We start from the raw sequence: 57003 nt of genomic DNA on the forward strand, positions 1-57003 counted from the left end.
ACCGGCGGCCAGTTGCGCGACCTTGCGCACCGCATTCTCCAGCACGTAATCGGCGTCGGCCGCTGCCCCTTTGACGTCGGCATTCAGCGCTGCCACCAGCCGGATCGCCGTCGCCACCTTGTCGCGTGACCATCTCCGCGACTGTTTCTGCGCCTTCTGAATGCGCCACGGCGGCATGCCCAGCTCGCCGGCCAGCCGGTACGGATCACCCGTCAGCGGGCCCACCCGCGCGATCGTGTGCACGGCCTCGGCCAGCGCGTCGGCCAGCAGGACGTGCGGAACGCCGCGCATCATCGCCCACCGCAGCGCCTCGGCCGACCCGGCGATATCGCCTACCACCGCCTTGTCGGCGATTTCGAAGCCGGTGACCTCCGCCTTGCCGCTGTGATAGCGCCGCACCGCGACCGCATCGATCTGACCATCGGTGTCGGCGACCAGCTGCGAGCAGGCCGCCGCGAGTTCCCGGATGTCGGAGCCGACGGCGTCGAGCAGTGCGGTGACCGTGTCGTCGTCGACCTTGACCTTCTGTGCGCGGAACTCGGTGCGCACGAAGTCGGCCCGTTCGGCGGGCTTGGCGATCTTGGCGCAGACGTGCACCTGGGCGCCGAGTTTCTTCAGCTGATCGGCCAGCGCCTTGGCGCGCCCGCCGCCGGAGTGCACCACGGCCAGCACGGTGCCGGGCGGCAGGTCGGCGGCCGCCGCGGCGATCAGCTCGACGGCCTCCTTGCCCGCTTCGGCGGCCGACTCGAGCACCACCACCCGTTCGTCGGCGAACAGCGACGGGCTGAGCAGTTCGGCGAGCTCGTTGACCGACACCTCGCCTGCGCGCAGCCGGTCGATCGGGACGTCGGCGCTGCCCGCGACACCGCGGGCGATCCGCAACACCTCGGAGACGGCGCGGTCGACGAGGAGCTCCTCGTCACCCAGGATCAGATGCAGGCCTGCCGTCTCGCTCACCAGACGATCGTTTCACGTCCGGCCGACACCGGCTGACACCGACCTTGCCGCAGCGCCACACCACCGCGACGGCCAGCGTCGCCGCGGCAACGGTCAGCACCCCGGCGAGCCCGGACGGCACCGAGACCGCAGCACCGGGCACCTCCGCAGCCGTCGACGCGACACGCAGCAGCCACCACAGCTCGGGGCCGGTGAAGCGGATCAGCAGCCCGGCGGCGGGCGCCGACAGCCAGCACAACGCCGCCGCGGCGGTGCCCAGCACCGTGATCGGTGGAATCACCACGGCAACAGCCAGATTGGCGAGTACACCGACCACGCTCAGACGCCCGGAGATCGCTGCCACCAACGGCGCGGTGACCAATTGGGCGGCCAGCGCGATACAGACCGCCTCGGCCAGTGGTTTCGGCCAGCCGTGTGCGATCAGTCGCGCCGCCCACCCCGGCGCCAGCACGATGAGCGCGGCGGTCGCCGATACGGATAGCGCGAAGCCGGCGTCGACAGCCAATTGCGGTGCCAGGATGAGCAATCCGAGCAGGGTGGCCGCCAGCATCGGAATGGCCTGACGTCTGCGGGCGCTCAGGATGGCCACCAAGGTGATGGCGCCCATCACCGCGGCGCGCAGCACGCTGGCGGTCGGCTGTACGACGACGACGAACGCCAGCAGCGCCACCGCGGCCAGGCCGACCGCCGCACGCGGGCCGATGAGCCCCGCCGACAGCAGCACCGTGCCGCAGACGATCGTGACGTTGGCGCCGGACACGGCGGTCAGATGAGTAAGCCCGGCCGTGCGGAATTGTGCTGTGGTGGCGGCACTTACAGCAGACGTGTCGCCCAGGACGAGCCCGGGCAGGATAGCGGCTTGATCGGCGGGCAGTACATCGCGGGATGCTTCGGCGAAGCGCGCGCGTACCGCCCGCGCCGCGCGCTGCATCGGCGACGCCCGGCCCAGCGCTGGCTCGCCGGTGGCGTTGAGCACGGCCACGGTCAGGTCGTGCCGAGTCGGCCGGCTGATCCGCGCCTTGAATCGGGCCGGCTGGCCCGCCATCAGCTCGCCGAACCCCGCGATCGGCGTGAAAACAACGACACTGCCGGGCATGTCGGTGCCGTTCAGCTCGGCCAGCGCGCCACGGAACATCAACCGGCCACTGCCCAGCGGCCGTGGGTCCTCCCCCGGCGTCACGGTCACCGTGGCCACGGTGCCGAACCGTTGCACGATGGGGTGCGCGCGGACCGCGGCGCTGCGCATCGTCGCCGCCAGCGCGAAGCCCGCCCCGACGATCGCGGCGCCGATCACCGCGACAGCCACCGCGCGCAGCACCGGCCGGGCCTCGCCGCACCACCGGGTCAGCGCCGCCCAGCCGAGCCCGACGGCTGCGCAGAGCACGGCCAGCAGCGGCCCGACCGTCCAGGTGATACCCGCCGCGGTGACCGCCCAGGCAGTCAGGGCCGCAGGCACCAGTCGCAGATCCAGCCGCGCGGCCGCATCGGTCACACCCGAACCAGCGCCCGCAGCTTGTCCAGCCGGGCCGGACCGATGCCGTCGACATCCCCGAGTTGATCGACGCTGCCGAACTTTCCGTTGGTGTCACGCCAGGCCACGATCGCGGCGGCCGTCACGGGTCCGACGCCGGGCAGTGCGTCGAGTTGTTCGACGGTCGCGGTGTTCAGGTCGACCGGTTCGGCAGGCGCCCCCTTTCCCGGCGCCGCCGGCGGTGTGGATGCGGCCGGTGGTCCGCCACTGATCGAGCTGCCCAGCGCGCTCGGCTGGCCCGCCGGGGTGCCGATACCGACCACGATCTGCTCGCCGTCGGTGAGGACGCGGGCCAGGTTCAGCCCGAGGGTGTCGGCCCCGTCGATGGTGCCGCCGGCGGCCGATACGGCATCAGCCACGCGCGCGCCGGGCGTCAGTGTCACCAGGCCGGGTTTGGTGACCAGCCCGACAACGCTGACGACGACCGGCTGATGGGCATCCGGGCTGGGCCGCGGGGATGCCGAGGACACCATTTCCACCGGCGGGAGTTTGGCCGATACGACCGGCGGTGGATCGTCACTCATCAGGGTGATCACCGTGATGAGCACGGCGACAACGGCAATCACCGCCAGTGCGACGCCGCCCGCGCGGCCCGGGTCGGCCCTGATCGCGGTCAGCCAGCCGGCACGTTGGGCGTGCCCGTCGGGGATCCAACTGGGCACCGGGATCTCGTCGGCGTCCTCGTCGTCGGCGGGTGCGGCGTCACCCGATTCGCCTGGGTGCAGGCGGCGGTGCAGACTGGCCAGCGGCTGGTCGGTGCGCATGTCGTGACGGTAGGTCCCCGCCGGGACAGCGAACGCTCATCAGGCCACGGGCCGTCGGCCCCTGTGGATGAACTCCGGTCTGTGGACAGCCCCGATCAGACCAGGCCGAGGTACTCCACATCGCTGGCGTATTTGCGGATCAACTCCGCGTCGATATGCGGGATATCAGCTTCCGCACCGACTTTCGCGGCCCGCACCTGGGCTCGGAACACGTCTGTCGGCGCCAGCGCTCCGCGCACGGGCCGTTCGGGATGGGTATACGCATGCAGCAGCGGCAACACCGACTGGTGTCTTTGCTTGTCCGGCAACGCTTTCAGGCTGGTCTCGAACCGCGCCAGCCAGGTGTCGTAGTCGTCGATGCGCTCGATCCGGTGCCCCGCTTCGACCAGCCAGTCCACGAAGGTGTCCAGCGAGACGCCGTCGTCGTGTGGGTTCATCACGTCGTAGGAGTGATACCCCTGGGTGGTCTGGGTCCCGATGGTGGTGACGGCCTCGGCGATGAAGTCGACCGGCAGGCCGTCGTAATGTGCCCGCGGCCGTTGCCCGGCGGTGTCGGCGGCATAGAACGACCACGGCGCGATCCCGGTGGCCAACAGGCTCACCACAAGCCGGGTGAAGGCGTCCGGGACGTTGAGCTGCCCGGTGTAGCGGCTGTGCGCCAGGATCATGTCGGAGCGGAACACCGCGACCGGCAGGCCACACAGGTCGTGCGCCTCGCGCAGCAGAACCTCACCGGCCCACTTGCTGTCGGCGTAGCCGTTGGCGTAGCTGTCATCCACCGGCCGCACCGCACTGATCGTGCGAATGTCGCCGTCCTCGGCGAACACTGCCGGATCGACCGTCATCGCCACTGCCACCGTGGACAAATAGGTGACCGGCTTGATCCGGGCGGTGATGGCGAACCGGATCACCTCGGCGGTGCCGACGACGTTGGGGCCGAACAGCTCGTTGTAGGGCAGCACGTGATTCACCAGTGCGGCCGGATGCACCACCTGGTCGACCCGCCGGGTCAGGGAACTGAACACCAGCGGATGCAAACCGAGGTTCGGCTCACTGATGTCACCGGCGATCACTTCGAGATGGTCGGCGGCAAGTTCACAGAACCGCTTGTGCAGCTCCACATCTCCGGCCTCGAACACCGACTCGAGTCGCTTGCGGGCGTCTTCGCTGTCCCGGCCCCGCACGATGGTGATCAGCGTGCCACCCGTCTTCGACAGCCGCTCCAACCACTCCAGCGCCAGGAAGCGTCCCAACCAGCCGTTGGCGCCGGTGAGCAACACGGTGTGCGGGGTGCCCGTCACGTGCGGCAACGTCGGAGCTGCCGCCAGCGTCGCGGCGTCCACGAACACGTCCAAGCGCAGATCGGAAGCACGGGCCTCGGTAGCGCCCCGGCCATGAACCGATGCGAAAGTCGGTCTGCTGCTCGCCGATTCGCGCTCCTGCTCGATCAGCAGGGCAAGGCTGCCCAGGGTTGATGTCGGGTTGATGATCGTGCTGACCGGGACTTCGACATCGAAGATGTCGCCAAGCAAGTTGGCGAATGTCAACGCCGACAACGAATCCCCACCGAGATCGGTGAAGTGCGCCTCAGCGCCCACCGCGGCGCTCGCCGTGCCGAGCAGCGCCCTGACCGCACGGCCCACGGTGTCGATCACCAGGCGATCGCCGGCGCCGTCGCGCAGCGAACGGATTTCGTCGACCTGAGCGGCCGCCAGATCCGCGTACAACTTCTCCAGCTCGTCGGAGTAGCGGTCCTTGAGTTTGGGACGCAGGTTCTTTCCGACGCCGGAGAGCAGCCCATTGTCGTCGGTGAACGGTTCGTACTCCACCAGGAAGTCAGCCGGCACCTCGTAGGACTGCAGGTCGGCAAGCTTGCCGGTGTCCCGAAGTGATTCATGCAGTGCGACTTTCAGCGCATCCTGGTCACCGGGGAACCGCAGCAGCGCCTCGACGGTCGGCACGACGACCGCGAGCAGGCTGGCGCGTTCACTGTTGCCGTACACATAGATCTGCCGCACCAGCGGCGCCCCGGCGAAGATCGCCTCCAGCCGGGCGACCGCCACGAATTCGCCCTGCGAGAGCTTCAGCACGTTGTTGCGCCGATCGACATACACCAGGTGATCCGGCGCCACCTCGGCCATCACGTCGCCGGTGCGGTAGTAGCCGTCGGCGTCGAACGCATCCGCGGTGACCTCGGGGCGTTTGTAGTAACCCGGAAAAGCCGTGTCGGACTTGACCAGTAGCTCACCACGCGGGTGGGGCAAGTCAGTGGAGAAGTAGCCCAGTTCGGGTACGTCGATGAGCTTGTAGTCGCTGACCGGTGGCCGGGAGATCACCCCGTCGCGGCTGACCATACCGACCTCGGTGAGGCCGTACCCGTCGAAGATGCGGACATCGAGGCAGTCGTGCAGGAACTCCTTCATCTCCGCGGCCAGCGGGGCCGTCCCGACGAAACCGCCGAGCACCCGCCCGCCGAGCACCCCGTCGCGGATCTCGGCCATGGCCTGTGACTCCGCTATACGGGCCTCGATACCGTCGGCGATCATCCGGTCGGCGGCGCTGCGGTAACGCTGGAACAGCATGTCCACCACCCGCGGCACGACGGGCAGGTCGGTCGGGCGCACCAGCGCCCAATCCTCGAACAGCGTCGACATGTCCGACTCAGGGACGAAGTAGCTGGTGCCGCCGGCCAGGAACGAGGCCACCAGCGGCAACCGGCCGCCGAGGTGGTTCAGCGGCATGAAGTTCACGTTGAACACCGGGTTCGCCGCGGCCAGGAACGGCGCCGTCCACAGCGAAGACAGCATCCGCTCGGTGTACATCGCGCCCTTGGGGGTGCCGGTGCTGCCCGAGGTGTACATGATCATCGCCAGACGCTCGTCGCTGGCCTCGGTGTAGAGCGGTTCGGGAGGAAGGGCCGAACCGCGTTGGATCACGTCGTCGAAGATGTCGACGTGCACCGCCATGCGGGCCTCGGCGAGGCGCTGGTAGGCGCGCTCGAGCCCTTCCCGGTGGTCATCGACCTGCGGCAGGTAGTCGAACACGAGCAACCGCCGTACCGACGGACTACCGAGTACGGATTCGATTGCCAGATCGAGGTATTCGGCGCTGACCGCCACGATCGTCGGCTCTACTTCGGCGATGATGGGTGCCATCCGGGAGGCGGCGGCGTTGTGCTGCAGCGGCACTGTCACCAGGCCCAGGTACGCACAGACCAGGTCGATCGTCAGATAGTGCGGGCTGGCGAAGCCGATCGTGGCGACCACATCGCCCGGCACCACCGGTGCGCTGGGATGCCTGCGTACCTCGGCGGCAACGGCGCGCACCTGGGACCACAGCTGCCGATAGCTGGTGGTGTCGAATCTCGGTAGCACCTGCGCCGTGGTGCGTCCGGTGGCGGCATCGGTATGCAGTTCGCGGGCACGCTGCCCGAGTGCGGGACGATCGCCGTAGCCCTCGATGAGCGTCTCCAGCAGCGGAGCCAGCCGCAGGCCGGACCGACTGACCAGGCCGACGAGTCCCGGGTCGGGTGGGCTATGTCGGAACTGCTCGTCATTGGCGTTCAACAGAGCGATCCGCTCGGCCACTCGATCTTCACGTTCGGTCTGGATGTCGGTTACGGCCATCGATGTGCACCTCTCGAGAAATCTCTCCCCCTTGGTATGAACGGGCGAAGGCTGGGTTGATTTCAATGGGCCTCTGTGATGTCGCTTACACAGCCGCCCGCCGGGCCGGCGCATCCGATCTGTGAGACATCACCTACCGGGGGCGTGGCCTGCGGTGGTAGACCCGTCAGGAGTGTTCGCCAGCTGAGGAGGACGTCCATGACCGCCACCACCGACCGCCCCATTCGGGTGATCCAGTGGACCACCGGCAACATCGGCCGCCGGTCGCTGCACGCGATCATCAGCCGGCCGGATCTGGAGCTGGTCGGGGTGTACGCGCACGGCGCCGACAAGCTCGGTGTCGATGCCGCCGAACTGTCCGGCTGGCCCGATGCCACCGGGATCACCGCGACCAATGACATCGACGCGCTGCTGGCGACCAAGCCGGACGCCTGCTGCTACAACCCGTTGTGGCCCAGCGTCGACGAGTTGGTGCGACTCCTGGAAGCCGGGGTCAACGTGTGTTCGTCGGCGGCCTGGATCACCGGCGGCAAGCAGACACCCGAGGACTTGACCCGGATCCGAAAGGCTTGCGAGCAAGGCAATTCCACGATCTTCGGCAGCGGCGCCCATCCCGGGATGACGAACATGGTCGGCATGGTGCTTTCGGGTTCCTGTGAACGCGTCGACGAGATTCGCATCACCGAGTCGGTGGACTGCTCGACCTACGAGTCGGCGGGCACCCAGTCCGCGATGGGCTTCGGCTGCGCGCCGGATACCCCCGGACTGGAAGAGAGCGTGCGCCAGGAGAGCGAAGTGTTCGCCGAGTCGGCGGCGATGATGGCCGACGCGATCGGCGCCAAGCTGGACCGGATGACGTTCGACGTCACGTTCACCACCGCCACCGGCGACAGCGATCTGGGATTCATGACGATCCCGGAGGGCACCGTCGGCGGGGTGTACGGCTTTCACCGCGGCTGGGTCGGTGACCGCAACGTGGTCAGCGTCGGGTTCAACTGGATCATGGGCAGCCACGTGGTCCCGCCCAAGCCACTGGAGCACGGCCATGTCATCCAGGTATTCGGGGTGCCCAACATGCGCACCGTGCTGCATTGCCTGCCGCCGAAGAACTGGCCCGAGGCCGGATTCATGGGCCTGGGCATGATCTACACCGCCATGCCGGTGACCAACGCCGTGCCTGCGGTGGTTGCCGCCGCACCGGGCATCGTGACGCTGGCCGATCTGCCTCCGGTGACCGGACGCTTTTCCGGGTAATCCTGCGGCGCGGGAATTAATCCGGACCGCAGTCCGGTTACTTGCTCTGAAGTGCCCGACATCAGGTCGGGCACGCCCGGATCAAGGAGAAACCCCCGATGACCGCACCGGCTCAGACCACCGATCTCAGCGCAGGAACCTGGGCGATCGACCCCGTCCACTCGTCGATCAGCTTCTCGGTACGCCACCTCGTCGTCAGTAAGGTCCGCGGGACGTTCGGTACGTTCAGCGGCACCGTGACCGTGGCCGAGGACGGCACCCCGTCGGTGTCCGCCGAGATCGACATCGCCTCGGTCAACTCCGGCAACGACCAGCGCGACGCACACCTGCGGGCGGCTGACTTCTTCGATGTCGAGAAGTACCCCACCGCCACATTCGTGTCGACGTCAGTGACCTCGGACGGTGAGGACTACCGGCTCGACGGCGACTTCACCCTCAAGGGCGTGACCCGGCAGGTCACCCTCGCCCTGCAGTTCAACGGCGTCAACCCCGGCATGGGGCACGGCGCGGTCGCCGGCTTCGAGGCCTCGGTGGTGTTGAACCGCAAGGACTTCGGTATCGACATCGACATGCCGCTGGAGACCGGTGGCGCGGTTGTCGGCGACAAGGTCACCATCACCCTGGAGATCGAGGCGCTCAGGCAGGGCTGATCGGTCCGGGCGGGGTGGGATCGACGGCGACGACGATTCCCACCGCGCCGGCACCGACGTGGACGCCGAGCACCGGGCCAAGGTCGGTGACGACGGCGTCCCCACAGCCGGGCAGCGCGGCAGCCAGTGTGGCAGCCAAATCGGCTGCGACGGACGGATTGTCGATGTGATGGACGGCCAGCGACGCCCGCTGCTCCCCCACCACCTCGATCACCTGCTCGATCATCGCCGCTTGCGCTTTGGATGCGGTGCGCACCCGCTGGGCCAGCACCAGCCGGCCCTGCTCGTCGATGCGCAGCAGCGGCTTGAGGGCCAACGCGGTACCGAGCCAGGATGCCGCGGTGCCGATCCGGCCGCTGCGCCGCAAGTTGTCCAGCCGCTGCACGACAATGTAGGCGCGCACCCGGGAGACCGCTGACTCCGCCTCGGCGGCAACGGTTTCCAGGTCGGCACCCGCGAAGGCAGCACGGGCGGCGGCCAATGCGACAAACCCGGTGCCCATCGCTGTCGACTTCGAGTCCACCACCCGCACCGCCCCGCCGAACTCGCGCGCAGCGTATTCGGCGGCGCCAAGGGTGCTGGAGAGTTCGCCGGAGATGTGCACGGCCACCACACCGTCACCGCCGCTGTCGCGCAACGCGTTTCGGTAGGCATCGGTGAGTTCGCTCGGGGTGGCGCCTGCGGTCGTCACGTGCGCGCGCTGGTACAGATCGGCCGGGATGGCGTCCACACCATCGCGCAGGTCGCGGCCGTCGACCAGAATGTGAAGCGGTACAACGCGAATATCGCAACCGCGGACCTCATCGGCCGGCAACCGAGCCGATGAGTCGGTGACCACGACGACGGCCATGGGTCAGTCGCGGGTGGCGTCGAGCGGAACACCGGCTTCGGCAAGCGCTTTCAGCATCAGGTCGGCGACGCCCTGATGCGCTTCGAAATTCCAGTGGATGCCGTCGGGGTTGCCCCGGCCGGCCATCACCTCTTCGGCCACCGCCGCCTTCAAGTCGACCACCGGCATGTCGTGCTGGGCAGCCCATTCATTGATCGCGGCGACCGTACCGGCGCGGCCGCGATGCGACATGCCGTAGGTGGGGGCGATGTGCACCGAGGGAATCGAGGCGACCATCGGGATGCCAGGACGGTTGAAATCTATTGCACCACGAGTCATTTCGAGGTACTCGACGGTCAGGTGCGGTGGCAGTGCCGGCCGGGCGATCGGCGAGAACTTCGGCTGCGCCCAGCCGTATCCGTCCCGAACCCAGCGGCGCAGCCAGGACGGGCGAACGTAGCGGATGAGTTCCCGCAGCGCGGTCGGCAGCGGCGAGGGCAGCGAGTCCATGCCGCTGGTCGCGAAGATCACCGCACCGGCGCGCGGCAGCGCGGCCCAGGCCCGGGGATCCTGGGTGGCCGCCCACCACACGTCGCGGCTGGTCCAGCCGATCCGGCCGATCAGCTCAACATCCCAACCGAGTTGGCGGGCAACGATATTGGGCCAGATCCGCGGATCATCCGAGGGCAGCCCGCCCAGCGGTCCGTAGTAGGACAGGGAATCGCAGAAGATGAGCAGGGTCCGGTCAGAGGACATCGTTGGCCACCTGAGCAGAGGCGTTCCACACGTCGAGGCGCCAGCGGATGGACCCGAACGGAGCATCGTCGGCGCTGTGCCCGGACAGCTGCGCCCAGCTGGCGTTGCCCATCCCGCCCAGCACCGGCCAGCTCTCGACGGGCAGCCCGAGAAGCGCCGCGCACAGCGCTGCGATCAGTCCACCATGTGCCACCAGCACCAACGGCCGGTCGGGCTCCTCACGTCCCCATTCGCGTTCTGCAGCAACCAATTCGGCGACCAACGGCACACTGCGCTCAGCGACGTCGATGCGGCTTTCGCCGCCGTGCGGCGCCCAGGTGGCGTCGTCGCGCCAGGCCTGTCGCGCTCCTGGTGCGGCGTCGTCCACCTGATGGTGGGTGAGCCCCTGCCAGTCGCCGAGGTGGGTCTCCCGAAGCCGGGTATCGAGGTGCACCTGCAGCCCGGTGCGCTCCGCCAGCGCCACCGCGGTGTCCGAGGCGCGCCGCAGGTCCGAGGAGACGATCAGCAGCGGCTGGCGCTTGGCCAGCACCTCGGCGGCCGCGACGGCCTGCGCCCGGCCCAGATCAGTCAGTTCGGTGTCGAGCTGGCCCTGCATGCGGCTGCCGGCGTTGTACTCGGTCTGGCCGTGCCGCAGCATGACCAGCCGCCGCACCGTCATGGCACTTCCTCAACGTCATCGAGGTCGACCGACAAAAACGGGCAATCCCGCCACAGCCGGTCCAGGGCGTAGAAGTTGCGCTCCTCCTGATGCTGGATATGCACCACGATGTCGATGAAGTCGAGCAGCACCCAGCGTCCTTCTCGGGTGCCCTCGCGGCGCGCGGGCTTGTTGCCGGCCAGCCGCATCTTCTCCTCGACCTCGTCGACGATCGCGTTCACTTGCCGCTCGTTGGCGGCCGATGCGATCACGAAGCAGTCGGTGATCACCAGCTGGCCGGACACGTCGATGACGACGATGTCCTGTGCGAGCTTGCCGGCGGCAGCGCGGGCCGCCACGGTGGCCATCTGGATGGCTTCGTCGGTCGCGGTCACGTAGGGGTCTCCTCGAATGTTGTAACGGCGGGCCGGCTCAGGTGGCCGACTCCGCTGTAAAGGCCGCGCTTGGATACGTACTGCACGACGCCGTCGGGCACCAGGTACCAGATCGGCCGGTTTCCGGCGGCGCGAACGCGACAGTCGGTGGACGAGATCGCCAAGGCGGGCACCTCAACCAGGCTCAGCGCCTCCTCGGGCAACTGGTCGAAGGCGGCAACGATGTGCTTGGCGTTGAGTTCGTAGCCGGGCCGGCTGACGCCCACGAACTTGGCGAGCGCGAACAGCTCCTCCCAGTTCTGCCAGGACAGGATCGACGCCAGCGCGTCGGCTCCAGTGATGAAGAACAGGTCGGCATCGGGGTTGAGCGCGCGCAGATCGCGCAGCGTGTCGGCGGTGTAGGTGGGCCCGCCGCGGTCGACGTCGACCCGGCTGACCGAGAACCGCGGGTTGGAGGCGGTCGCGATCACCGTCATCAGGTAGCGGTCCTCGGGCGGGGTCACCTCCCGGGACTTCTGCCACGGCTGGCCCGTCGGCACGAACACCACCTCGTCGAGATCGAAGAGGGCGGCCACCTCGCTGGCAGCGACCAGGTGGCCGTTGTGGATGGGATCGAACGTCCCACCCATCACGCCGAGCCTGCGCCGAGCCGAGGAAACCACGATTGACCAGCTTACGGGAGGCCGCCGGGCCGTTCGCCACGCTCACGAGCCGGCCGCCCACCTGTGCGCTGGCAAAGACCTTCGCGGGATATCGCTCCAATTCAGGTAGCATTTCGCCCTGAGTCGAGTTATCCGATCAAGGGGTCAATGATGATGAAGTTCGGTAGCCGACGTCTGACACTGCCTGTGACGGGTGTGGCCGCTGTGGCCGCTGCAGTGGCGGTGGGATTGACCCCAACGGTTGCGACCGCCCCGGTGCTCACCGCGGCGACGGTGGATTACCTGTACGGGACGAACATCGGCTGGACGCCGACCGATCAGGAGTACCGCGGCTTCATCAGCCGGGTCCTGGACGGCACCGACACGCCCGCCAACGCGCCCGCCTCGAGTGGCTTGGTCAACTACAACGCCGGCTTCTGGCCCTTTTCGCACAACGGCATCTTCGATCTGACATGGAACAAATCGGTCGCCCAAGGCGTGGCACGCCTCGAGGCCAAGAACCCCCAGGACGACGTTATCTTCGGACTGTCCCAGGGCGCGGTCGTGATATCTCGCTATAAGGCCGCGCACCCCGAGGGAACCGGCAACACGTTCGTCCTCGTCGAAAACCCGAGCCGCCCCAATGGCGGGATACTGGAACGCTTTGCCGGACTGTACATTCCGGGGCTCGACATCAGCGTGAGCGGCGCCACCCCGGACAACGGTGATACGACCGTCGACGTGGCCCGCCAGTACGACGGCTGGGCGGACTTCCCCACGTACCCCCTGAATCTGCTGGCGACGATCAACGCCATCGTGGGCATGGTCCTCGTCCACGGACAGACGCAGACCGAACTCACCGCCGCCCAAATCGAAGCGGCGAAGGATGGCGGCAACGCGTACTACCAAGTACACGGCGACACAACGTATTACCTCATCCGGACCCCTCTGGTGCCGTTGCTGATGCCGCTCAAGGGCATCGTGCCGGCCCCGATTCTGGGCGCCATCGATCCAGTTCTGCGGACCGTCATCGAGATGGGTTACGACCGCAGCGATTACAGCGCGCCGACGAAGGCGCAGCTGCTCCCCGGGGTCGGCCTGCTGCCCAGCCTGCCCAGCGCGCCGGCCACCGCCGCCGCACAGAAGGCTGTCGCCGCGAAAACGCCCCAGGCCGCGGCGATTGCACCGAAAACCAGCACCGCGAAGGCCAGCGCATCAAAGACCAGCGCACCGAAGAAGACCGCGAGCGCGAGCAACGACAGCCACAAGAAGAGCCCCGGCCGCAGCGCCAGGCCGTCGAAGGCAAGCGACTAGGACAGCTGAGCCACCAGCAGATCAACCCGCTCAGTCGCGTGGGTCGGACGCAACCGGCCATTGCGACTGAGGCTGACCAATCCGTGCAGCGCCGACCAGAGCACCTCGGCGAACGTGTCCGCGTCGGGCAGCTCGCCAAGTTGCGCAACGACGTCGCGTAGCTCGTTGAACCCCGCTTCCAGTTCCGGCGGCGTGTCCTCGGCGGCGAAGTGCAATGTGGTTGGGCGGGTGAACATCACGTCATACAGCGCCGGATTTTCGGCGGCAAAGCCGAGGTAGGCGTGCGCGAGACGCCGCAGCGCGTCCGCTCCCGTCGCGGCGCCACCGCGCGCGGTGTGCAGTACCTCGGCGAGCTCACCGAATCCGTCGACGGCGACCGCCTGCGCGAGCTGCTCCATGTTGGCGAAGTGTGCGTAGAGGACGGGTTGGCTGTACTCGATCTCGGCGGACAGCCGACGCGTGGTGACGGCATCCCAGCCTTCGGACTCGGCCAGCCGGCGCGCCGTGGTGATGATCAGCTGGCGTCGCGCAGCGCGTTCGCGTGTACGCCGGTCCTCGGTAGGCATAGGCGACAATAGCATTGCTAGAACTACTAGCACTGGTATTGACAGCCTCCATCGACGGGTCTAGCGTTGCTAGGACATCTAGCGACGACATCATCAGGGAGTTTTGACGTGCCTACCGTTCAATTCGCGCAGCTCGCAGCGCTGATCGCCATCATGGGCACCGCAGTGGTCTATGGCACCGACGTCTTCTGCGCTCTGGTGTTGCGGCCCGCACTGGCCCGCATTGACGACCGGGCCCTGAACGCGGTCGTCGGGTTTGTGCACCGATACGGAGACCGGCGCATGCCGGTGCCGGGGGCGATCGGTGTCGTCGCGGCCGCCGCAAGCGCGGTCCTGGCCGCACTCGCCGCGCACTGGACTCAGGCCGTCACGGCTGGTGTCGCCGTAGTGCTGCTGCTGACCTGGCTGGTGCTCTACACACGCGTGAGTGCGCCGATCAATCGGCAACTCACCGCCGCCGCCGAGAATGGCCAGGTGTTGGCAGATGTTCGTGTACTGCAGGCAAATTGGGACCGGATCATCACCGTGCGCGCCACCTTGCAGGGCCTCGCACTCGCCGCCCTGTGCCTGACGTTGATTACCTGAAAGGATGATGAAAGATGACAAAGCAACCGAAATCCCTTGGCCGGCTGGTGATGCGCGCGGCACCCCTGCTCAATGCACCGGTCGCAGCGATCGCTACCTCACCGCGCTTTGGCGGGCTGGTGAATCGCAACATCGCGATACTGGGCTATACCGGGCGGCGTTCCGGGCGCACGTTCAGCATCCCGGTGGCATACCGCCGCAGCGGTGACACGATTACCGTCAACGCCAATCTGCCTCAAACGAAAACGTGGTGGCGCAACTTCCTCGGCGACGGCGGTCCGGTGACGGTGCAGTTCGACGGCACCGAGCGCACTGGGCATGCCGTGGCCGCACAGGACCACAAGGGCCGGGTCAGTGTGACCGTCCGACTAGACGGGCAGTAGCTGGTCGATCACCGCGGCAAGCTGCTTGGCCGAACGGCATTCGTGCATGGTGATGACGTCTTCGTAGCGCGGTACCGCCGAGTCACCGCTGCCCCACAGGTGCCGCGGTTCCGGATTGAGCCAATGCGCATGCCGGCTGGCACTGACCATGTGGGCAAGGATGTCGACGGCGGGGTTGCGGTAGTTGGTCCGGGCGTCGCCGAGCACCAGCAGCGAGCTGCGCGGTGAGAGCACGTTGTGGAAGTTCTCGGTGAACGAGATGAACGCGTTGCCGTAGTCGGAGTGTCCGTCGCGGGTGTAGACCCCCGCTTCGCGGGTGATGCGCTGGACGGCGACGGCAAGGTCGGCGTCCGGACCGAACAGGTGGGTCACTTCGTCGGTGGTGTCGATGAAGGCAAAGACCCGAACCCGGGAGAACTGCTGACGCAGGGCGTTCACGAGCAGCAGGGTGAAGTGGCTGAAGCCGGCCACTGATCCCGAGACATCGCACAGCACAACGAGTTCCGGTCGAGCCGGGCGCGGCTTGCGCAGCACGAGGTCGATCGGCACTCCCCCGGTCGACATCGACTTGCGCAGTGTCTTGCGCAGATCGATGGCACCGGAACGGGCGCGACGCCGTCGCGCCGCCAGCCTGGTGGCCAGCATCCGGGCCAGCGGACCGACGACCTTGCGCATCTGACGCAGCTGATCGCCGGAGGCGCGCAGGAATTCGACGTTCTCGGCCAGCTGCGGGATGCCGTACATCTGCACGTGGTCGCGGCCGAGCTGTTCAGCGGTGCGGCGTTTGGTCTCGCTTTCCACCATCCGGCGCAGCTGGGTGATCTTCTGCGCGGCAAGCGCTTTGGCGATCTGTTCCTGAGTGGGACTCGGGTCGTCGTCGTGCGGCGCCAGCAGGCCGGCCAGCAGCCGGCCTTCCAGTTCGTCCAGACCCATGGCCTTGAGCGCCTGATACGACGAGTACGACGGGCCGCGGCTTGATGTGTAACGGCCATAGGCCTCGACGATCTGGGCGATCATCGCGACCAGCCGATCGTCCATATCACCGATATCGGGGTTGTCGGCCAGCAGGTCCAGCAGCATCTGCCGCATCGCCTCGATGTCCTCGGGCGGCAACCCTTCCTGGGTGTCCTCGTCGGCGTCCTCGTCGACCAGGACGGTGCGGCCACCCAGCGCCGCAGGCCACCACAGGTCGAACAGCGCGTCGTAGGTCTCCCGGTGGTCGGCGCGGCGCAACACCGCGCAGGCCAGTCCTTCACGCAGCGCCTCACGACTACCGAGGCCAAGCACGGTCATCACCCGGCCTGCGTCGACGGTCTCCGACGGGCCCACCGAAATCCCCTGGGCGCGTAGCGCTTCGACGAAGCCCACCAGATGGCCGGGCAAGCCGTGCGGCGCCAGCGGTTGTGGGGGGCGCACCCTGCGGACGGCCATCGGCTTAGTTCAGCCGCAGTTCGCCGGAAGCGCGCTGCTGGTCGGACTGGTGCTTGAGCACCACTCCGAGTGTTGCGGCAATGGTGGCGTCGTCGATGGTGTCGAGCCCGAGCGCCAGGATCGTGCGGCCCCAGTCGATGGTCTCGGCGACCGAGGGCAGCTTCTTGAGCTGCATGCCGCGCAGCACGCCGATGATGCGGACCAGTTCAGCGGCCAGCGATTCGGGTAGCTCGGGCACCCGGGAGAGCAGGATGCGCCGCTCGAGGTCGGGCTCGGGGAAGTCGATGTGCAGGAACAGGCAGCGGCGCTTGAGCGCTTCGGACAGCTCCCGGGTGGCATTGGAGGTCAGCACCACGAACGGGGTGCGTGCGGCGGTGATCGTGCCCAATTCGGGGATGGTGACCGCGAAGTCGCTCAGCACCTCCAGCAGCAGGCCTTCGATCTCGATGTCGGCCTTGTCGGTCTCGTCGATCAGCAGCACGGTGGGTTCGGTGCGCCGGATCGCGGTCAGCAGCGGCCGGGACAGCAGGAATTCCTCGCTGAAGACGTCGGTCTTGGTCTGATCCCAGTCGTTCGACCCGGACTGGATCCGCAGGATCTGCTTGGCGTGGTTCCACTCGTAGAGCGCCCGCGCCTCGTCGACACCTTCGTAGCACTGCAGGCGCACCAGCCCCGACCCGGTGGACTGAGCGACCGCGCGGGCCAGCTCGGTCTTGCCGACACCGGCCGGCCCCTCGACCAGCAGCGGCTTGCCCAGCCGGTCGGCCAGGAACACCGCGGTGGCGGTCGCGGTGTCGGGCAGATAGCCGGTCTCGGCCAGCCGCTTGGCGACATCGTCGATGTCGGTGAACAGCGGTGCAGGACGGGCGGGGGTTTCAGTCATGGTTCTCCTGTCGTCGCCTCAGGCAGGGCGGGTATGGCCGTCTCCCCAGACGATCCATTTGGTTGACGTCAATTCGGGCAGGCCCATCGGGCCGCGGGCGTGCAGCTTCTGGGTGGAGATGCCGATCTCGGCTCCGAAGCCGAATTGCTCACCGTCGGTGAACGCCGTCGAGGCGTTGACCATCACCGCTGCTGCGTCGACACGTTCGGTAAAGGTCTGTGCCGCAGCAAGATTGGTGGTGACAATGGCCTCGGTGTGGCCGGTGCCGTAGGTGTTGATGTGCTCGATCGCGGCGTCGAGACCGTCGACGGTGGCCACCGCGATGTCCATCGACAAGTACTCCGCCCGCAGGTCGTCCTCGGTGGGGTTGTCGTGGACGGTGACTCCGGCCTGCCGCAAGGCGGCGACCAGCCGCGGCAGAGCCGTATTGGCGATGGCCGTGTCCACCAGCAGTGTCTCGGCAGCGTTGCAGACACTGGGCCTGCGGGTCTTGGCGTTGAGGATGATCCGCTCGGCGACGTCGAGGTCGGCGGCGGAGTGGACGTAGACGTGACAGTTGCCCACACCGGTTTCGATGGTGGGCACCGTGGCGTCGCGCACGACGGCGTCGATCAAGCCGGCACCACCGCGCGGGATCACCACGTCGACCAGGCCGCGGGCCTGGATCAGATGGGTGACGCTGGAGCGGTCGGCGCTGGGCAGCAGCTGCACCGCATCTTCGGGCAGACCTTCGGCGGCCAGTGCGCCGCGCAAGGCGAGAACCAGTGCGGCATTGGAGTGCGCTGCCGAGGAGCTGCCGCGCAGCAGGACGGCGTTGCCGGATTTGAGGGTGAGGCCGAACGCGTCGACCGTCACGTTGGGCCGGCCCTCGTAGACGATTCCGATCACGCCGAGGGGAACCCGCTGTTGACGCAGTTGCAGCCCGTTGGGCAGCGTGCGTCCACGCAGGACCTCGCCGATCGGGTCGGGCAGGCCGGCGACCTGGCGCAGACCAGCCGCGATGCCGTCGATGCGGCCAGGGTTGAGTGCCAGCCGATCCAGCATCGCCTCCGCCGTGCCAGCGGCCCGGGCAGCGTCGAGATCTCGGACGTTGGCGGCCAGGATCTGATGGGCGTGCGCCAGTACCGCGTCAGCGGCGGCGTGCAGGGCCCGGTCTTTGGCAGTGGTGGTGAGCGATCCAAGGGTCCGCGAGGCGACGCGCGCCCTACGGGCAGCGTCGTGAACCTGATCGCGCAAGTCCACGCTTGGCTGAGCCGATTCCCGGGTCGCTGCGCTCCTGCCCTCCGGGGCCGCCTCGACACTCATTACCCGAGGATATCGGTCTCCCCAGAGAGCGTCAGCTTGAGGCATGGGCAGCCAGCGCCAGTTGCAAGTTCCGCGAAGCAGCACGCACTACCGAGAACCCAACGACTAGGGCGCTGGCGGAGGGATTCGCACATCTCGCCGAGGCGAACGTGGCAGGCGTAGATTCCCTGCAACGAGCAGGGGGCAGCCAATGGGTGCGGTTCACATCACAATCCTCATCGTCGGCGCACTACTCCTAATAGGGGTCGCGTTTGAGGTGATGGCGAGACTCAATCGGACAGCGATTCGCGAGCACGAACGCCGCCGCGAAGAGTGGCGCGCAGCAGGCATGGAGGGGCCACCACCTGGCGAGGGCCTAAGCAGCGGCAGCAGCGGCGGCGGCGGCGGGTGATTCGCGGCCCTTCAGGGCCGACGCGGAGTGATCCACCAACCGGCAGGTGGGGGCCGGTCTAGAGCGGCCCGGTGAGGGGGTCGTTGCGGTGGCGGGCGCCGGAGGTCCCACCGCCGAACAGGGCCCGGGCGTCGTCGGTGATGGCGCGCTGGAAGGCCCCGCCGATCGGGGCCTGCAGCCGCTTCAGGATGTCGGTGACGACGTCGGCGTCCAGGCGGGCAACCTCATCGGCGCCGAACTCGTAGAAGCCGTCGAGGTCGAGCCCGAAGAACGGGCCCGGCTGGAAGGGCCGCCGCCGCAGGTGTTGCGGCAGGGTCGCCGATCCGTCCGCGAACGCGGCGTACTGGACGTTGAGACCTGCCCGGCCGCCGAGGTCGAAGCCCGCAACCCCCTGAATGCCGCGGGATGGGACGTGGTCGGGGGTGATCGCCAGTGGGCCCAGCAAGCCGCCGTCGATCCACGTGCTCCACCCCCTGGCATCAGCAGGCGGCTCGGGCACCCGGATTTCGTTGATGTAGCGCAGCCCGACGCGTTGCAGTGCGGGGGCGACCTTCGCGTCGGCGAGGGCACTGCAGGCCACGGCCATCGCGGTCTCGATGGCGTCGAGGCCGACGTAACTGGTCGTCTCGTACGTGAACGCCGACGAGATGAGGGTCAGCGATTCGGTGCTCTCGGCGTTGCGCATCCGCACGCCGTGCCGCGGTTCCGTCCGCGGCGGGGCACCGGGCACGTCGTTCACGAGGTTGACCCCGGTCAATTGTTCGGTGATCGGGAATCGTGCCTCGACCGCCAAGGCCACCGCGTCGAGAGTTGCCTGCTGACGCAACCGCGGCGCATCGGTGAATCGGACTTCCGCGATCACAGCCACCACGGGCGCATTAGCGAACACTTCGGCGTTGGGGTACATGGAATCTCAACTTACGCGTAGCCCCTGTCCAAGAAGGCCGCCAGCTAACGTGAGCGGGGTGACACGGGTGTGCGTAGTGGGCAGCGTGAACGTCGACCAGTTCTTTCGCGTCACCGCTCTGCCACACGCCGGCGAGACGGTCCTGGGGTCGGCAGTCGTCAGCGCCCCAGGCGGCAAGGGCGGCAACCAGGCGGTGGCAGCGGCCCGCGCCGGCGCCCGTGTGCAGTTCGTCGGGGCGGTCGGCACCGACGCGGCGGGCGCCGAGTTGCGAACCCACCTGAGTGCCAACGGCGTCGGGCTCGACGGCCTCGAAGAACTGCCGGTCGCCAGCGGCCGCGCGGTGATCGTGGTCGACGACCACGGCGAGAACATGATCGTGGTGGCGCCCGGCGCCAACGGGCATCTGACGCTGGCCTCTGCCCCCGCCCGTGCGGTCATCGCCGAGTGCGAGGTGCTGCTCGTCCAGTTGGAGGTCCCGATCGCGACCGCCGTGGCGGCCGCGCGCGAAGCGCGATCGGTCGGAGCCACCGTGATCGTCAACGCCTCCCCCGTCAGCACCGACCCCGGCCTGAGTGACCTGGCCGACGTCACCGACGTCGTGATCGTCAACGAAACCGAGGAGCCGCATTGGGCTTGGCCCACAAGACATCTGGTGATCACCCGCGGCGGTCGTGGGGCGATCTACCGCACGGTCGACGGGGATGTCGAGGTGCCCAGCCCCGAGGTCGAGGCGATCGACACCACCGGCGCAGGTGATGTCTTCGCCGGCGTGCTCGCCGCGGATTGGTCGGCAGGCCACGAACGTGCACTTCGCCGAGCCTGCGCGGCGGGCGCCCTGGCGACGCTGGTTCCCGGCGCCGGAGATTGCGCACCGACCGCCGAGGCAATAGACGACGTCCTCACCCAGTACTGAACGCCCTACGGTTGTGGCGATAGTGTGCGGCGATGACGCACAGTGACGCTCCGCGGCCGCCCGAGGGTGACTGGCTGGGCACCCCGTTCCTGAAATTCACCCGCGAGGGCGGGTTCGGGGTGTGCACCCTGGACCGGCCGGAGGCACGCAACGCGATGACGCCGGCGATGTACTTCGGCATCAAGTACGCGGTCAATCACGTCGGGTCGGATCCCGATCTGGCCGGCCTGCTCATCACCGGAACCGGCGACGTTTTCGCGCCGGGCGGCGATATGGGCGGCGGCGGTGCGGACAACTGGCTGACCTTCGGTGCGGCGCTGGGCATGGACGCGCTGCCGTTCGACACGCTGCGGCAATCCGCCAAGCCGGTGGTGGCCGCCGTCAACGGGCTGTGCCAGGGCGGCGGACTGCAGATCGCGCTGTGCGCCGACATGGCGGTGGTCAGCGACCGCGCGACGTTCCGCGTTCCTGAGCTCTACCGCGGCATCGCCGACACCTACTACAGCCAGATGCTGGCGCGGCTCATCGGCCCGGTCCGCACGCGCGATCTGATGTTCACCGGCCGCACGCTGAACGCCGAGGAAGCTCGGGACTGGGGCATGGTCGCGCGAGTGGTTCCGCACGACGAACTGGCCGAGACCTCCCGCGAGATCCTCGCGCAATGCTGTCGCACCGCACCCGTCGCGCGGTCGGTGGTGAAGTCCAGCCTCGACAACTACCTGGGCCTCTACGACCGGATCGGCATGCAACGCAGCCTTGGCTCGCCGGAGTCCATCGAGGGCTTCATGGCCTTCAAGGAACGGCGCTCGCCGGACTGGGTGCACCCGGACCTGCGCATTGACGGCAGGCTGTAGGCAGGAAAGTTCAGGCTGTTCTGAATACAGCTGTGGCTGTACTGTCGGATCATGCAGACCGTCACCCACAGCGACGCACTCGCTCGATTCGGCTGTGCCCTGTCCGATCCGACCCGCGCCGAGATCCTGCTGCTGCTGCGCGAGGGGCCCGGCTACCCGTCGGATCTGGCCGACAAGATCGGGGTTTCGCGCCAGATCCTGTCCAATCACCTGGCCTGCCTGCGCGGCTGCGGCCTGGTGGTCGCCGAACCGGAAGGCCGGCGCAGCCGGTATGAGCTGGCCGACGCCCGGATCGCCAAGGCCATCGACGACCTGCTCGGGTTGGTCCTGACCGTCGACCCGGCGTGCTGCCCGGCCGCAGCCACCGACGACTGCTGCTGATGAGCACCGTCTCGACCCCGGCCCGCCGCGCCCAACTCACACGGCGGATCCGCCTGCTGGTGGCCGCCACCATCGCCTACAACGTCATCGAGGCGGCGGTGGCACTCACCGAAGGTGCACGGGTGTCGTCGGCAGCGCTGATCGGATTCGGGCTGGACTCGCTGATCGAGGTGTCCTCGGCGGCGGCGATCGCCTGGCAGTTCGCCGCGAAGGACCCGGAGACGCGCGAGAGAACCGCGCTGCGGATCGTCGCCTTCTCCTTCTTCGCGCTGGCGATCTACGTGGCCATCGACTCGGTCCTCGCGCTCATCGGACTGCAGGAGCCTGGCCATTCACCGATCGGCATCGGGTTGGCCGCGATCAGCCTGGTCATCATGCCGGTGCTGTCACTGGCCCAGCGCCGCGCCGGTCGCGAACTTGGCTCGCTGTCGGCGGTGGCCGACTCCAAGCAGACCCTGCTCTGCACCTACCTGTCGGCAGTACTGCTGGCCGGCCTGTTGCTCAACGCCTACGCCGGCTGGTGGTGGGCCGACCCGATCGCCGCCATGGTGATCGCCGGGGTGGCGGCGCGAGAAGGGCTCGAAGCGTGGCGCGGCGACGCCTGCTGCGCACCAACGACTGTGGACGACTGCTGCTCAGGTGAGCAGTCCTGATCAGTTTTCGGGTATCTCCCGCTCGATCTCGGCCAGCCAGATCCGCGCCGACATGTCCGACGGCGCCCGCCAGTCGCCCCGCGGCGACAACGAGCCGCCGTGAGACACCTTGGGCCCGTTCGGCAGCGCGGAACGCTTGAACTGGCTGAACGAGTAGTACCGAGAAGCAAAGACCTGCAGCCAGTGCCGGATCTCCTTGAGCGAGTATGCCGGTCGCTTGCCCTCCGGAAATCCCGGTGGCCAGTTGCCGCTGTCGGGATCACTCCAGGCGTGCCAGGCCAGAAACGCGATCTTGGACGGCCGGAAGCCGTACCGGAGTACCTGGTACAGCGAGAAGTCCTGCAGCGCGTACGGACCCACCTTGGCTTCGCTGCTCTGGATCTCCTCGTCCTCACCAGTCGGTACCAGCTCGGGGGTGATTTCGGTGTCCAGCACCGACTGCAGGATTTCGCCGACCTCGTCCTCGAACTGCGCTGACGAGATCACCCATCGGATCAGGTGCTGGATAAGGGTTTTCGGCACTCCGCCGTTGACGTTGTAGTGGGACATCTGATCGCCGACGCCGTAGGTCGACCAGCCCAGACCGAGCTCGGACAAGTCGCCGGTGCCCAGCACGATGCCACCGCGCTGATTGGCGAGCCGGAACAGGTAGTCGGTGCGCAGACCGGCCTGCACGTTCTCGAAGGTGACGTCGTAGACCGGCTCACCGCGGCCGAACGGGTGGTCGATCTCGGTCAGCATCAGCGTGGCGGTGTCGCGGATATCGAGCTCGGCGAACGTGACACCGAGGGCGCGCGAGAGTCTGATCGCGTTGTTCTTGGTGTGCTCGCCGGTCGCGAAGCCGGGCAGGGTGAACGCCAGAATGTCGCTGCGGGGCCGGCCTTCCCGGTCCATCGCGTGGGCGGCCACGATCAGCGCATGCGTCGAGTCGAGCCCGCCGGACACTCCGATCACAAGCTTGGGGTAATTCAGCGCGCGCAGCCGCTGAACGAGCCCGGCGCACTGAATGTTGTATCCCTCGTAGCAATCCTGTTCCAGGCGGAACGGATCGCTTGGCACGAAGGGAAAGCGTTCGACCGCCCGCAGCAAGCCGATGTCGCCGCTGGGCGGGTCGAGCCGGAAACCGATGCGCCGGAACGACTTCAACCGGTCTTGGTGGTGACGCCGATTGTCGTCGAAGGTACCCATCCGGAGTCGCTCGGAGCGCAGCAGATCCAGATCGACGTCGGCGACCGAGCGGCGCTCCCCCTTCGGGAACCGCTCGGATTCGGCCAGCAGACGGCCGTTTTCGTAAATCATCGTCTGCCCGTCCCAGGCCAGGTCGGTGCTGGACTCACCTTCACCGGCGGCGGCGTAGACGTAGGCCGCCAGACAGCGCGCCGACGCCGAACGGGCCAGCAGCTTGCGGTCGTCGGCCCGACCGATGGTGATCGGGCTGCCGGAGAGGTTGGCCAGCACCGTCGCACCCGCCAGCGCGGCCTCCGCGCTCGGCGGTATCGGCACCCACATGTCTTCGCAGATTTCGACGTGCAGCACCAGGCCCGACACGTCGTCGGCCGCGAACAACAGGTCCGGGCCGAACGGTACGTCGGCGCCTCCGATACGGATGGTGCCAGCCACGTCGTCGCCGGCGGCGACCTGGCGGCGTTCGTAGAACTCTCGATACGTCGGCAGATAGGACTTCGGGGCCACCCCCAGCACGGCGCCCCGGTGGATCACCACCGCGGTGTTGTAGATGCGGTGCAGGTAGCGCAGCGGCGCGCCCACCACCAGCACGGGGAACAGGTCGGCCGATGCGGCGACGACGTCCAGCAGGGCGTCCTCGACGGCGTCGAGCAGCGAGTCCTGCAGCAGGATGTCCTCGATGGAGTAACCCGACAGGGTGAGCTCGGGGAACACCGCCACCGCGACGCTGTCGTCGTGGCAAGCCCGGGCAATCCCCAGCACCGACTCGGCGTTGGCGGCGGGGTCCGCGAGCACCGTTCGGTGCGTGCAGGCGGCCAGCCGCACGAAGCCGTGCCGGTAGGCGGAGTAGAAATCCATGGCTCCATTGTCGCCCGTGGCCCCCGGGGTAGAAGCGATAACCCGCGCTTCGGGCGCTGACGGGCAGACCACCGCCATGAAGTGACCTGGGTCACATCAGTTGGGGCCAGTGGTCCGCGTTACCACCATGGTTGTCGCGCAAGGCTTTTGCGTGGTCAGTGGGCGGGTTTCGAGTATGGCTCTACGCGTTCACATCGATAGCCGCGGTCGTAGTTTTCTGGCATGAGGCCGCATTTCGCGGTCAACCAGATCGGGGGATCGAAAATGTTGTCAGTAGACGCACCTGTCCAGCAGCCGTCATCGACCGAGACTTCGCGGGTGGTCGACACCCGGCCGACCGTGCTGATCACCGAGCAGGAAGTGAAGCTCTTGACCGCCGCCGCCGTCGGGACGGCGCCGGCCAAGCGCGGCCTGTTCTCGCGGTGGATTGCGGCCAGTCGAGCGGCACGCGCGACTCGGCCAGCCCGGCCCAGCCGGCGGCCGTGCACCGCCCATTACGAATTCCTGGAGAACGCCGCGATGGCCCGCGCCATGGAACGCCTGTGACCTCTGCGACGGAAGTAACAGGAGCGCACACCCGTGCGATTACTCAGGCAGTAATTCCAAACGGGTCGGAGGAAGCGTGCGACGTCGATGGAAGGCCGCCCTCGGCGCCCTGATCCTGGTTGTCGCGGCCATGCTCGGGGAACTCGTTCCCGCTGCCGCTCAAGCCGACCCGGCACCTGTGCCGGCACCCGTGGCCAAGGACTTCTCGAACCCGGCGATCGTGATCCTGGGATACGGCCTGCTGCCCGACGGCTCAATGCGGATGATCTTGCGCCGACGGGTACTGACCGGACTGGCCGTCGCCTCGATGTATCCGCACTCACCGATCATCGTCACCGGTGGCAACCCGAAGAACGGCGTAACCGAAGCTGCGCAGATGCGCCGGATGCTGATGATGCTCGGCGTTCCCGACAGCCGGATCGTCGTGGAAGACAAGGCCAATAGCACCGTGCAGAACGCCCAGTTCTCGGTGCCGCTGGCCAAGCAGGCCGGCACCTCGGGCATCATCCTGGTGACCTCGACGACCCACCAGGATCGCGCCGACGGCAATTTCGTCGATGCCGGCGCCAATCTCCTGGCCACCGTGAGCTATCCGGATGGGAATCCGACGGTCAACGTGACCCAGTTCGCGCACGACGTGCTGAGCCCGTTCACCAACTTCGGCTGACCACCTACCCTGGAAAGCGTGGAAAGCCCCGAACTCGTCGCGCTGTTGGCGGGGCGTCGCGTCGCGGTGCTGACCGGAGCCGGGATCTCCACCGACTCCGGCATTCCCGACTACCGCGGCCCGGACTCTCCCCCGGCGAACCCGATGACAATCCGCCAGTTCACCTCGAGCCGCGCGTTCCGGCAGCGCTATTGGGCCCGCAACCACCTGGGCTGGCGGCACATGGCCCAGACCCTGCCCAATGCCGGGCATCGGGCGCTGGCACACCTGGAGCGAGCCGGCGTGGTCAGCGGTGTCATCACCCAGAACGTGGATCTGTTGCACACCAAGGCCGGCAGCCAAAACGTCATCAATCTGCACGGCACCTACGCGCAGGTGGTGTGCCTGGGCTGCGGGTACACCATGTCGCGCGCCGCGCTGGCCGATGAACTCGAGGCGGCCAACCCCGGATTCGCCGAGCGCGCCGAACAACTCGGCGGCATCGCCGTCGCGCCCGACGCCGACGCCGTGGTCACCGACACCGAGTCGTTTCGCTTCATCGACTGCCCGTCGTGCGCAGGGATGCTCAAACCCGACATCGTCTACTTCGGCGAGAGTGTGCGCAAAGAGATTGTTGCGCAATGTTATTCGCTGATCGAAGCGTCAGATGCCCTGTTGGTGGCCGGATCCTCGTTGACGGTGTTCTCCGGGTACCGGTTCGTGCGACAGGCCGCCGCGCTGGGCATACCGATCGCGATCGTGAACCGCGGCGCGACCCGCGGAGACGACCTCGCGACGGTCACGGTGGACAGCGGCTGTTCGCCGATGCTGGCGCTGCTGGCCGACGAGCTGCAGAATCAGCGAGCGCGCTAGACGGCCACCAGATCGTCGGCGTGCACCGCGGGACGGCGCATTTCGGCGGGCAGGTCCGACGTCGACCGGCCGATCATGGTCGTGAGCTCGCCGGCGTCGTAGGCCACCACGCCCCGGGCCACCATTTCCCCGTCCAGGTCGCGCAGCTCGACGACGTCGCCGCCGAAGAACCGGCCGGTCACCTCGGTGATTCCGGCCGCCAGCAATGAGCGCCGCTGCTTGACCACCGCGCGCACCGCGCCGGCGTCCAATGTCAGCGCACCGGCGGACTCCGCCGCGTAGCGAACCCAGAACCGTCGAGCCGACATTCGGTCGGGCCGCGGCGCGAAAACCGTGCCCACCGACGCATCGGTCAGCGCGGCGCCGGCATCGGCCGCCGCAGCCAGCAGCACCGGGACCCCGGCGTCGGCGGCCAGCAGCGCCGAGGACAACTTGGACCGCATCCCACCGGTGCCCAGCCGGCTACCGTCCCCTGCCACCACGCCGTCGAGATCGTCCGGCCCGGCGACCTCCGGGATGAACCGCGCTGGATTGTCTTGGGACGCCTTACGAGGGTCTCCCTCGTAGAGGCCGTCGATATCGGACAGCAGAATCAGCGCATCCGCACCGACCAGGTGGGCCACCAGCGCCGAGAGCCGGTCGTTGTCGCCGAAGCGGATCTCGTTGGTGGCCACCGTGTCGTTCTCGTTGACGATCGCCACCGCATGCAGGGCCCGCAGCCGGCTCAGCGTGCGCTGGGCGTTGGTGTGCTGCACGCGCATCGAAATGTCGTGCGCGGTCAGCAGAACCTGACCGACCGTGCGGTCGTAGCGGGCGAAGGCCGCACTCCACGCGTTGACCAGCGCCACTTGACCGACACTGGCGGCGGCCTGCTTGGTCGCCAGATCGGTGGGGCGCCGGTTCAGGCCAAGCGGCTCGATACCGGCCGCGATCGCACCCGAGGACACGATGACGACGTCAGAACCCGCCGCCATCCGCGCCTCGATCGCGTCGACGAGCTGGGCCAGCCGGCCGGCGTCGAACAACCCCGACTTCGTGGTCAGTGCGGTGGTGCCGATCTTGACGACGACACTGCGCGCGGCCCGAACGGCGTCGCGGTACTGACTCACCCGCCGTCCTCATGCTCGCGGCGCTGGCGACGGGCCTCCTTGCGCTCGTCGGCACCGATTCGGTCGGTTTGCTCCAGCCGGATATCGGTACCACGACCGGTCTGGATGACGTCGACACCGGCCAGGGTCTGCGGCTCCCAGTCGAACGTCATATCGCCGATGGTGACCGCGCAGCCGGATTTGGCGCCCTGCCTCCGCAATTCGTCCTCGACGCCGAGCCGGGCCAGCCGGTCGCCGAGGTAGCCGACGGCTTCGTCGTTGACGAAGTCGGTCTGGGAGATCCAGCGTTCCGGCCGCACACCGCGCACGATGAAGCCGCCGGGGTTCGCAGGGTCGGGCTCGACGGTGAAACCGGTCCGGTCGACCGGAACCGGCCGGATCACCGGGCGGCGCGGCACCACCTCGGGCAGGGCGGCCTGGTAGGCCGCCACCATGTCCCACAGCGCAAACGTCAGCTCCCGCAAGCCTTCCCGACTCACGGTGGACACCTCGAACACCGGCCAGCCGCGTGCCTCGACGTCGGCGCGCACGAAATCGGCCAACTCCCTCGCCTCGGGGATGTCGATCTTGTTGAGCACGACCGCCCGCGGGCGGTCAGCCAGATCACCCAGTGTCGAATCGCCCTGCAGCGTGGGTCGATACGCGGCCAGCTCGGCCTCTAACGCATCGATATCGGAGACCGGGTCGCGGCCGGGTTCCAGGGTGGCGCAGTCGACAACGTGAACCAAGAGCGCACAGCGTTCGATGTGGCGCAGGAAATCCAGGCCGAGCCCACGGCCCTCCGACGCGCCCGGAATCAAGCCGGGGACGTCGGCGACGGTGAAGGTGTGATCGCCCGCCGACACGACGCCGAGATTGGGCACCAACGTGGTGAACGGATAGTCCGCGATCTTGGGCTTGGCCGCTGAGATCGTCGACACCAGTGAGGATTTACCGGCCGACGGAAAGCCGATCAGCCCGACGTCGGCGACGGTCTTGAGCTCCAGGGTGAGCTCGCGTTCCTCACCCTTCTCACCGAGCAGCGCGAAACCCGGGGCCTTGCGCGCCCGGGAGGCCAGCGCGGCATTGCCCAGCCCACCGCGGCCGCCCTCGGCGGCCACGAAGCGGGTGCCCGCACCGACCAGATCGGCCAGCAGGCGGCCGTCGGCGTCGAGCACGAAGGTGCCGTCGGGCACCCTCACCTCGAGATCGGACCCTTTGGCGCCCTCGCGGTTATTGCCCATCCCCTGCTTGCCCGACGGGGCATCGACATGTGGGTGGAAGTGGAAGTCGAGCAGGGTGTGCACCTGCGGATCGACGACGAGCACGACGCTGCCGCCGTTACCGCCGTTACCGCCGTCGGGTCCGCCGAGTGGTTTGAACTTCTCGCGGTGTACCGACGCACAGCCGTGCCCACCAGTGCCCGCGCGGGCATGAATGACGGCGCGGTCGACGAAACGGGGCATCGGAGAGTCCTTTCAACCACGAGTGTGAACCTGTTGCGAGATATCGGCCTCAACCTCGCAGTGGTTTCACACTCGCGAGTGAGACCTACTCCGGTCGCGCGACGCGAACGATGTTGACGGTCTTGCGGCCGCGCTTGACGCCGAACTCGACGGCGCCGGGCGCCGTGGCGAACAAGGTGTCGTCACCACCACGACCGACGTTCACGCCGGGGTGGAAGTGGGTGCCGCGCTGGCGGACGATGATCTCGCCCGCCTTGACGACCTGGCCGCCGAACCGCTTGACGCCGAGGCGCTGGGCGTTGGAATCGCGACCGTTGCGTGAGCTGGAAGCGCCCTTCTTATGTGCCATGTCAGTTCGCTCCCTCGACTACTTGATTCCGGTGACCTTGAGCACCGTCAACGGCTGACGGTGACCCTGCCGCTTGTGGTAGCCGGTCTTGTTCTTGAACTTGTGGATCTTGATCTTCGGGCCCTTGATGTGCTCGAGCACCTCACCGGTGACGGCAACCTTCTCCAAGGCCTTCGCCTCGCTGGTGACCTTGGCGCCGTCGACCACCAGGGCCACGGGCAGGGAGACGGAGCCGCCGGCCTCGACCTCGAGCTTCTCGACCTTGAGTATGTCTCCAACGGCGACCTTGTACTGCTTGCCGCCGGTCTTGACGATTGCGTACGTCGCCATCGTTTCCTCTGCCTTGCTCTGCGGGCGCGCGCTAACCGAAGCTGCGTGCGCGGGTCTGGGGGTGCGGGATCTTAAGCCCGCTGCCACCGGCGTCGGACGCCTGGCGACAACTGCTCAAGGTTACGTGACCAGCACCGGGAGGGTCAAACCGCCACCCTATGAGACCGGTGGTCCGGCCGGACGTGCTGCCGCCCGGCGTCGTTGCCGACCGGCCGACACCACCGGCGCCGGAGCCACGACTGGCTGGTCGGCGTCATATTCGTCCGATTCGTCATCGTCCTCGTCGTCGAGATCGTCCTCGTCGTCGTCATCCTCGTCGTCGTCGTCGACATCAAGGTTGACCTCGTCGAGGTCCTCGTCGTCTTCGTCCAGGTCGACATCGATCTCGTCGTCCTCGTCGTCGTCGTCATCGTCGTCGTCGTCGGACTCGTCGTCCTCGTCGTCGTCGATGTCATCCTCGACGGCGATTTCCTCGGCGACCAGCTCGGCGATGGCCCGATCTTCTTCGCCGTCCTCGGCTTCGGTCTCGCGCTCGATCTCGTCGGCCAGCTCTTCGTCGGCCTCGTCGTCCTCGTGCTTGCCGTTGGCCGCCGCCATCGCCTTGAACATCGGATGCTCACTGCTGTGCTGAGGCACCTTCGCCACGGGCGCCTCAACCTCTTCGCCGCGGCCGCGTTTGCCACGCTTGCCGCGCCGTCCACCGCCGCCGGCCGCGCCGCCGCCAGTGCCCGAGTCGGACTTACGCCCGGTGCCCTGCGCGGTATCGACCGGATCGGCGTGCAGCACAATGCCCCGGCCGCTGCAGTGAGTACAGGTGGTCGAGAACGCCTCCACCAGCCCGGTGCCCAGCTTCTTACGTGTGAGCTGCACCAGGCCGAGCGATGTCACCTCGGACACCTGATGGCGGGTGCGGTCACGCCCCAACGCCTCGGTCAACCGACGCAACACCAGGTCGCGGTTGGACTCCAGCACCATGTCGATGAAGTCGACGACGATGATCCCGCCGATATCGCGCAGCCGCAGCTGTCGCACGACCTCCTCGGCCGCCTCGAGGTTGTTCTTGGTGACGGTCTGCTCGAGGTTGCCGCCCGCGCCGGTGAACTTTCCGGTGTTGACGTCGACGACCGTCATCGCCTCGGTGCGGTCGATCACCAGGGTGCCGCCCGAGGGCAGCCACACCTTGCGATCCAGCGCCTTGGCCAACTGCTCATCGATGCGGTGCACCGCGAACACGTCCGGGGCGTCCGGGCCACCCGGCGGGTCGTATTTAGTCAGCTTCGAAATAAGGTCGGGCGCAACGGCATTGACGTAATCGTGGATGGTTTCCCAGGCACTGTCGCCGGAAACAATCAGCCCGGAGAAGTCTTCGTTGAACAAGTCGCGGATCACCTTGACCAGCACGTCGGGCTCTTCGTAGAGCGCGACGGCAGCGCCAGCGGCCTTGCCTTTGGTCTTTGCGGCCTGCTCGGCGATCGTGGTCCAGCGTTCCTGCAGGCGGGTGACGTCGCCGCGGATGTCTTCTTCCTTCACGCCTTCCGAGGCGGTCCGGATGATCACACCGGCGTCGTCGGGCACCACGTCGCGCAGGATTTCCTTGAGCCGCTGCCGTTCGGTGTCGGGCAGCTTGCGGCTGATCCCGGTCGACGACGCGCCCGGCACGTAGACCAAGTAGCGCCCGGCCAGCGACACCTGGGTAGTCAGTCGCGCACCCTTATGGCCGACGGGGTCCTTGCTGACCTGCACGATGACGGGATCGCCGGGCTTGAGCGCCTGCTCGATCTTGCGCTGCGCGCCACCAAGGCCCGCGGCTTCCCAGTTCACCTCGCCGGCGTAGAGCACGCCGTTGCGGCCACGGCCGATATCGACGAACGCGGCCTCCATCGACGGCAGCACGTTCTGCACGATGCCGAGGTAGATGTTGCCGACCAGTGATGCCGACGCCGCCGAGGTCACGAAGTGCTCGACGACGACCCCGTCTTCCATGACGGCGATCTGGGTGTAGCGGGCGCCCTCGTGCGGGGGTTCGGTGCGGATCTTGTCGCGCACCACCATGACGCGTTCGACGGCTTCGCGGCGAGCCAGGAATTCGGCCTCGGACAGGATCGGCGGGCGCCGGCGGCCGGCATCGCGGCCGTCGCGGCGGCGCTGACGCTTGGCCTCCAGTCGAGTGGACCCGCTGATGCCCTGAATCTCGTCGGGATCGCGGCCCTTGGCCGACTTCTCCCTGGGCGCCCGCTCGTGGACCACCGTGTTGGGCGGGTCGTCGGACGATGCGTCGGCGTCGTCGCCGCCCCCGCCACCACCGGACTTGCGGCGGCGGCGCCTACGGCGGCGCCGGGTCGCGGCCTCACCGCTGCCCGACTCGTCGTCGCTGTCGTCGTCGCTCTCGGAATCCTCGCCTGCCTCGGCGTTCTCGTCGGCGCCTTCGGGCCGCTCGGAATCGTCCTCGCCGTCCGGGCCACCTTGCTCGCCACGGCCACGGCCACGGCCACGACGGCCACGACGACGCCGCCGGTTGGCGGGGCGTTCGGACTGGTCGTCGTCGGTTTCGGCGGTGGACTCGTCGTCCCCGTCGTCCTCGTCCTCGTCCTCGTCGTCGTCCTCGTCATCACGGGCGGCGCGGGTGGCACGGCGTTCGGTCTCGACCGGCTGGGGGGCGACGAACAGCGGCATGTACGCCGCCGACTCGACCGGGGCAGTCTCCAGGATCAGCCGCGACTCGGGCTCCTCGGAAGCTTCAGCGGCCTCGGGGGCTTCGACGGTCTCGGCTGCGGGCGCCGGGAGCTCCTGCGCCGCAGCGGGCTCGTCAGCTGTGTCTTGGGGGCCTGCCGCCAGGACGTCGCGGACGCGCACCGCGTCGGAGCGATCCACGCTGGACTGCGGGCTTCGCGCGCGGCCGTCGAGCTCGCTCAGGGCGGCGAGCACGCGCCGGCTGGTGGTGCCAAGCACCCGCGCCAGCGAGTGCACCCTCAAGCGTTCAGGCAGGTCTTCGCCCGCGGCAACAGCCGGGGGTCCCCACTCAATCTGGGGTTCGTCTGCGGGTAGTTCCTGATAGAGGTCATCGTTGGCCACGTATTCTCCTCAAGCCCCCGGGCGCGTCACAATCGACGCGGCCACGCGAGGGCTTCCGCTATTTGTCCGGGTTAGTTCGCCCGGACTTGTTTATGGTCTCGCTCCGAACTGTTCATGGGAACGCGCTCGGTGCCTGGCTGAATGATGGCTGTGACGGTCGGCGCCTCACCCATTGGTGCGGTGGTCGCGCACAACGTAAGTCTTCATCCGGATGGGCCTTGCGGGCACATCCGCGATCAGTATCCCACACCACACACACTGTTCGGACGACAGTGGCGCGGGAAGTGCGCTCAGGCGCTCGGAAACCAAAGGCCGATCTCGCGCTCGGCGGACTCTGGCGAGTCCGAGCCGTGCACGAGATTGAACTGCGTTTCCAGGCCGAAGTCGCCGCGGATCGTGCCCGGTGTGGCCTTCTCCACCGGATCGGTTCCGCCGGCGAGCTGCCGAAACGCCGCGATCGCACGGGGGCCTTCCAAGATCGCCGCGACCACCGGAGCCGAGGTGATGAATTCCAGCAGCGAGTCGAAGAACGGCTTGCCGTCGTGCTCGGCGTAGTGCGCGCGGGCCAGCTCGTCACTGACCTGCTTGAGCTCCAGGGCAGCGATCGTCAGGCCTTTGCGTTCGATTCGGCTGATGATTTCGCCGATCACCCCGCGCTGGACGCCGTCGGGCTTGATCAATACCAGGGTCCGCTCGCTCACGGCGCACAGCGTACCCGTCACGGCAGGCACATCGAGTGTCCGGCTACCCCACTATCGGTGACCCGTACTCGACTCCGCTCCAGCCCCTTGGCATCGCCGAGGGCGGACTTTAGCGTTCGCCTTATCGGTAAAAACCACTTTTCACAACGGGGGAAAACATGAGAAACGACAACGACTTCGTACGCCGGATGCGCCGGGTACCGGGTGGAATGCTGCTCGGCACACTGGCTGCTGGCGCGCTGGCCACACTATCCGTTAGTTCGGCCGGGACCGCTGGCGCCAGCTGTGCGTCTCTCAACGGCTTCAACGTCGGTTCCGGTTGCCACACAACAGATTTCGGCGATTTTGCACTTGGCATCGGCAACGTCAACTCCGTCAGCGCGAGCGGCGGCTTCAACACTGCGATCGCATTCGGAAACGGCGCCTCCGCGAGCAGCACCGGTCGGTTCAACGTCACGTTGGCGGCGGGAACGGATGCCTCCGCTCGTGCGACCGGGACGCTCAACCGCTCGGTGGCCATCGGGAATCGAGGCAACAACGTCTACTACGGTACGAACGACTACACCTTTGCCAGGACGACTGGGTCGATGAACTCGGCGTACGCCATCGGCAACGGCAATACGGCCATCGTGGCATCCGGTGACCAGAATCCGCTGAAGGGGCCGGGCTTCAGTACTGCGATCGCGGTCGGAAGCGGAAACGCGGCCAGTGCGCGCAACGGCTCGGTCAAACTGAGCATCGCCGCCGGTTCCCGACACAAGGCGCTCAACGGAGTGAACAACGGCACCTATCCGTAACTCGTACGGTTCACTGGGGCGGCTGCTGACCAGGCAGCCGCCCTTGCCGCTGTCGGCGCAGGACCTCGACGCGCAGGTAGGCGATGATCCCCCAGACGATCGCGAACACCACTCCGACCATTCCGACGGCGGGGTACACGAAGAACCCGGCGACCAGGATGAGCTGGACGCCCAGGTTCAGCCACACTGCCCACGACCGGCCCTGCACCCCGGCCAGCAGGACCAGGAACACCGCGAAGCCGACCAGGTAGGCCGTCGACCAGGCGGTGAGTCCGCCGCCGACCATGTTGACCACAGGCAGCGCCAGCAGGACCACGATCGCTTCGAGGATCAGGGTGCCGGCCATGACGCCGCGGAAACTCTTCCAGGGGTCCGGAGCCGCTGGGCCGGCGACATCGGGGTCAGTTGCGGGCACCTCGGGCGTGTCGCTCATTGCGGGTCCTTCCCGAACAGGGTGCGCCCGGCGCCGGCCGTCACCACGGAACCCGTGATGACGATCCCGGCTCCGGAGAATCCGTCGGACTCGGCCGCGGAGTCCTCGACCAGCGCGGTGGCGACCTCGATGGCGTCGGGCATCGTCTCGGCGCGCAGCACCCGGTCCGGCCCGAAGATCTCCTCGGCCCGCATCGCCAGTGCTTCGACCTCGAGCGCGCGGGGCGAGCCGTTGTGCGTGATGACGACCTGGTCGAACGCCGGCTCGAGCGCGCTGAGGATGCCGGTGACGTCCTTGTCCCCCATCACCGACAGCACCCCGACGAGGAACCGGAAGTCGAACTCGGTGTCCAGTGCGTCGGCGAGTGCCGCGGCACCGGCGGGGTTGTGCGCGGCGTCGACGAATACCGTCGGCGCGCTGCGCATCCGCTCGAGTCGCCCGGGGCTGGCCGCCGCGGCGAATCCGGCCCGCACCGCGTCGACGTCCAGCTGCCGGTCGGCGCCGGCTCCGAAGAACGCTTCGACGGCGGCCAGTGCGACGACGGCGTTGTGGGCCTGATGCTCGCCGTGCAGCGGCAGGAAGATATCGGAGTACGTCCCGCCGAGGCCCTGCAGCTGCAGCACCTGCCCGCCGATGGCCACCTGGCGGTCGAGTACGGCGAACTCGGAATCCTCTCGGGCCACCGAGGCATCAGACTTAACCGCCTGGGCCAGAAGCACTTCCATCGCCTCAGGGGCCTGGCGGCCGATGATCGCGACGGTGTCGGTCTGCACCAGATCACCGCGTGGGGCACCGATGATGCCGGCCTTCTCGGCCGCGATCTGGGCGACGGTGTCACCGAGGTACTCGGCGTGATCGATGCCGATCGGGGTGATCACCGCGACGGGTGCATCGACGACGTTGGTGGCATCCCAGCGCCCGCCCATCCCGACCTCGACGACGGCGACGTCGACGGGGGCGTCAGCGAAGGCGGCGAACGCCATCGCGGTGAGGACTTCGAACTTGCTCATCGCGGGGCCATCTTCAGCCTGTGATTGAGCGTCGACCATCTGCACGAACGGTTCGATCTCGCGGTAGACCTCGACGTAGCGCGCCGGGCTGAGCGGCTCGTTGTCGATGGCGATGCGCTCGACAGCGGACTGCAGGTGCGGGCTGGTGGTACGCCCGGTCCGGCGACTGAACGCGATCAGCAGCGCATCGACCATGCGGGCCACCGACGTCTTGCCGTTGGTCCCGGCGATGTGGATGCACGGGTAGGCCAGCTGTGGTGAGCCAAGCATCTCCATCAGTGCCTCGATGCGCGTGGTGCTGGGCTCCAGCTTGGTTTCCGGCCAGCGCTGGTCGAGCAGATGCTCCACCTGCAGCAGCGCAGCGATCTCGGCAGGTGTGGGCGGTTCGGCCTCATCCCAGTCGAGTGGCTCCGTCATGCCAGCGCCGCCAGCCGCGCGGTGATCCGCTCGACTTCCTCGCCGGCCAGCTGCTGACGGCCACGAATCTTGGCGACGACGTCGTCGGGCGCCTTGGCCAAGAACGCCTCGTTGCCGAGTTTGGCTGTGGTGCCTGCCAATTCCTTCTGCGCGGCGGCGAGGTCCTTCTCCATGCGGCGGCGTTCGGCGGCCACGTCCACGGTGCCCGAGGTGTCGACCTCGACGTTGACGGTGCCGGCCGAGAGCCGCACCTCGATGTGCGCGGTCGGGGTGAAGTCCGCACCCGCGGTGGTCAGCCAGGCCAGTGCGGTGACCGGGGCGACCTGACCGCCCAAACCGGCCTCATCGACACCCGACAGCCGGGCGGGCACCCGCTGCCGGTCGGCCAGCCCCTGATCGCTGCGGAATCGCCGGATCTCGGTGACCAGCTTCTGCACATCGGCGATCCGTTGGGCGGCAACCGGATCGGCCGCGATCCCGGAGGCCGTCGGCCACTCTGCGATCACCAGTGACTCGCCGCCCGTTAGCGCCTTCCACAACGTCTCGGTGACGAACGGCATCACCGGGTGCAGCAGCTTGAGCAGGGTGTCCAGCACCGCGGCAAGCACCGCCGTTGTGTGAACGGTGCCCTCCTCTTGTGCGAGCTGGACCTTCGCCAGCTCCAGGTACCAGTCACAGAACTCGTCCCAGGCGAAGTGGTAGAGCGATTCGCAGGCCCGGCTGAACTCGTAGCCGTCGAGGGTCGAATCCACTTCGGCCCTAACCTCTTCCAGCCGGCCAAGGATCCAGCGGTCGGCATCGGTGAGCTCGGCGGCGTCCGGCAGCGGCGCCGGTGCGGCGCCGTTCATCAGCGCGAAGCGGGTGGCGTTGAACAGCTTGGTGGCGAAGTTGCGCGAGGCCCTGGCGGCGTCGTCACCGATGGACAGGTCGCCACCCGGGCTGGCACCACGGGCCAGGGTGAACCGGAGCGCGTCGGCACCGAACTGTTCCACCCAATCCAGCGGGTCGATGCCGTTGCCCTTCGACTTGCTCATCTTGCGGCCGTGCTCGTCGCGGATCAGCCCGTGCAGGAAGACGTTCTCGAACGGCACCTGCGGCCCACGCGCGCCGTCCAGCGTGATCGTCTCATCGCCCGACACGAACGTGCCGAACATCACCATGCGCGCCACCCAGAAGAACAGGATGTCGTATCCCGTTACCAAAACGCTTGTCGGATAGAACTTTTCCAGCTCCGGGGTACGGTCGGGCCAGCCCATCGTGGAGAACGGCCACAGCGCCGAGGAAAACCAGGTGTCCAGCACGTCGGGGTCCTGCTCCCAGCCCGCCGGCGGTGTCTCATCGGGCCCGACGCACACCTGCTCGCCATTGGGGCCGTGCCAGATCGGAATGCGGTGGCCCCACCACAGTTGCCGCGAGATGGTCCAGTCGTGCATATCGTCGACCCAGCCGAACCAGCGCGGCTCGAGACTCTTCGGGTGAATGACGATGTCGCCGTTGCGCACCGCATCACCGGCCGCCTTGGCCAGTGATTCGACCTTCACCCACCACTGCAGGCTCAGGCGCGGTTCGATCGGCTCGCCACTGCGCTCAGAGTGCCCGACGCTGTGCAAGTACGGCCGCTTCTCGGCGACGATCCGGCCCTCGGCGGCCAGCGCCTCACGCACCGCGACCCGCGCCTCGAAACGGTCCATGCCATCGAATCGTGTTCCGGTGTCGGCGATCCGACCCTTGGTATCCAGCATCGTCGGCATCGGCAGGCTGTGCCGCACCCCGATCTCGAAGTCGTTCGGGTCGTGCGCGGGGGTGACTTTGACTGCGCCGGTGCCGAATTCGGGGTCGACGTGCGCATCGGCGACGATGATGATGTCACGTTCCAGGAACGGATGCGGCAGCGTCTTGCCGACCAGGTGCCGGTAGCGCTCGTCGTCGGGGTGCACCGCGATTGCGGTGTCACCCAGCATCGTCTCGAGCCGGGTGGTGGCCACCACGATGTGCGGTTGCGCGTCATCCATCGACCCGTACCGGAACGACACCAGCTCGCCTTCGACGTCCTCGTACTTGACCTCGAGGTCGCTGATCGCGGTCTCCAGCACCGGCGACCAGTTGACCAGCCGCTCGGCCTGGTAGATCAGGCCTGCGTCGTAGAGCCGCTTGAAGATCGTGCGCACGGCCCGGGACAGGCCCTCGTCCATGGTGAACCGGTCCCGGCTCCAGTCGACGCCGTCCCCGATCGCACGCATCTGGGCGCCGATGGTGCCGCCCGATTCACGCTTCCAATCCCACACCTTGTCGACGAACAGCTCGCGGCCGAAGTCCTCTTTGGTCTTGCCGTCCACGGCGAGCTGTTTTTCGACCACGCTCTGGGTGGCGATACCGGCGTGATCCATCCCCGGCAGCCACAGCACCTCGTAGCCCTGCATGCGCTTACGCCGGGTCAGCGCGTCCATCAGGGTGTGGTCGAGCGCGTGACCCATGTGCAGGCTGCCGGTGACGTTCGGCGGCGGCAGCACGATCGAATACGGGGGCTTATTGCTTGTGGCGTCGGCCGTGAAGTAGCCGGCATCGACCCAGCCCTGATAGATCTGCGCCTCTACCGCCCCCGGTTCCCACGACTTGGGCAGGGCGTCGGCGCGAGAGTCGTCAGTGGTGGTCACTCGACAATTCTAGGAACGCGCGATGCGCTACTTCCGTCCGCCCAGCAATCCACCCAGGATGTCGCCGATGGCGCCGCCCTGTTTACCGCCGAGCACATTGCCCAAAATGTTGCCGAGCGGGTTGTCTCCCCCGCCGAATCCACCGCTCGCCCCGCCGAGGATGCTGCCCAGCACATCGCCGAGCCCACCGCCGGACGTCCCGCCCGCAGCCGAGCCGCCGGAAGCCTGCTTGCCCAGATAGGCCAGCACGATGGGGATGAGGATCGGCAGCAGTTTCTTGATCAGGTCGCCACTGCCGGCACCCGATCCCGCCAGGGCCGAGGCCACCTGGTTGGTGTCGTTGCCGCCGAAGATCCGCGCCACGAACTGTTCGCCCGCACCGGTGTCGACCTGGTCGACGTTCACGCCGCCGTCGAGCAACCCGCTGCCGCCCTCGGTGGCGATGGCCGATTCGAGCGTGCTGGAGTCGATGTCGTCAGAGACGACGTTGTGCTGGATACCGCCGACCAGGGTGGGCACCAGGGTTTGGATCGCCTGGTTCACGTCCCCTTCGGAGGCGCCAAGCCTGCTGGCGATATCCGCCACGGGAATTTGACTCATAAGATCGTCGAGACCGGCCATGGTGTCCACCTTCATCGCTGGATTGTGCGGCTCTGTACGCCGACCCTAGTCCTCGAGACGGACCGTCTCCAGGGAAATCCCTGCGGCCGCAAACCGGTCGAGCAGGGCCTCGCCCATGGCCGCGGCGGGCGTGAGCACACCGCGCAAATCGGAGAGCTTGTCGCGGTCGAGTGCCAGCGCCAGCCCGCATTCGCCGAGCATCACCGACGTGGCCTTGTACCCCGGGTCGCCCTGCTGGGCGATGGTGGCCCGGTAGCGCACACCGGTCGTGGTGGTCGTGTAGGTCTCGGCGCGGTAGTGGCCACGTTCGCGGGTCTGCTCGCTGGGGCCGGTGCCGGGTTTGGGGACGACGCGCTCCACCAGCCGGCGCGGCAGGAACCGGAAGAACCGGCTGCCGAGCGCGACGACGCCGTTGTTCGCGACACTGGCCACCGCCGAGGCCACCGGCGCGACGACCGAGGAGCCGACGCTCATGTTCTCCGCGTAGCGGAACCTGCGACCGTAGGCGTAGCGCAGAAGCGCGTTGCTGCGCCGCACGATTCGGGTGTTGTAGAGCGCCATCACGAAGCCGGTCGTCCACACCCCGGCCAGCTCGGGCGCGATGTTGCCGCCACGCCGCCACGGCAGGTCGGGCTGCGGCCCGAGCTCGGGTTCGACGGCCCGATCCTGGGTCAGTGTGTACGGGTCCTCCAGCATGCGCCGGGTGTTCGGGTCGTTGGAGGAGGCGCGGAAGACCTCGACCATCGAGGCGGCGGTGCCGCCCGATATCCCGCCGAGGAGGTTGCGGATTACGAAGTCCGTGTCGCCGAGCTCGCCGGTGCCGTCTTGCTGGACTCGCCGGTGGAGCGCGAACACGCTCATATCCGAAGGGACAGAATCGAATCCGCACGCATGCACGATCCGCGCGCCGGTGTCGACGGCCTGCTTGTGATAGTCGTCGATACTCTGCCGCACGAACATGGCCTCACCGGTGAGGTCGGCGTAGTCGGTGCCCGCCGCCGCACAAGCGGCCACCAACGGCAGGCCGTAGCGGGTGTACGGCCCGACGGTGGTGATGACGACACGGGTTCGCGCAGCCATGTCGTTGAGCGACGACGGGGACGCCGCGTCGGCGATCAGAATCGGCCACGACTGCGCCGATTCGCCCAGCCCATCACGCACAGCCAGCAGCTTGTCGGGCGACCGGCCGGCCAGCGCGACCCGGACATCTCCGCCGGCGCGGGCCAGGTAATCGGCGGTGAGCTTGCCGACGAATCCGGTGGCCCCGTACAAGACGATGTCGAATTCCCGCTGCGCTGCCGTCATGAGCGCCAACATACCGGCGAATTCAGCCAAGGGTTTCGGGCAACTGCGCCCGCTCCCCCAGCACGTGCTCGGCGAGGAACGCCGTGACCACCTGGTACCAGATCTTGGCGTGCTGCGGGGACAGCACCCAGTGGCTCTCGGACGGGAAGTAGAGAAACCGGTGTGCGGAAGTGCCGTCATCGGCGGCGGGCAGCCCGGATTCGGTAAGAAGTTCGTACCACAGTCGCAATGCCTCGCCGATGGGCACGCGATAGTCCTTGTCGCCGTGGATCACCAGCATCGGGGTGGTGATGTGCTCGACGAAGCGATGCGGTGAATTCGCTTGTGCCATAGCCGGTGTCATCTCGCGGGTCCAGTAGTAGGCGCCGTCGGTGGTCGGGCCGAATTGGTCGAGGGCCCACAGGCTGGCGTGGGTGACGATCGCCGCGAAGCGGTCGGTGTGGCCGGCCACCCAGTTGGCCATGTAGCCGCCGAACGAGCCGCCCATCGCCGCGGTGCGCGTGGCGTCGATCCGGGGGTCGGCCACCGCGGCGTCGACAGCGGCCATCAAATCCTCGTACGGCGGCCCACCCCAGGCACCCCAACCGCGCTGAATGAACTGCTGCCCGTAGCCGGTGGACAGCGCGGGGTCCGGCAGCAGCACCGCATACCCGCGCGCGGCCATCAGCCAGGGATTCCATCGCCACGACCACACGTTCCAGCTATTCAGCGGTCCACCGTGAATCCACAGCAGCAGTGGCGCAGGTTCGTTTGTTGTCGGTAGCACCAGCCAGGACCGCACCGGCGTGCCGTCGTCGGCAGTGGCAACGATCTCGGTGAGTTCGCCTGGTAATACGGGCAGTTCCACGCACGGCAACACGGTGAGCGCACCGGACGGGTCGATGCGCACCGGGTGCGGGGGCGCCGCATAGGAGGTCCGCAGTGCGTAGATGATGCCGCCAGGCGCGCCGATGACGGCGGTGTAGCTGAAGTCGTCGGTGGTGATCTGCCGGACATCGCTGTCGAGGCCGATCTCGAAGATCGGGCAGCGGCCGTTGTCGTCAGCGGTGACCAGCAGCGCCGCGCTGTTCTGGGCCCACGTCACCGAGGCCGGCCAGCGGTCCCATCCGGTCGCCAGCTCAGCCCACTCCCCCGACTCCAAGCTCAAGTGGCACACCGTGATTCGCGGTGCTTGCTCAGGCGTGGATACGCTTTCGCGGGTGAACGCCACGCTCGTGCCATCCGGTGAGATGGCCGGGTGCTCCAGGTCGGCGGCGAGGTCCTCGGCGATCACGGCACGTTCGCCGGTCTGCAGGTCGATGCGCATCAGCACCGACCGCAGCGCCGCACGTGGGGCGGCCACCTGCCAGGCGGCGACGGCGAATGTGCCGTCCGGGCTCACCACGAAATCGGCATCGGCAAGCGCAGGCCCAGGCTGGCGAGTCAGGTCGGTGAGGCCACCGTCGGCGGCGACGCCGAACAGGTGGGTCTGGCCGGGGCCCAGATCCTTGTCCCACTGCCGCACCGGATAGCCGGTGTGCAGGATTGCGCTGATCTTGTTGTCCTTGCGCAGTTTTCGCAGCCGCCGCTCGTCGTCGACAGTGTCGGCCGACGGCAGCAGCGGCGCACCGACCACCACGGTGGCTGCGGCGCGGGCGGAGCGCACGGCGGTGATCCCGCCGGGCAGCTCCGCCAGCTGAACGGCCTCCCCGCCCGCGGCGGGCAACGTCCACAACGCGGCAGGCGGCTTCTCGTCGTCCTCGGTCGGCCGCACCGAGGTGAAGAGCAGATCCCCGTCAGCGGTGAAGGTCGGCGCGGCTTCGCCTTTGGCCCCGCGGGTCAGCCTGCGGGCCGGCGCCACCCCGGCGGGATCCAGCTCCCATACCGCGGTGACGTATTCGGTCTTGGCGGCATTGAGTTCGGCCACGGTGGTGACCACCCGGGATCCGTCCACCGACACCGCCAGTCCGGAGACCCGCGGCAGGGCGAGGTAGTCGTCGAGGTCGTCGAATGGGCCCGTGGTCATCAGCACACGTTACGTTTTACGCATGGCCGAGATCGCTGTCGTCGGAGCGGGGATCGCCGGGCTGGCCACCGCTGTCGCACTCCAACTACGCGGCCATTCCGTCACAGTGATCGAAGAGCGGACCAACACCGCCTCCGGCGCCGGCATCAGCATCTGGCCCAACGCGCTCGCTGCGCTCGACCAGCTCGGCCTCGGCGACCAGGTCCGGACGGCCGGCGGCCGGATCACGGCGGGCGCGATGCGCTGGAAGGACGGCAGCTGGCTGCGCCGCCCGTCCGGCGAACGGATCGTCACCGCGCTGGGCGAACCCTTGGTCATCCTGCAGCGGGTCACATTGCGCGACATCCTGGCCGGCGCGCTGGCACCGGGCACCATCGTCGACGGGCTGGCGGTCCGCGAGCTGAGCACCCTCGCCACCGGGGTTCGTCTGCACCTGACGGATTCCTCGTCGCGCGACGTCGACGCGGTGGTGGGCGCGGACGGCACCGGCTCGGTGGTGGCCCGCCATCTCAACGGCCCGCTGCCCCACCGCTACGCCGGGTACACCGCATGGCGCGGGGTGTCCTCGCTGGCGATCGACGCCGATCTGGCGGGCGAGACCCTGGCGGCCGGGCTTGAGGTCGGCCACGTCCCGATGGGGCCGGACCGGACGTATTGGTTCGCCACCGAGCGCGCGGCCGAAGGCGCCACGTCCGCACAGGGCGAGCTTGCCTATTTGCGCACGAAGCTCGCCTCGTGGGCCGCGCCGATTCCGGCGATGCTGGCAGCCACCGATCCTGCCGAGGTGTTGCGCAACGACCTCTACGACCGCAAGACCGCCAAGCACTGGGCGGTCGGGCCGGTGGTGCTGGTGGGCGATGCCGCCCACCCGATGCGCCCGCACCTGGGCCAGGGCGGCTGTCAGGCGCTCGAGGATGCCGCGGTGCTCGGCGCGTTCGTGGATCTGTCTACCGACCTGCCCAGCGCGTTCACCGGATTCGAGGCATTCCGTCGGCGGCGAGTGAGCGCGATCGTCGCCGAATCCCGGCTGATCGGCCGGCTGGTCAATCTGCGACCGGTGGCACTCGGCGCGCTGGCCAGCCGGGCCACCGTGGTGCTGCCCGAGTCCGTGGTAACCCGCCACCTGGCGTCGATCGCGGCCGGCTCGGCCTTTCGGCTGCCCGGTATCGGTTAGTGCAGGCCGAGGGCGTTGGCGATGGCGCGGCCCGGATCGTGGAAGGCCTGGCACATCTTGTTGAAGTCGACGGACTTGAACGGGCCGCTCAGGACGTTCGAGCAGGTGCCCTGCGCCGGGGCCGGGGCAGCGCCACCGGAGACCGGGGTGGCGAAGGCCGGGGTACCTGCGGCCTGGCCGCAGGACGGCCACGCGCCCATGCCCTGCTTGCGGGCGACGTTCTCGGCGACCCGGATCTGCTCTTCACGGGTGGCCTGATGCGGGGTGCCGGTGCCGCCGTTGGCGGTCCAGGTCGCCTGCTTGAACTGCAGGCCACCGGAGAAACCATTGCCGGTGTTGGCGCCCCAGTTGCCGCCGGACTCGCACTTTGCCACCGCGTCCCAGTTCACGCCGCTGTCGGCGCTGGCATTTCCGCAGTTCAGAACGAATCCGGCCAGGGCCAGCGCTCCGGAGATTACTGCGAGGGTGACGATCCTGCGCAAAGTGCTCATTGGTATTTCCCTTCCCGACAAAGGGGGCACTGGTGTGCCGCTGTGAGGTGAATCGCACCTTGTGATGCAGCCGTTACAGGCGTGTCGGTTGTTTTTTCTGAGAAATTTGATAAGGAAGTGCCCCTAGAGACAAGAGTGGCGCCGAGTCCGTAGACCCAGCGCCACTCTTGAAGCGTCAGCTCAGCCGCGACGGCCGCAGACCGGCCATGCTCCTCGGCCCTGGCTACGCAGGACGTTCTCCGCCACGCGGATCTGCTCATCGCGCGACGCCATGTGCGGGGACCCGCCGCCACCGTTGGCACGCCAGGTGCCCATGGTGAACTGCAGGCCGCCGAAGTAGCCGTTGCCGGTGTTGATTGCCCAGTTGCCGCCGGACTCGCACGCTGCGACCGCGTCCCAGTTCATGCCGTCAGCAGAGGCGGTACCGGTACCGAGGACCATCGGTGCCACCACGGCGGCGCCGCCGATCGCGGCCATCCCGAAGGTGCGTGCGAGTGAGATGCGGACGTTCTTCAACAGTTTTCCTTTCGCCGTGCAAGCGCCGAATGCCATCCCGTCGCCACCGGACGAGGTACAGCCCGTTGCCGGACTGCTGGAATTCGGGTCGCGCCGTCTCGGTCGGGCACGACAGCGTGGCCGGCTGGCATCACCCCGGGCCCCGTTCAACCGGTGATGCACCGAAGGCCCTGAGGACCTTCCGGCCCCGCACACACGCAGGGTTCCAATGTGTGGAGTTATAGGTGGAGATGTTTGCTCCCAAAGGGATCGGGTAGGAACCTACGGAGCCAATCGAACGAAGTCACATCAACGACACGCCTATATCGGTTCGATAACAGGATGATCACGACCAGAACCTATGAGTTATCTATGCAGGTCAGCGCCGTGTTTTGTGACCAGGCATTTCATTGACCTGCCCGTCAATTTTGTGAGCTAAATCACGCACTATTTGTGGTCTGGACCACAGATTTTGATAACGCGACCCACAGGTGTGATTGCTCAGAGGCGCCCGGCACGTGCTTCCTTGGCCCGGAAGCACCTGGGGGGCAGATTTCATTAGCTGGATACCGGGCCCGGATCGCGTCGATCACCAAGGCCAAATCCCTTGCTCGAAGCCGGTTTTCAGCAATTCCTGCCGGACGGCCGAGTTGCGCGCCGATTTACCGTGGAACGCCCCACCCGGTCGTCAGCGCCAGAATGCCTTGGCGGCCAGGCGTGTTCGACACAGCGGGAATCATGGCCGAAGCCGGCCCATCGGTGAGATCGCCACGCCATTTCCCACTGGCCCGAGACCGGGCCGAAATGGCGGGATATCGCAGCGTTCTCGGTGCGCTGCCGGGTGAAATACGTTCTGGCTCAGCGGATCCTGCAGACCAAAGACTGCGAATGAACAGGCTATGTCGCAACGATAAATGGCGTCTTTCAATTAGCACCCGAATTGAGCGCTTTTGCCAGTTTATCGAGCTATTTGCTGCTGCAGATCCGCCGGGGAATTGACGTTGGCCAGCGCCGGGCCAGCCGGGATCACGACCCGCTGGGTGACGACCGTCTCGGCAAGCGCCCGCATACTGCGATCCCCCGCGGCGACCAACGCGTCGATGTGGTCGGCGAGGTCGGTGCGGTAGACGCCGGCCAGGTAATGATCGCGGCCGTCCCACGGCAGCACGATGTCGACGCCCCGGTATTCGGCCAGCTCGTCGATGACATCAGTGGTCAGGAAGGGCATGTCGACCGCGCACACGAACGCCCGCTCCAGGCCGCCCGCCGCGGCCGCCCGAAGCCCGCGGCCGGTGGCCAGCAGCGGCCCCACCCCGCGAATCTCGTCGCGCAGCACCTCGGCGTCCAGCGCAGGAAGCGCCTGACCAGGGGCGGCGATCACGAATACCGGCATGCAGCGGGACCGTAGGACGCCGACGGTGTACTCCACCATCGTGGTGTCGGCGTCGGGATGCGCCAGCGTGGCCTTGTCGCGGCCCATGCGGCGCGACGCCCCACCAGCCAATACAACGGCGGCCAGCGGGGCGGGCGTGCTCACGGCTCGGTCTAGGCCCGGCTAGTCAACGGTCCAGGTGTCGCGACCGCGCAACAGCGATTGCAGCGCAAGCCGGTCATGCGGCGTGGCCTCGCGTGCCATCCGAACCTGATCGCGGGCGGCGTCGTCGTACGACGGCCGGCTGACCTGGCGGAAAATGCCCATCACGGTGTGCTCGAGGTTCTGCTCGGACAGCCGCGACAGCGCGAACGCGTAGGCGGAATCGGCAGTGGCCGCGTCATGCACGACGATCTCGCTGGCCGCGACATCGGCTGTCTTCGCGACATCCAGCCCGAATCCACTCTTGACCACGCAGTACTCGCCGTTGGCGCCGAACGTCACCGGCTCACCCTGGCGGACGTTGATGATCCGCTCCTCGGCGCCTTCCTTGCGGAGCAGGTCGAAGGAACCGTCGTTGAAGATCGGGCAGTCCTGCATGATCTCGACCAGCGCGGCACCACGGTGTGCTGCGGCGCCCTTCAGCACCTCCGTCAGACCCTTGCGGTCGGAGTCCAGCGCCCGGCCGACGAACGTCGCCTCGGCGCCCAGCGCCAGCGACACGGGGTTGAACGGATAGTCCAGCGAGCCCATCGGGGTGGACTTGGTGACCTTGCCGACCTCCGAGGTCGGCGAGTACTGACCCTTGGTCAGACCGTAGATCCGGTTGTTGAACAGCAGGATCGTGATGTTGACGTTGCGACGCAACGCGTGGATCAGGTGATTGCCACCGATCGAGAGGGCATCGCCGTCACCGGTGACCACCCAGACCGACAGGTCCGGGCGGGCCAGCGCCAGCCCGGTGGCGATGGTCGGGGCGCGACCGTGGATCGAGTGGAAGCCGTAGGTCTCGAGGTAGTACGGGAAACGGCTCGAGCAGCCGATGCCGCTGACGAACGCGATGTTCTCGCGGCGCAGCCCCAGCTCCGGCAAGAAGTTGCGGATCGTGTTGAGGATGACGTAGTCGCCGCAGCCCGGGCACCAGCGCACCTCTTGGTCGGTGGTGAAGTCCTTGGCTTTTTGCGGCTCGTCGGTGGTCGGCACCCATGCCGTTTTGGACACTCCAGGTGCCAGCAGATCCGAGCCGATCAGGTCAGTCATCCGTTCACTCCCGCGCCAATAGTGCCTGTACTCACGGTAGCTGCCGCAAGCCTGGCAAATTTCGCTTTGTCGCTTTCCTTTTCAGCAAGCGTTCCGTCCAGGGCGGCATCGATGATGCCCTCCAGCTCATCCGCCAGGAACGCCATGCCCTCTACCTTCGTCACCGAGTGGATGTCGACCAGGTACGTGCCGCGCAGCAACAGCGACAGCTGACCGAGGTTCATCTCCGGAACGACGACGTTCGGGTAACTGCGCAACACGTCGCCGAGGTTCGCCGGCATCGGATTGAGGTGGCGCAGGTGAGCCTGGGCAACCTTGATCCCGCGGCGGCGCGCCCGTCGGATCGCTTCACCGATCGGGCCGAACGAACTTCCCCAGCCCAGGATCAGCAGCTCTGCATCGCCGGTCGGGTCGTCGACCGTGATGTCGGGCACCTTGATTCCGGCAATCTTGGCCTGGCGCAACCGGACCATGAGGTCGTGGTTGGCCGGCTCGTAGGAGATGGCGCCGGAACCGTTGGCCGACTCCAGGCCGCCGATGCGGTGCTCGAGACCGGGGGTGCCAGGGACCGCGAACTGGCGGGCCAACGTCTCCGGGTCGCGGGCGTAGGGCTGGAAGTCCTCGCCGGCCTTGGCCAAATTCGTATCGATCGGCTCGAAGGAGTTGACGTCCGGGACCCGCCACGGCTCCGAGCCGTTGGCGATCGCACCGTCGGACAGCAGGATGACCGGCGTCCGGTAGGTCAGGGCGATGCGGGCGGCCTCGATGGCCACCTCGAAGCAATCCGACGGCGTGCTGGCGGACAGCACCGCGACCGGCGACTCGCCGTTGCGGCCGAACATCACCTGCAGCAGGTCCGCCTGCTCGGTCTTGGTGGGCAGGCCGGTGGACGGGCCGCCGCGCTGCACGTCGATCACCAGCAGCGGCAGCTCGGCCATCATGGCCAGGCCGATGGCTTCGGACTTCAGCGAGATGCCGGGGCCCGACGTGCTGGTCACGCCAAGGGCGCCACCGTACGACGCACCGATCGCGGCGCCGACGCCGGCGATCTCGTCCTCGGCCTGGAAGGTCAGGATGTTGAAGTTCTTGTGCTTGGACAGCTCGTGCAGGATGTCCGACGCCGGGGTGATCGGGTAGGTGCCGAGCACCACCTGAATGTCAGCGAGCTGACCGGCGGCGATCACGCCGTAGGCCAGCGCGGTGTTGCCCGAGATCTGCCGGTACTCACCGGGCGCCAGCTTGGCCGGCGCGATCTCATAGGTGGTGCCGAACGCCTCGGTGGTCTCGCCGTAGTTCCAGCCGGCCTTGAGCGCCAAGACATTCGCCTCGGCGACGTCGGTCTTCCGGGCGAACTTCTCGCGGATGAACGTCTCGCTGGTCTCGATCGGCCGGCCGTACATCCACGACAGCAGCCCGAGCGCGAACATGTTCTTCGCGCGCTGGCCGTCCTTCTTGGTCGCCCCGATTTCCTCGACGGCGCCGAGGGTCAGCGTGGTCATCGCGACGGCCTGCACGACGTAGTCGGAGAGCTCGCCGCTCTCCAGCGGGTTGCTTTCGTAGCCAACTTTCGCGAGGTTGCGTTTGGTGAATTCGTCGGAGTTGGCGATCACCAGACCACCGCGCGGCAGGTCGGCGATGTTGGCCTTCAGCGCCGCGGGGTTCATGGCGACCAGGACGTCGGGACGGTCACCGGCGGTGAGGATGTCGTAGTCGGCGATCTGGATCTGGAATGACGAGACGCCGGGCAGCGTGCCCTGAGGCGCGCGGATCTCCGCGGGGTAATTCGGTTGGGTCGCAAGGTCATTGCCGAAAAGCGCGGCCTCTGTGGTGAACCGGTCACCGGTCAGCTGCATACCGTCACCGGAATCACCGGCGAATCGGATGACGACCTTTTCCAGCTTTTGCCGGTTGCCCGTAGCACCGTTGCCGTTGGGACCCACGTCCCCGCCTTTCGTTCTGTACCGCCGGGTGTGAATTCCGCGTCGCCGTCAGGGAGGACGCGCCGACGAAATCGACAGCCCAGGAGTTGCTGTCACTCGCAGTACCGATTATTGCACTTTCTTAGGCAAGCCAGACCACGGCCGCACGTTGACACGCCGCCCGGCCTGCGCGGAAGTCACAGCTCACAGACACGGGGCACGGCCAGATGAGACAAAAGTGTGTCGTTCGTCACTTTTCGAGAACGGCGTTCTCTAAGAGAAGAACTACTCGCTGGTAGCTCTCAGTTACCCGCGCGCCGCGTGGCGTTTCTCGAGTTCGCCGGCGACGAGTTCACTGGCCTCTTTCGCCGCGGCGCGAGGGTCGGCGCCCGCCGCACGATTGGCCACATAACAGGTGGTGAACATGTCGCCGGCCCCGGTGGTCTGCACGCCCTCCACCCGCCAGGCCGCAGGCACTCGCACGCAGCTGTCACCGGTATAGATGTCGCATCCCTCGGACCCGTAGGTCACCAGGATCTCGGGCACACCGAGGCGCGCGGCGGTCGTTTCGTCGAAGGGCCCGTCGGCGACGATGACGGCCTCGTCCTCGGCCAGCTTCAGGATGCTGAGGTGGGCCAGCAACTCCGGCGGGTAGTGGCGGTCCACGACCAGCGGTCCGAGCCGGTCGGCGCGCACCAGGCCCTGACCGTCATAGGCGACCCGGTGGCCCCGCTGCGCCAGCAGCGCCAGGGTCTTGGCGGGAAAGTCGGTGCGCAGCAGCGGCGCGAGGTGCACCCACGTCGTGTCGGGGTCGGCGGCGTCGATCTCCGCCGAGCCCCACACCGGACCGATGGCCTCCACCGACATGTGGCGATGATCGAGATCCTCGTAGTCCAGCCGGAACGAGCTCGTGCGGTCCGCCGTCAGGATCCGGATCATCGACCCGAATCGCTCCAGCAGCGGGTCGAAAAGGGGCCGGTCGTCCGCTGCGGCCAGCGCGACGATGCCGCCCGGTGCGCCGGCGGCCGCCATGGCCACACCGGAGAAGGACGCGCAGCCGCCGGGGGTCCTCGGGCCGCCGTTGATCACGTCGATGGCCAGGTTGCCCAGCACGGTCACGCCGGCCACGAGCTCGGCGCGCTGTTCTGGCACGAAATGTCTCCTCGTCAATGGTGGCGCATTCATCGTCGCCGTCGGCGCGCGATGGTAGTCGGGAATTCCTCGAATCAACGACTCGTCGAGTTCAGCCGGGCAGGTTGTACGGAGTGATCACCTGGATCGGGACGGGGCGCGCGGGCTCGCTGGGCAGCGCCCCCTGCTGCTGCAGGATCAGCCGCATGGCGAGGCGCGCGTCGGCACGTAGGTCGTTGTGCAGCACCACCGAGATCCGGCCCTCCCGCAGCAGCCGCCGGTTGTCGGCGTCCAGGTCGTGGGCAACAAACACCCGGCAGCGGCGACCGATCCGGTCGAACGCCGCGACGGTCGCGGTGTTGCCGCCACCGACCGAATAGACAGCCTCCACCTCCGGATGCCGATCGAGGGCGTCGAGCACCAGACGCTGGTTGGTGGCGTCGATACCGTCGCTGCCGCTGACCTCGACGATGCCGCGCCCGGACTTGCGCAACGCGGTCCGGAAACCGACCTCCCGCTCAGCTTCTCCGCGAAAAACCGTGCGGCTCAACGTGATCAGCACGTCAGCGGGCGCCTCACCCAGCCATTGATCCATCAGGTACGCCGCGGTGACGCCGGCACCGTGGTTGTCGATGCCGACGTAGGCGCAGCGTGCGCTGGACGGAATGTCGGTCGCGTAGGTCACCACGGGAACACCCGACGCCACCAACCGGTCGACGGCCTCGGCCACCTCGGGATCGTCCTGACCCTTGAGCACCACGCCGTGGCTGCCCTTGATCCGCGCGAGCGTCTCCACCGTCTGCTCCGTCGACCCGGACTCCCACAGGTGGAAGCGCGCACGCAGCATGGCCGGCGCGAACGCGGGTAACTCCGCTTCGACGGCGGCGCGGAAGGTGTCGGAGAACCGCTGCGGCGTCTGCATCACCACGTCGAACAGATAGCGACGCCCATTGAGCCGCAGTTGGGCTCGCTGCTTTTCCAGGTCCTCGATCGCCCGGGTCACCTCGGCGCGGGTGGCCTCCCGCACGCCCGGCCGATCGTTGAGGACGCGGTCGACGGTGGCCTCGGACAGTCCGGATTGCTGGGCGATCTCGCGGACCTTGAATCGGTGCGCCATGGGCTGCACCCTATCTTGCTGATGGGTTTTTGATGGCTTTCTGGTGTTGATTGCGGGCTGGATCACAGCAAGACTTGCCGCATGGTCGAAGTGCGCGCACGGGTGGAACCGTGGTTGAACGAGTTGGCATTTCAGCTCGACGAGCTGCGAACGCTCACCGAGCGGGACACCAACCTCGATGCGTACCCGCATGCCGCCGAGGTGCGGCAGAACGTGCTGGTCTACTCCGCCGCCGAGATGGTGAGCGCCGATCGGCGGGCGCTGCAGGCCGAGCTGATCACGGCGCTGGCCGACGGTCCCGGCGTCGTGGTGTTCACCGGTGCGTTTCCCGCCGCCGTCGTCGATGAGGCCAGCGTGGCGTTCGGTGCGCTGATCGCCGCCCAGCGGCAGGCGGGCGCTGCGGCCGGTGACCACTTCGGCGCCGCGGGCGCCAACGACCGGGTGTGGAATGCCGCCCAGAAACTCGCGTTGCACTCCCCCGCGGTCCACGCCGACTACTACGCCAACGACCTGCTGGCGTTGGTGTGCCAGGCCTGGCTTGGCCCGCGCTATCAGGTCACCTCACAGGTGAATGTCGTCAATCCCGGTGGGGCCGCTCAGGTTCCGCACCGCGACTACCACCTCGGCTTCGTCGCACCCGGACAGCTCACCGAGTACCCCGCGCACGTGCACCGGATGTCGCCGGCGCTGACCTTGCAGGGCGCGGTCGCACACACCGACATGCCGCTCGAGAGCGGGCCGACCATGCTGCTGCCGTATTCGCAGCTCTTCGAGGGCGGGTACGTGGCGTTCAACCGGCCGGAGTTCATCGACTACTTCGCCGGCCACCAGGTGCAGATCCCGCTGAAGAAGGGCGACGCGGTGTTCTTCAACCCCGCGCTCTATCACGGCGCGGGATCCAATACTTCTGCCGACGTGCGGCGGATGGCCAACCTGCTGCAGATCTCCTCGCCGTTCGGCCGCGCGATGGAAGTCCTCGACCGCACCGCGATGGTGCGCGCGGTGTACCCGGCCTTGCGGGCCATGAAGGCCGCAGGCCGCCCGGCGGCAGAACTGCTCAACGCGGTGGTGGCCACCGCCGAGGGGTATCCCTTCCCCACCAATCTCGACCTGGATCAGCCGATCGGAAGCCTGGTCCCGCCCAGCCAGGTCGACGTGGTGCTCGCCGCCCTGGCCGACGATCTCACCCCCGATGCCCTCGACGCAGCCCTGCGCGACCAGAACGAACGGAGAATCCCATGACCACACTCGGCATCATCGGCCTCGGCCGAATCGGAGCCTTCCACACCGAAACGCTGAGCAACCTCGCCGGCGTCGACGGTCTGGTCATCACCGACGAACGCGCCGATGTCGTCACCGCGGTCGCGGCGAAATTCGGCGCCAAACCGGTGAATTCGGTTGAGGAGCTGCTGAATTCGGGCATCGACGGAGTAGTGGTCGCGGCCGCAACACCGGCGCACGCCGAACTCACCCTGGCCGCCGTTGCCAAGGGGCTGCCCACGTTCTGCGAGAAGCCCATCGCGTCGACCGCCGCCGAAAGCGCCAGGGTGGCCGAGGCGATCCTCGCCTCGGGCGTGCCCGTGCAGGTGGGTTACCAGCGTCGCTTCGACGCCGCCTTCGCCGCGGCCAAGCGCGCTGTGGACGACGGTTCGCTCGGCAACCTGCACACAGTGCGCAGCACCACCATGGATCCCGCTCCCCCGCCGATGGACTACATCAAGGGTTCGGGCGGCATCTTTCGCGACTGCGCCGTACACGATTTCGACATCATCAACTGGATCACCGGGCAGCGCGCCGTCGAGGTGTACGCCACCGGCACCGTCCAGGGCGATCCGCTGTTCAGCGAATACCGCGACGTCGACACCGCTGCCGTCATCGTGAGATTCGACGGCGGCGCCCTCGGTGTGGTCTCCAACGCCCGCTACAACGCCCGCGGCTACGACTGCCGCCTCGAGATCCACGGCTTCGACGACAGCGTCGCGGCGGGCTGGGATCAGGGCGCACCGGTCCGAAACACCGATCCGCACAACACTTTCCCCGAAGGCCCCGCCCACCACTTCTTCATGGACCGGTTCACCGAGGCGTTCCGCACCGAGTTGGCCGCCTTCGTTGAGGTGACCAAGGGGAACGCCATCCTGGGAGCGACTGTGGCCGACGCGGTCGAGGTGGCCTGGATCGCCGAGGCGGCCACCGAATCACTGCGCCGGCGCGTGCCGGTTCTGATCGAGGAAGTGAAGGGACAGTGACCGTCAAGATCGCCGGCGCCCCGATTTCGTGGGGCGTGTGTGAGGTACCCGGCTGGGGCTACCAGTTGCAGCCCGACCGGGTGCTGACCGAGATGCGCGGCGCGGGGTTGACCGCCACCGAACTCGGACCAGAAGGCTTCCTGCCGTCCGACACCGACAAGCTGAAAGCGGTTCTGCGCGATAAGGATCTGGAGTGTGTCGGCGGTTTCGTCCCGGTCGTGTTGTTCAAGGACGACCACGATCCCGCCGACGACTTGGCCGGGCCACTCGAATCGTTGGTCGCCGCAGGCGCCGGTGTGGTGGTGCTTGCCGCAGCGACGGGATCCGACGGGTACGACTCACGTCCCGTCCTCGACGACGGCCAGTGGTCGACGCTGTTCGCCAACCTGGACCGGCTGGCGGGGATCGCCGCCGAACGGGGTCTGCTCGCGGTGCTGCACCCGCACGTCGGCACGGTCGTCGAGACCAAAGACGATGTCGACAAGGTGCTCGCCGGGTCGTCGATCCCGCTGTGCCTGGACACCGGTCACCTGCTGATCGGCGGCACGGATCCACTGGAGCTGGCGAAGGCCGTACCGGACCGCATCGCTCACACCCACCTCAAGGACGTGGACGCGACGCTGGCCGCATGTGTGCAGTCCGGCGAGCTCACCTACACCGAGGCGGTAGCCCAGGGTATGTACACCCCGCTGGGCACCGGCGACGTCGACATCGCCGGCATCGTTGCGGTATTGCTGGACAACGGCTTCGACGGCTGGTTCGTGCTCGAGCAGGACACCATCCTCGACCGCGAGCCGCAGGGCCAGGGGCCGATGCGCGACGTGCTAGCCAGCGTGGCCTACCTCCAGCGTGTCGTTGGCGGCGTATCGGCATGAGCCTGCGGATTGGTGTGCTCGGAGCGTCCCGAATCGCCGAGCAGGCCATCGTCGGCCCGGCCCGCGAGCTTGGGCATCGGCTGGTCGTCGTGGCTGCCCGAGATCCCCAGCGGGCCAAGGATTTCGCCGATGCGTACGGGGTCGAACGGGTCGCCACCGGCTATGCCGATGTGATCGACGACCCGGAGGTCGACGTTGTCTACAACCCGCTGGCCAATGCACTGCATGCGCCGTGGAATCTCGCGGCGATCAAGGCCGGTAAGCCGGTGCTGACCGAAAAGCCGTTCGCGCGCAACCACACCGAGGCGCGAGCTGTCGCCGACGCCGCCGAAGGCGCCGGGGTCAGCGTGCTGGAGGGCTTCCACTACGTGTTCCATCCGGTCACCCAGCGGGTCTTCGAGCGCGCCACCGGCGGTGAGCTCGGCGAGATCCACCATGTCGAGGTACGGCTGGCGATGCCGGCACCCGATGCCACCGACCCACGTTGGTCGCTGGATCTGGCCGGCGGGGCACTGATGGATCTCGGGTGCTACGGCCTGCACGTCATGCGGCAGCTGGGTGCGCGCGGGCTGGGCCGGCCCGCGATCACCGCCGCACATGCGTCGCAGCGCAGCCCGGGCATCGACGAATGGTGCGACGTCGAGCTGAGTTTCCCGTCCGGCGCTACGGGTCTGAACACCAACTCCATGACCGCAGAAGATTATTCGTTCACCATCAAAGTCGTCGGCACCAAAGGTGACGCCCTGGTCCACGACTTCATCAAGCCCAACGCCGACGACAGGCTGACGATCCGCACGCCGGGCGGGACGCGGGTGGAGCACCTGGGCACGCGCCCGTCGTACACCTACCAACTCGAGGCGTTCGCCGCACACGTGCTTCAGGGCGCGCCGCTGCCGATCGGCGTCGAGGACGCGGTGCAGAACATGCAGTACGTGGATGCCGCCTACCGCGCTGCGGGTATGTCGCCGCGCTGAATCGGGCCCTGCATCGGGCCGCCATCAGGCACCATGGCAGACATGCCAGCGTCCTTCCCCGACGGCCATTGGGGCAAAGAAGACATCTCGCCGCTGTTCAAACCCATCTACGCGTTCGCATCAACGGCACTTGGTTCGCGGGTCATCAAGACGCTCGTCCCCCTCGATCGCCGCGTGCTACGGGCGACCAAAGGCAAATACACGTTGTTCGGCCCGACCTCGATGCCGGAATTGCTCCTCACCACGACGGGCCGCAAGTCGGGCCAGCCGCGGGTGTCGGCGCTGAGCTATCTACGCGACGGCGACCGGCTGCTGATCCTCGGTAGCAACTTCGGCGAGCAGCATCACCCGGCCTGGAGCCTGAACTTGATCGCCGACCCGAACGCCGTCGTGGCGATCAACGGGATCGAAATCCCAGTGACCGCCACACTGCTGTCGGGTGCCGAGGGAGAACCAGGCTTACAGCGCTTTCTGGCCTACCCGATGTACCAGTCGTATCGCACCCGCACCGACCGGGAACTGCGGCTGTTCGCGCTGACGCCCCGGTAGGGCTTACCTCTTATCCGCGGCCCAGCTCGTGGGAGAGCGCCTCGAGCTCGTCACCGCCGGCCATCTGCTGGGTCAAGTGCTCCAACGTGATGTCGTCGTAGGCGCAGTCCAGCTTCTGGCGGCCGCGGTTGAGCAGCACGAAGTGATCGCCGACCATGTGCGCGTGGTGCGGATTGTGGGTGATGAACACGACGCCGAAACCGGCCTCTTTGGCCGCGGTGATGTATTTGAGCACCACACCGGACTGCTTGACACCGAGAGCGGCCGTCGGCTCATCGAGGATCAGCACCCGCGCGCCGAAGAACACCGCACGGGCAATCGCCACACACTGGCGCTGACCGCCGGACAACGAGCCAATCGGCACGTCGACGTCGGGAAGATCGATGCCCATCTTCGACAACTCGGTGAGGGTGGTGGCCCGCATCGCGTTGGCGTCCA

At 67.6% G+C, this 57003-nt stretch carries 53 protein-coding genes and 1 pseudogene (2 of these 54 only partly in view); 19 read left to right on the forward strand and 35 right to left on the reverse strand.

Annotation, left to right across the window (positions count from 1 at the left end):
• The 4 genes from holA to car form a co-directional block, all read right to left on the reverse strand.
• Window positions 1-939, reverse strand: partial view of a DNA polymerase III subunit delta gene (gene holA, locus SLQ31_RS27840; protein WP_319437489.1) — the 5' portion only. Its footprint begins 15 nt before the window's first position; the window shows 939 of its 954 coding nt (coding positions 1-939); the start codon lies at window positions 937-939; its stop codon lies beyond the left edge, outside the window.
• On the reverse strand, window positions 920-2449 hold the full coding sequence (locus tag SLQ31_RS27845; RefSeq protein ID WP_319437417.1) for a ComEC/Rec2 family competence protein: 1530 nt from the start codon (window positions 2447-2449) through the stop codon (window positions 920-922). The genes holA and SLQ31_RS27845 overlap by 20 nt, the downstream gene beginning before the upstream one ends.
• Window positions 2446-3252 carry a ComEA family DNA-binding protein gene (locus SLQ31_RS27850; RefSeq protein ID WP_319437418.1) on the reverse strand — a complete coding sequence of 269 codons (807 nt, stop codon included), beginning with the start codon at window positions 3250-3252 and terminating at the stop codon, window positions 2446-2448. The genes SLQ31_RS27845 and SLQ31_RS27850 overlap by 4 nt, the downstream gene beginning before the upstream one ends.
• A 95-nt stretch (window positions 3253-3347) precedes the next feature.
• On the reverse strand, window positions 3348-6878 hold the full coding sequence (gene car, locus SLQ31_RS27855) for a carboxylic acid reductase (protein ID WP_319437419.1): 3531 nt from the start codon (window positions 6876-6878) through the stop codon (window positions 3348-3350).
• A gap of 198 nt (window positions 6879-7076) precedes the next feature.
• Here car and SLQ31_RS27860 point away from each other — a divergent pair, with 198 nt between their 5' ends.
• Window positions 7077-8132: a dihydrodipicolinate reductase gene (locus SLQ31_RS27860; protein WP_319437420.1), complete on the forward strand. Its 1056-nt coding sequence runs from the start codon at window positions 7077-7079 to the stop codon at window positions 8130-8132.
• 98 nt (window positions 8133-8230) lie between these two features.
• Window positions 8231-8782: a YceI family protein gene (locus SLQ31_RS27865; protein WP_319437421.1), complete on the forward strand. Its 552-nt coding sequence runs from the start codon at window positions 8231-8233 to the stop codon at window positions 8780-8782.
• Here SLQ31_RS27865 and SLQ31_RS27870 read toward each other — a convergent pair.
• The 5 genes from SLQ31_RS27870 to nadD are packed head-to-tail and all read right to left on the reverse strand — an operon-like array spanning window position 8769 to window position 12061.
• The gene (locus tag SLQ31_RS27870) at window positions 8769-9632 is read right to left on the reverse strand and encodes a DegV family protein (RefSeq protein WP_319437422.1); all 864 of its coding nucleotides are present in this window, start codon (window positions 9630-9632) and stop codon (window positions 8769-8771) included. The genes SLQ31_RS27865 and SLQ31_RS27870 overlap by 14 nt on opposite strands.
• Window positions 9633-9635: 3 nt before the next feature.
• Window positions 9636-10367: a diglucosylglycerate octanoyltransferase gene (gene octT / locus SLQ31_RS27875; RefSeq protein WP_319437423.1), complete on the reverse strand. Its 732-nt coding sequence runs from the start codon at window positions 10365-10367 to the stop codon at window positions 9636-9638.
• Window positions 10357-11025 (reverse strand): glucosyl-3-phosphoglycerate phosphatase, encoded by a 669-nt coding sequence (gpgP, locus tag SLQ31_RS27880; RefSeq protein ID WP_319437424.1) that lies wholly within the window; start codon window positions 11023-11025, stop codon window positions 10357-10359. Before gpgP ends, octT begins: the two co-directional genes overlap by 11 nt.
• Window positions 11022-11399 carry a ribosome silencing factor gene (gene rsfS, locus SLQ31_RS27885; RefSeq protein WP_319437425.1) on the reverse strand — a complete coding sequence of 126 codons (378 nt, stop codon included), beginning with the start codon at window positions 11397-11399 and terminating at the stop codon, window positions 11022-11024. The genes gpgP and rsfS overlap by 4 nt, the downstream gene beginning before the upstream one ends.
• Entirely contained in the window at window positions 11396-12061 is a 666-nt protein-coding gene (gene nadD, locus SLQ31_RS27890) for a nicotinate-nucleotide adenylyltransferase (protein WP_319437426.1), read from the reverse strand. Before nadD ends, rsfS begins: the two co-directional genes overlap by 4 nt.
• Before the next feature lie 150 nt (window positions 12062-12211).
• Here nadD and SLQ31_RS27895 point away from each other — a divergent pair, with 150 nt between their 5' ends.
• Window positions 12212-13354 (forward strand): PE-PPE domain-containing protein, encoded by a 1143-nt coding sequence (locus SLQ31_RS27895; RefSeq protein ID WP_319437427.1) that lies wholly within the window; start codon window positions 12212-12214, stop codon window positions 13352-13354.
• Here the strand turns inward: SLQ31_RS27895 and SLQ31_RS27900 are convergent.
• A complete protein-coding gene (locus SLQ31_RS27900; protein ID WP_319437428.1) occupies window positions 13351-13920 on the reverse strand; it encodes a TetR/AcrR family transcriptional regulator in 570 nt (189 codons plus the stop codon). The two genes, SLQ31_RS27895 and SLQ31_RS27900, sit on opposite strands and share 4 nt — an antisense overlap.
• A 153-nt stretch (window positions 13921-14073) precedes the next feature.
• On the opposite strand from SLQ31_RS27900, the gene SLQ31_RS27905 reads away from it, so the two are divergent.
• Window positions 14074-14505, forward strand: coding sequence for a DUF1772 domain-containing protein (locus SLQ31_RS27905; RefSeq protein WP_319437490.1), 432 nt, complete (start codon window positions 14074-14076; stop codon window positions 14503-14505).
• A 14-nt stretch (window positions 14506-14519) separates the two neighbouring features.
• The gene (locus tag SLQ31_RS27910; protein ID WP_319437429.1) at window positions 14520-14888 is read left to right on the forward strand and encodes a nitroreductase/quinone reductase family protein; all 369 of its coding nucleotides are present in this window, start codon (window positions 14520-14522) and stop codon (window positions 14886-14888) included.
• Here the strand turns inward: SLQ31_RS27910 and SLQ31_RS27915 are convergent.
• The 4 genes from SLQ31_RS27915 to SLQ31_RS27930 all read right to left on the reverse strand — a co-directional run bounded on the left by SLQ31_RS27915 (window position 14874) and on the right by SLQ31_RS27930 (window position 19805).
• Window positions 14874-16319, reverse strand: a complete 1446-nt coding sequence (locus tag SLQ31_RS27915) for a VWA domain-containing protein (RefSeq protein ID WP_319437430.1) — start codon at window positions 16317-16319, stop codon at window positions 14874-14876. The genes SLQ31_RS27910 and SLQ31_RS27915 overlap by 15 nt on opposite strands.
• Window positions 16320-16323: 4 nt before the next feature.
• A complete protein-coding gene (locus SLQ31_RS27920) occupies window positions 16324-17202 on the reverse strand; it encodes a MoxR family ATPase (protein WP_319437431.1) in 879 nt (292 codons plus the stop codon).
• A gap of 18 nt (window positions 17203-17220) precedes the next feature.
• A complete protein-coding gene (locus SLQ31_RS27925) occupies window positions 17221-18507 on the reverse strand; it encodes a glutamate-5-semialdehyde dehydrogenase (RefSeq protein ID WP_319437432.1) in 1287 nt (428 codons plus the stop codon).
• Window positions 18508-18956: 449 nt separating this feature from the next.
• Window positions 18957-19805, reverse strand: coding sequence for a TIGR04255 family protein (locus SLQ31_RS27930; protein WP_319437433.1), 849 nt, complete (start codon window positions 19803-19805; stop codon window positions 18957-18959).
• 58 nt (window positions 19806-19863) lie between these two features.
• Between SLQ31_RS27930 and SLQ31_RS27935 the strand changes: the two genes are divergently transcribed.
• Genes SLQ31_RS27935 through SLQ31_RS27950 form a run of 4 tightly spaced genes read left to right on the forward strand, consistent with a single transcriptional unit; the run spans window position 19864 to window position 22606 of the window.
• Window positions 19864-20718, forward strand: coding sequence for a ribokinase (locus SLQ31_RS27935; RefSeq protein ID WP_319437491.1), 855 nt, complete (start codon window positions 19864-19866; stop codon window positions 20716-20718).
• A gap of 32 nt (window positions 20719-20750) precedes the next feature.
• Entirely contained in the window at window positions 20751-21572 is an 822-nt protein-coding gene (locus tag SLQ31_RS27940) for an enoyl-CoA hydratase/isomerase family protein (RefSeq protein ID WP_319437434.1), read from the forward strand.
• 51 nt (window positions 21573-21623) lie between these two features.
• Entirely contained in the window at window positions 21624-21953 is a 330-nt protein-coding gene (locus tag SLQ31_RS27945; protein ID WP_319437435.1) for a metalloregulator ArsR/SmtB family transcription factor, read from the forward strand.
• On the forward strand, window positions 21953-22606 hold the full coding sequence (locus SLQ31_RS27950) for a cation transporter (protein ID WP_319437436.1): 654 nt from the start codon (window positions 21953-21955) through the stop codon (window positions 22604-22606). The genes SLQ31_RS27945 and SLQ31_RS27950 overlap by 1 nt, the downstream gene beginning before the upstream one ends.
• On the opposite strand, the gene SLQ31_RS27955 is transcribed toward SLQ31_RS27950, so the two are convergent.
• Entirely contained in the window at window positions 22607-24649 is a 2043-nt protein-coding gene (locus SLQ31_RS27955; protein ID WP_319437437.1) for an NAD(+) synthase, read from the reverse strand.
• Window positions 24650-24871: 222 nt separating this feature from the next.
• On the opposite strand from SLQ31_RS27955, the gene SLQ31_RS27960 reads away from it, so the two are divergent.
• The 3 genes from SLQ31_RS27960 to SLQ31_RS27970 all read left to right on the forward strand — a co-directional run bounded on the left by SLQ31_RS27960 (window position 24872) and on the right by SLQ31_RS27970 (window position 26714).
• Window positions 24872-25195: a hypothetical protein gene (locus SLQ31_RS27960; RefSeq protein ID WP_319437438.1), complete on the forward strand. Its 324-nt coding sequence runs from the start codon at window positions 24872-24874 to the stop codon at window positions 25193-25195.
• A gap of 76 nt (window positions 25196-25271) precedes the next feature.
• The gene (locus tag SLQ31_RS27965; protein ID WP_319437439.1) at window positions 25272-25862 is read left to right on the forward strand and encodes a YdcF family protein; all 591 of its coding nucleotides are present in this window, start codon (window positions 25272-25274) and stop codon (window positions 25860-25862) included.
• A gap of 18 nt (window positions 25863-25880) precedes the next feature.
• A complete protein-coding gene (locus tag SLQ31_RS27970) occupies window positions 25881-26714 on the forward strand; it encodes an NAD-dependent protein deacetylase (protein WP_319437440.1) in 834 nt (277 codons plus the stop codon).
• Here the strand turns inward: SLQ31_RS27970 and proB are convergent.
• From proB to ndk, 6 genes are all read right to left on the reverse strand, one after another.
• Complete coding sequence (proB, locus tag SLQ31_RS27975) at window positions 26711-27823, reverse strand: glutamate 5-kinase (protein WP_319437441.1); 1113 nt, start codon at window positions 27821-27823, stop codon at window positions 26711-26713. The genes SLQ31_RS27970 and proB overlap by 4 nt on opposite strands.
• Window positions 27820-29268, reverse strand: coding sequence for a GTPase ObgE (gene obgE, locus SLQ31_RS27980; protein WP_319437442.1), 1449 nt, complete (start codon window positions 29266-29268; stop codon window positions 27820-27822). The genes proB and obgE overlap by 4 nt, the downstream gene beginning before the upstream one ends.
• Window positions 29269-29353: 85 nt before the next feature.
• A complete protein-coding gene (gene rpmA / locus SLQ31_RS27985) occupies window positions 29354-29617 on the reverse strand; it encodes a 50S ribosomal protein L27 (protein WP_319437443.1) in 264 nt (87 codons plus the stop codon).
• Window positions 29618-29635: 18 nt separating this feature from the next.
• The gene (rplU, locus tag SLQ31_RS27990) at window positions 29636-29947 is read right to left on the reverse strand and encodes a 50S ribosomal protein L21 (protein ID WP_319437444.1); all 312 of its coding nucleotides are present in this window, start codon (window positions 29945-29947) and stop codon (window positions 29636-29638) included.
• Window positions 29948-30103: 156 nt separating this feature from the next.
• Entirely contained in the window at window positions 30104-33019 is a 2916-nt protein-coding gene (locus tag SLQ31_RS27995) for an Rne/Rng family ribonuclease (protein ID WP_413643190.1), read from the reverse strand.
• Between the two features lie 290 nt (window positions 33020-33309).
• A complete protein-coding gene (ndk, locus tag SLQ31_RS28000) occupies window positions 33310-33720 on the reverse strand; it encodes a nucleoside-diphosphate kinase (RefSeq protein ID WP_319437445.1) in 411 nt (136 codons plus the stop codon).
• A gap of 158 nt (window positions 33721-33878) precedes the next feature.
• On the opposite strand from ndk, the gene SLQ31_RS28005 reads away from it, so the two are divergent.
• On the forward strand, window positions 33879-34517 hold the full coding sequence (locus SLQ31_RS28005; RefSeq protein WP_319437446.1) for a hypothetical protein: 639 nt from the start codon (window positions 33879-33881) through the stop codon (window positions 34515-34517).
• A 10-nt stretch (window positions 34518-34527) separates the two neighbouring features.
• On the opposite strand, the gene SLQ31_RS28010 is transcribed toward SLQ31_RS28005, so the two are convergent.
• Genes SLQ31_RS28010 through SLQ31_RS28035 form a run of 6 tightly spaced genes read right to left on the reverse strand, consistent with a single transcriptional unit; the run spans window position 34528 to window position 42962 of the window.
• A complete protein-coding gene (locus SLQ31_RS28010; protein WP_319437447.1) occupies window positions 34528-34950 on the reverse strand; it encodes a DUF4233 domain-containing protein in 423 nt (140 codons plus the stop codon).
• Entirely contained in the window at window positions 34947-36377 is a 1431-nt protein-coding gene (gene folC / locus SLQ31_RS28015; protein ID WP_319437448.1) for a bifunctional tetrahydrofolate synthase/dihydrofolate synthase, read from the reverse strand. The genes SLQ31_RS28010 and folC overlap by 4 nt, the downstream gene beginning before the upstream one ends.
• Window positions 36374-39031, reverse strand: coding sequence for a valine--tRNA ligase (locus tag SLQ31_RS28020; protein ID WP_319437449.1), 2658 nt, complete (start codon window positions 39029-39031; stop codon window positions 36374-36376). The genes folC and SLQ31_RS28020 overlap by 4 nt, the downstream gene beginning before the upstream one ends.
• A gap of 27 nt (window positions 39032-39058) precedes the next feature.
• Window positions 39059-39652: a DUF937 domain-containing protein gene (locus tag SLQ31_RS28025; RefSeq protein ID WP_319437493.1), complete on the reverse strand. Its 594-nt coding sequence runs from the start codon at window positions 39650-39652 to the stop codon at window positions 39059-39061.
• 45 nt (window positions 39653-39697) lie between these two features.
• A complete protein-coding gene (locus tag SLQ31_RS28030) occupies window positions 39698-40957 on the reverse strand; it encodes a trans-acting enoyl reductase family protein (protein WP_319437450.1) in 1260 nt (419 codons plus the stop codon).
• 22 nt (window positions 40958-40979) lie between these two features.
• Entirely contained in the window at window positions 40980-42962 is a 1983-nt protein-coding gene (locus tag SLQ31_RS28035) for a prolyl oligopeptidase family serine peptidase (protein ID WP_319437451.1), read from the reverse strand.
• Between the two features lie 22 nt (window positions 42963-42984).
• On the opposite strand from SLQ31_RS28035, the gene SLQ31_RS28040 reads away from it, so the two are divergent.
• A complete protein-coding gene (locus tag SLQ31_RS28040) occupies window positions 42985-44136 on the forward strand; it encodes an FAD-dependent oxidoreductase (RefSeq protein WP_319437452.1) in 1152 nt (383 codons plus the stop codon).
• Here the strand turns inward: SLQ31_RS28040 and SLQ31_RS28045 are convergent.
• From SLQ31_RS28045 to SLQ31_RS28075, 7 genes and pseudogenes are all read right to left on the reverse strand, one after another.
• Window positions 44133-44627, reverse strand: a complete 495-nt coding sequence (locus SLQ31_RS28045; protein ID WP_319437453.1) for a transglycosylase family protein — start codon at window positions 44625-44627, stop codon at window positions 44133-44135. The two genes, SLQ31_RS28040 and SLQ31_RS28045, sit on opposite strands and share 4 nt — an antisense overlap.
• Before the next feature lie 180 nt (window positions 44628-44807).
• Window positions 44808-45041: pseudogene (locus SLQ31_RS28050) on the reverse strand (transglycosylase family protein); the annotation flags it as partial.
• A 1039-nt stretch (window positions 45042-46080) separates the two neighbouring features.
• Window positions 46081-46659, reverse strand: a complete 579-nt coding sequence (gene mobA, locus SLQ31_RS28055) for a molybdenum cofactor guanylyltransferase (RefSeq protein ID WP_319437454.1) — start codon at window positions 46657-46659, stop codon at window positions 46081-46083.
• A gap of 18 nt (window positions 46660-46677) precedes the next feature.
• Window positions 46678-47754: a 2-oxoacid:ferredoxin oxidoreductase subunit beta gene (locus tag SLQ31_RS28060; protein ID WP_319437455.1), complete on the reverse strand. Its 1077-nt coding sequence runs from the start codon at window positions 47752-47754 to the stop codon at window positions 46678-46680.
• Complete coding sequence (locus tag SLQ31_RS28065) at window positions 47751-49694, reverse strand: 2-oxoacid:acceptor oxidoreductase subunit alpha (RefSeq protein WP_319437456.1); 1944 nt, start codon at window positions 49692-49694, stop codon at window positions 47751-47753. Before SLQ31_RS28065 ends, SLQ31_RS28060 begins: the two co-directional genes overlap by 4 nt.
• A 285-nt stretch (window positions 49695-49979) precedes the next feature.
• The gene (locus tag SLQ31_RS28070; RefSeq protein WP_319437457.1) at window positions 49980-50825 is read right to left on the reverse strand and encodes a PfkB family carbohydrate kinase; all 846 of its coding nucleotides are present in this window, start codon (window positions 50823-50825) and stop codon (window positions 49980-49982) included.
• Between the two features lie 91 nt (window positions 50826-50916).
• On the reverse strand, window positions 50917-51921 hold the full coding sequence (locus SLQ31_RS28075) for a LacI family DNA-binding transcriptional regulator (protein ID WP_319437458.1): 1005 nt from the start codon (window positions 51919-51921) through the stop codon (window positions 50917-50919).
• Between the two features lie 81 nt (window positions 51922-52002).
• On the opposite strand from SLQ31_RS28075, the gene SLQ31_RS28080 reads away from it, so the two are divergent.
• The 5 genes from SLQ31_RS28080 to SLQ31_RS28100 are packed head-to-tail and all read left to right on the forward strand — an operon-like array spanning window position 52003 to window position 56565.
• Window positions 52003-53163: a phytanoyl-CoA dioxygenase family protein gene (locus SLQ31_RS28080; protein ID WP_319437459.1), complete on the forward strand. Its 1161-nt coding sequence runs from the start codon at window positions 52003-52005 to the stop codon at window positions 53161-53163.
• Complete coding sequence (locus tag SLQ31_RS28085) at window positions 53160-54167, forward strand: Gfo/Idh/MocA family oxidoreductase (RefSeq protein ID WP_319437460.1); 1008 nt, start codon at window positions 53160-53162, stop codon at window positions 54165-54167. The genes SLQ31_RS28080 and SLQ31_RS28085 overlap by 4 nt, the downstream gene beginning before the upstream one ends.
• Window positions 54164-55042: a sugar phosphate isomerase/epimerase gene (locus tag SLQ31_RS28090; protein WP_319437461.1), complete on the forward strand. Its 879-nt coding sequence runs from the start codon at window positions 54164-54166 to the stop codon at window positions 55040-55042. Before SLQ31_RS28085 ends, SLQ31_RS28090 begins: the two co-directional genes overlap by 4 nt.
• Window positions 55039-56016, forward strand: a complete 978-nt coding sequence (locus tag SLQ31_RS28095) for a Gfo/Idh/MocA family oxidoreductase (protein ID WP_319437462.1) — start codon at window positions 55039-55041, stop codon at window positions 56014-56016. The genes SLQ31_RS28090 and SLQ31_RS28095 overlap by 4 nt, the downstream gene beginning before the upstream one ends.
• A 42-nt stretch (window positions 56017-56058) precedes the next feature.
• Window positions 56059-56565: a nitroreductase/quinone reductase family protein gene (locus tag SLQ31_RS28100; RefSeq protein WP_319437463.1), complete on the forward strand. Its 507-nt coding sequence runs from the start codon at window positions 56059-56061 to the stop codon at window positions 56563-56565.
• A gap of 10 nt (window positions 56566-56575) precedes the next feature.
• On the opposite strand, the gene SLQ31_RS28105 is transcribed toward SLQ31_RS28100, so the two are convergent.
• On the reverse strand, window positions 56576-57003 hold the 3' portion of the coding sequence (locus SLQ31_RS28105; RefSeq protein WP_413643198.1) for an ATP-binding cassette domain-containing protein. It continues 379 nt past the right edge of the window; the window shows 428 of its 807 coding nt (coding positions 380-807); the start codon falls outside the window, past its right edge; the stop codon is at window positions 56576-56578.

Source organism: Mycobacterium sp. RTGN5 (genome assembly GCF_033804465.1).
Taxonomy (GTDB): Bacteria; Actinomycetota; Actinomycetes; order Mycobacteriales; family Mycobacteriaceae; genus Mycobacterium.

Coding starts and splice junctions, on each gene's coding strand:
- SLQ31_RS27850 (WP_319437418.1), bottom strand. CDS start 3,252: ATGCGCACCGACCAGCCGCTGGCCAGTCTGCACCGCCGCCTGCACCCA.
- car (WP_319437419.1), bottom strand. CDS start 6,878: ATGGCCGTAACCGACATCCAGACCGAACGTGAAGATCGAGTGGCCGAG.
- SLQ31_RS27860 (WP_319437420.1), top strand. CDS start 7,077: ATGACCGCCACCACCGACCGCCCCATTCGGGTGATCCAGTGGACCACC.
- SLQ31_RS27865 (WP_319437421.1), top strand. CDS start 8,231: ATGACCGCACCGGCTCAGACCACCGATCTCAGCGCAGGAACCTGGGCG.
- SLQ31_RS27870 (WP_319437422.1), bottom strand. CDS start 9,632: ATGGCCGTCGTCGTGGTCACCGACTCATCGGCTCGGTTGCCGGCCGAT.
- octT (WP_319437423.1), bottom strand. CDS start 10,367: ATGTCCTCTGACCGGACCCTGCTCATCTTCTGCGATTCCCTGTCCTAC.
- gpgP (WP_319437424.1), bottom strand. CDS start 11,025: ATGACGGTGCGGCGGCTGGTCATGCTGCGGCACGGCCAGACCGAGTAC.
- SLQ31_RS27895 (WP_319437427.1), top strand. CDS start 12,212: ATGATGAAGTTCGGTAGCCGACGTCTGACACTGCCTGTGACGGGTGTG.
- SLQ31_RS27900 (WP_319437428.1), bottom strand. CDS start 13,920: ATGCCTACCGAGGACCGGCGTACACGCGAACGCGCTGCGCGACGCCAG.
- SLQ31_RS27905 (WP_319437490.1), top strand. CDS start 14,074: ATGGGCACCGCAGTGGTCTATGGCACCGACGTCTTCTGCGCTCTGGTG.
- SLQ31_RS27910 (WP_319437429.1), top strand. CDS start 14,520: ATGACAAAGCAACCGAAATCCCTTGGCCGGCTGGTGATGCGCGCGGCA.
- SLQ31_RS27915 (WP_319437430.1), bottom strand. CDS start 16,319: ATGGCCGTCCGCAGGGTGCGCCCCCCACAACCGCTGGCGCCGCACGGC.
- SLQ31_RS27920 (WP_319437431.1), bottom strand. CDS start 17,202: ATGACTGAAACCCCCGCCCGTCCTGCACCGCTGTTCACCGACATCGAC.
- SLQ31_RS27925 (WP_319437432.1), bottom strand. CDS start 18,507: ATGAGTGTCGAGGCGGCCCCGGAGGGCAGGAGCGCAGCGACCCGGGAA.
- SLQ31_RS27930 (WP_319437433.1), bottom strand. CDS start 19,805: ATGTACCCCAACGCCGAAGTGTTCGCTAATGCGCCCGTGGTGGCTGTG.
- SLQ31_RS27940 (WP_319437434.1), top strand. CDS start 20,751: ATGACGCACAGTGACGCTCCGCGGCCGCCCGAGGGTGACTGGCTGGGC.
- SLQ31_RS27945 (WP_319437435.1), top strand. CDS start 21,624: ATGCAGACCGTCACCCACAGCGACGCACTCGCTCGATTCGGCTGTGCC.
- SLQ31_RS27950 (WP_319437436.1), top strand. CDS start 21,953: ATGAGCACCGTCTCGACCCCGGCCCGCCGCGCCCAACTCACACGGCGG.
- SLQ31_RS27955 (WP_319437437.1), bottom strand. CDS start 24,649: ATGGATTTCTACTCCGCCTACCGGCACGGCTTCGTGCGGCTGGCCGCC.
- SLQ31_RS27960 (WP_319437438.1), top strand. CDS start 24,872: ATGAGGCCGCATTTCGCGGTCAACCAGATCGGGGGATCGAAAATGTTG.
- obgE (WP_319437442.1), bottom strand. CDS start 29,268: ATGCCCCGTTTCGTCGACCGCGCCGTCATTCATGCCCGCGCGGGCACT.
- rpmA (WP_319437443.1), bottom strand. CDS start 29,617: ATGGCACATAAGAAGGGCGCTTCCAGCTCACGCAACGGTCGCGATTCC.
- rplU (WP_319437444.1), bottom strand. CDS start 29,947: ATGGCGACGTACGCAATCGTCAAGACCGGCGGCAAGCAGTACAAGGTC.
- SLQ31_RS28005 (WP_319437446.1), top strand. CDS start 33,879: ATGAGAAACGACAACGACTTCGTACGCCGGATGCGCCGGGTACCGGGT.
- SLQ31_RS28010 (WP_319437447.1), bottom strand. CDS start 34,950: ATGAGCGACACGCCCGAGGTGCCCGCAACTGACCCCGATGTCGCCGGC.
- folC (WP_319437448.1), bottom strand. CDS start 36,377: ATGACGGAGCCACTCGACTGGGATGAGGCCGAACCGCCCACACCTGCC.
- SLQ31_RS28025 (WP_319437493.1), bottom strand. CDS start 39,652: ATGGCCGGTCTCGACGATCTTATGAGTCAAATTCCCGTGGCGGATATC.
- SLQ31_RS28030 (WP_319437450.1), bottom strand. CDS start 40,957: ATGACGGCAGCGCAGCGGGAATTCGACATCGTCTTGTACGGGGCCACC.
- SLQ31_RS28035 (WP_319437451.1), bottom strand. CDS start 42,962: ATGACCACGGGCCCATTCGACGACCTCGACGACTACCTCGCCCTGCCG.
- SLQ31_RS28040 (WP_319437452.1), top strand. CDS start 42,985: ATGGCCGAGATCGCTGTCGTCGGAGCGGGGATCGCCGGGCTGGCCACC.
- SLQ31_RS28045 (WP_319437453.1), bottom strand. CDS start 44,627: ATGAGCACTTTGCGCAGGATCGTCACCCTCGCAGTAATCTCCGGAGCG.
- SLQ31_RS28060 (WP_319437455.1), bottom strand. CDS start 47,754: ATGACTGACCTGATCGGCTCGGATCTGCTGGCACCTGGAGTGTCCAAA.
- SLQ31_RS28075 (WP_319437458.1), bottom strand. CDS start 51,921: ATGGCGCACCGATTCAAGGTCCGCGAGATCGCCCAGCAATCCGGACTG.
- SLQ31_RS28080 (WP_319437459.1), top strand. CDS start 52,003: ATGGTCGAAGTGCGCGCACGGGTGGAACCGTGGTTGAACGAGTTGGCA.
- SLQ31_RS28085 (WP_319437460.1), top strand. CDS start 53,160: ATGACCACACTCGGCATCATCGGCCTCGGCCGAATCGGAGCCTTCCAC.
- SLQ31_RS28095 (WP_319437462.1), top strand. CDS start 55,039: ATGAGCCTGCGGATTGGTGTGCTCGGAGCGTCCCGAATCGCCGAGCAG.
- SLQ31_RS28100 (WP_319437463.1), top strand. CDS start 56,059: ATGCCAGCGTCCTTCCCCGACGGCCATTGGGGCAAAGAAGACATCTCG.